At 47.0% G+C, this 57488-nt stretch carries 58 protein-coding genes, 2 tRNA genes and 2 pseudogenes (2 of these 62 cut by a window edge); 32 read left to right on the top strand and 30 right to left on the bottom strand.

Features of this window, described 5'->3' with window-relative positions; genetic code table 11:
• Window positions 1–659 carry the end of an ATP-dependent DNA helicase gene (locus RIG61_01395; GenBank protein MEQ9617811.1) on the top strand. Its footprint begins 2716 nt before the window's first position, so 659 of the gene's 3375 nt are visible here — the last part of the coding sequence; the start codon falls outside the window, past its left edge; it ends in the stop codon at window positions 657–659.
• Between the two features lie 90 nt (window positions 660–749).
• Here the strand turns inward: RIG61_01395 and RIG61_01390 are convergent, their stop codons facing one another.
• From RIG61_01390 to RIG61_01360, 7 genes and pseudogenes are all read right to left on the bottom strand, one after another.
• Entirely contained in the window at window positions 750–1103 is a 354-nt protein-coding gene (locus RIG61_01390; GenBank protein MEQ9617810.1) for a hypothetical protein, read from the bottom strand.
• A 465-nt stretch (window positions 1104–1568) separates the two neighbouring features.
• The gene (locus RIG61_01385; protein ID MEQ9617809.1) at window positions 1569–2228 is read right to left on the bottom strand and encodes a sigma-70 family RNA polymerase sigma factor; all 660 of its coding nucleotides are present in this window, start codon (window positions 2226–2228) and stop codon (window positions 1569–1571) included.
• Window positions 2229–2487: 259 nt separating this feature from the next.
• On the bottom strand, window positions 2488–4482 hold the full coding sequence (locus RIG61_01380; protein MEQ9617808.1) for an amylo-alpha-1,6-glucosidase: 1995 nt from the start codon (window positions 4480–4482) through the stop codon (window positions 2488–2490).
• 136 nt (window positions 4483–4618) lie between these two features.
• Window positions 4619–5053, bottom strand: a pseudogene (gene msrB / locus RIG61_01375) (peptide-methionine (R)-S-oxide reductase MsrB).
• Between the two features lie 342 nt (window positions 5054–5395).
• Complete coding sequence (locus tag RIG61_01370) at window positions 5396–6859, bottom strand: UbiD family decarboxylase (protein MEQ9617807.1); 1464 nt, start codon at window positions 6857–6859, stop codon at window positions 5396–5398.
• A 165-nt stretch (window positions 6860–7024) separates the two neighbouring features.
• Window positions 7025–7741: a TIGR00730 family Rossman fold protein gene (locus RIG61_01365; GenBank protein MEQ9617806.1), complete on the bottom strand. Its 717-nt coding sequence runs from the start codon at window positions 7739–7741 to the stop codon at window positions 7025–7027.
• A gap of 334 nt (window positions 7742–8075) precedes the next feature.
• On the bottom strand, window positions 8076–9101 hold the full coding sequence (locus RIG61_01360) for a hypothetical protein (GenBank protein MEQ9617805.1): 1026 nt from the start codon (window positions 9099–9101) through the stop codon (window positions 8076–8078).
• Between the two features lie 603 nt (window positions 9102–9704).
• Between RIG61_01360 and RIG61_01355 the strand changes: the two genes are divergently transcribed.
• Window positions 9705–9914, top strand: coding sequence for a cold-shock protein (locus RIG61_01355; GenBank protein MEQ9617804.1), 210 nt, complete (start codon window positions 9705–9707; stop codon window positions 9912–9914).
• Window positions 9915–9982: 68 nt separating this feature from the next.
• Here the strand turns inward: RIG61_01355 and RIG61_01350 are convergent, their stop codons facing one another.
• Window positions 9983–10729: a DUF2092 domain-containing protein gene (locus tag RIG61_01350; GenBank protein ID MEQ9617803.1), complete on the bottom strand. Its 747-nt coding sequence runs from the start codon at window positions 10727–10729 to the stop codon at window positions 9983–9985.
• Window positions 10730–11112: 383 nt separating this feature from the next.
• Here RIG61_01350 and RIG61_01345 point away from each other — a divergent pair, with 383 nt between their 5' ends.
• Both RIG61_01345 and RIG61_01340 read left to right on the top strand, forming a co-directional pair.
• The gene (locus RIG61_01345; GenBank protein ID MEQ9617802.1) at window positions 11113–12342 is read left to right on the top strand and encodes a hypothetical protein; all 1230 of its coding nucleotides are present in this window, start codon (window positions 11113–11115) and stop codon (window positions 12340–12342) included.
• 85 nt (window positions 12343–12427) lie between these two features.
• Window positions 12428–12652 (top strand): hypothetical protein, encoded by a 225-nt coding sequence (locus RIG61_01340; protein MEQ9617801.1) that lies wholly within the window; start codon window positions 12428–12430, stop codon window positions 12650–12652.
• A gap of 81 nt (window positions 12653–12733) precedes the next feature.
• On the opposite strand, the gene RIG61_01335 is transcribed toward RIG61_01340, so the two are convergent.
• The 7 genes and pseudogenes from RIG61_01335 to obgE all read right to left on the bottom strand — a co-directional run bounded on the left by RIG61_01335 (window position 12734) and on the right by obgE (window position 17367).
• Window positions 12734–13432 (bottom strand): hypothetical protein, encoded by a 699-nt coding sequence (locus RIG61_01335; protein ID MEQ9617800.1) that lies wholly within the window; start codon window positions 13430–13432, stop codon window positions 12734–12736.
• Window positions 13433–13532: 100 nt separating this feature from the next.
• Window positions 13533–14039, bottom strand: a complete 507-nt coding sequence (locus RIG61_01330) for a DinB family protein (protein MEQ9617799.1) — start codon at window positions 14037–14039, stop codon at window positions 13533–13535.
• Window positions 14040–14109: 70 nt separating this feature from the next.
• Window positions 14110–14457, bottom strand: coding sequence for a hypothetical protein (locus tag RIG61_01325; GenBank protein MEQ9617798.1), 348 nt, complete (start codon window positions 14455–14457; stop codon window positions 14110–14112).
• Window positions 14458–14528: 71 nt separating this feature from the next.
• Entirely contained in the window at window positions 14529–15008 is a 480-nt protein-coding gene (locus RIG61_01320) for a hypothetical protein (protein ID MEQ9617797.1), read from the bottom strand.
• Window positions 15009–15109: 101 nt separating this feature from the next.
• Window positions 15110–15682, bottom strand: a complete 573-nt coding sequence (locus RIG61_01315) for a hypothetical protein (GenBank protein ID MEQ9617796.1) — start codon at window positions 15680–15682, stop codon at window positions 15110–15112.
• A gap of 36 nt (window positions 15683–15718) precedes the next feature.
• Window positions 15719–16150: a hypothetical protein gene (locus RIG61_01310; GenBank protein ID MEQ9617795.1), complete on the bottom strand. Its 432-nt coding sequence runs from the start codon at window positions 16148–16150 to the stop codon at window positions 15719–15721.
• A gap of 212 nt (window positions 16151–16362) precedes the next feature.
• Window positions 16363–17367 (bottom strand): annotated as a pseudogene (gene obgE / locus RIG61_01305) (GTPase ObgE).
• A gap of 91 nt (window positions 17368–17458) precedes the next feature.
• Between obgE and RIG61_01300 the strand changes: the two are divergent.
• Both RIG61_01300 and RIG61_01295 read left to right on the top strand, forming a co-directional pair.
• Window positions 17459–18244, top strand: a complete 786-nt coding sequence (locus RIG61_01300; protein ID MEQ9617794.1) for a DUF2470 domain-containing protein — start codon at window positions 17459–17461, stop codon at window positions 18242–18244.
• A gap of 14 nt (window positions 18245–18258) precedes the next feature.
• On the top strand, window positions 18259–19230 hold the full coding sequence (locus RIG61_01295) for an FAD-dependent oxidoreductase (protein ID MEQ9617793.1): 972 nt from the start codon (window positions 18259–18261) through the stop codon (window positions 19228–19230).
• A gap of 9 nt (window positions 19231–19239) precedes the next feature.
• Here the strand turns inward: RIG61_01295 and RIG61_01290 are convergent, their stop codons facing one another.
• Entirely contained in the window at window positions 19240–20037 is a 798-nt protein-coding gene (locus tag RIG61_01290; GenBank protein MEQ9617792.1) for a hypothetical protein, read from the bottom strand.
• 195 nt (window positions 20038–20232) lie between these two features.
• On the opposite strand from RIG61_01290, the gene RIG61_01285 reads away from it, so the two are divergent.
• The gene (locus RIG61_01285; protein MEQ9617791.1) at window positions 20233–21168 is read left to right on the top strand and encodes an LLM class F420-dependent oxidoreductase; all 936 of its coding nucleotides are present in this window, start codon (window positions 20233–20235) and stop codon (window positions 21166–21168) included.
• Between the two features lie 14 nt (window positions 21169–21182).
• Here the strand turns inward: RIG61_01285 and RIG61_01280 are convergent, their stop codons facing one another.
• The 5 genes from RIG61_01280 to RIG61_01260 all read right to left on the bottom strand — a co-directional run bounded on the left by RIG61_01280 (window position 21183) and on the right by RIG61_01260 (window position 24917).
• On the bottom strand, window positions 21183–21617 hold the full coding sequence (locus tag RIG61_01280) for a hypothetical protein (protein MEQ9617790.1): 435 nt from the start codon (window positions 21615–21617) through the stop codon (window positions 21183–21185).
• Between the two features lie 70 nt (window positions 21618–21687).
• Window positions 21688–22353 (bottom strand): tetratricopeptide repeat protein, encoded by a 666-nt coding sequence (locus tag RIG61_01275; protein ID MEQ9617789.1) that lies wholly within the window; start codon window positions 22351–22353, stop codon window positions 21688–21690.
• A gap of 82 nt (window positions 22354–22435) precedes the next feature.
• Complete coding sequence (locus tag RIG61_01270; GenBank protein ID MEQ9617788.1) at window positions 22436–22768, bottom strand: hypothetical protein; 333 nt, start codon at window positions 22766–22768, stop codon at window positions 22436–22438.
• Between the two features lie 10 nt (window positions 22769–22778).
• Window positions 22779–23624: a DUF1460 domain-containing protein gene (locus RIG61_01265; GenBank protein ID MEQ9617787.1), complete on the bottom strand. Its 846-nt coding sequence runs from the start codon at window positions 23622–23624 to the stop codon at window positions 22779–22781.
• A gap of 72 nt (window positions 23625–23696) precedes the next feature.
• Window positions 23697–24917 (bottom strand): alpha/beta hydrolase, encoded by a 1221-nt coding sequence (locus RIG61_01260; GenBank protein ID MEQ9617786.1) that lies wholly within the window; start codon window positions 24915–24917, stop codon window positions 23697–23699.
• A 231-nt stretch (window positions 24918–25148) separates the two neighbouring features.
• Here RIG61_01260 and RIG61_01255 point away from each other — a divergent pair, with 231 nt between their 5' ends.
• Entirely contained in the window at window positions 25149–25493 is a 345-nt protein-coding gene (locus RIG61_01255; GenBank protein ID MEQ9617785.1) for a spore germination protein GerW family protein, read from the top strand.
• Between the two features lie 278 nt (window positions 25494–25771).
• Here the strand turns inward: RIG61_01255 and RIG61_01250 are convergent, their stop codons facing one another.
• The 4 genes from RIG61_01250 to hemE are packed head-to-tail and all read right to left on the bottom strand — an operon-like array spanning window position 25772 to window position 29649.
• A complete protein-coding gene (locus tag RIG61_01250; GenBank protein ID MEQ9617784.1) occupies window positions 25772–26206 on the bottom strand; it encodes a secondary thiamine-phosphate synthase enzyme YjbQ in 435 nt (144 codons plus the stop codon).
• Between the two features lie 29 nt (window positions 26207–26235).
• Complete coding sequence (locus RIG61_01245; GenBank protein ID MEQ9617783.1) at window positions 26236–26709, bottom strand: SRPBCC family protein; 474 nt, start codon at window positions 26707–26709, stop codon at window positions 26236–26238.
• Between the two features lie 16 nt (window positions 26710–26725).
• Window positions 26726–27658, bottom strand: a complete 933-nt coding sequence (gene hemH, locus RIG61_01240) for a ferrochelatase (GenBank protein ID MEQ9617782.1) — start codon at window positions 27656–27658, stop codon at window positions 26726–26728.
• 32 nt (window positions 27659–27690) lie between these two features.
• Entirely contained in the window at window positions 27691–29649 is a 1959-nt protein-coding gene (gene hemE / locus RIG61_01235; GenBank protein MEQ9617781.1) for a uroporphyrinogen decarboxylase, read from the bottom strand.
• Between the two features lie 166 nt (window positions 29650–29815).
• On the opposite strand from hemE, the gene RIG61_01230 reads away from it, so the two are divergent.
• From RIG61_01230 to RIG61_01215, 4 genes are all read left to right on the top strand, one after another.
• A complete protein-coding gene (locus RIG61_01230) occupies window positions 29816–30412 on the top strand; it encodes a 2-hydroxychromene-2-carboxylate isomerase (protein MEQ9617780.1) in 597 nt (198 codons plus the stop codon).
• Window positions 30413–30523: 111 nt separating this feature from the next.
• Window positions 30524–31780, top strand: a complete 1257-nt coding sequence (lysA, locus tag RIG61_01225) for a diaminopimelate decarboxylase (GenBank protein ID MEQ9617779.1) — start codon at window positions 30524–30526, stop codon at window positions 31778–31780.
• A 417-nt stretch (window positions 31781–32197) separates the two neighbouring features.
• The gene (locus tag RIG61_01220; GenBank protein MEQ9617778.1) at window positions 32198–32464 is read left to right on the top strand and encodes a hypothetical protein; all 267 of its coding nucleotides are present in this window, start codon (window positions 32198–32200) and stop codon (window positions 32462–32464) included.
• Window positions 32465–32553: 89 nt separating this feature from the next.
• Window positions 32554–32958 carry a hypothetical protein gene (locus RIG61_01215; protein MEQ9617777.1) on the top strand — a complete coding sequence of 135 codons (405 nt, stop codon included), beginning with the start codon at window positions 32554–32556 and terminating at the stop codon, window positions 32956–32958.
• Between the two features lie 132 nt (window positions 32959–33090).
• Here the strand turns inward: RIG61_01215 and RIG61_01210 are convergent, their stop codons facing one another.
• Window positions 33091–33330: a DNA-binding protein gene (locus RIG61_01210; GenBank protein ID MEQ9617776.1), complete on the bottom strand. Its 240-nt coding sequence runs from the start codon at window positions 33328–33330 to the stop codon at window positions 33091–33093.
• A gap of 168 nt (window positions 33331–33498) precedes the next feature.
• Between RIG61_01210 and RIG61_01205 the strand changes: the two genes are divergently transcribed.
• Window positions 33499–34548 carry an LLM class flavin-dependent oxidoreductase gene (locus RIG61_01205; protein ID MEQ9617775.1) on the top strand — a complete coding sequence of 350 codons (1050 nt, stop codon included), beginning with the start codon at window positions 33499–33501 and terminating at the stop codon, window positions 34546–34548.
• 19 nt (window positions 34549–34567) lie between these two features.
• Here RIG61_01205 and RIG61_01200 read toward each other — a convergent pair whose 3' ends face one another.
• Window positions 34568–35122, bottom strand: a complete 555-nt coding sequence (locus tag RIG61_01200) for a hypothetical protein (GenBank protein ID MEQ9617774.1) — start codon at window positions 35120–35122, stop codon at window positions 34568–34570.
• Window positions 35123–35287: 165 nt separating this feature from the next.
• Here RIG61_01200 and RIG61_01195 point away from each other — a divergent pair, with 165 nt between their 5' ends.
• Window positions 35288–35740: a thioesterase family protein gene (locus tag RIG61_01195; protein ID MEQ9617773.1), complete on the top strand. Its 453-nt coding sequence runs from the start codon at window positions 35288–35290 to the stop codon at window positions 35738–35740.
• A 97-nt stretch (window positions 35741–35837) separates the two neighbouring features.
• Here the strand turns inward: RIG61_01195 and RIG61_01190 are convergent, their stop codons facing one another.
• Window positions 35838–37031 carry an acetyl-CoA C-acetyltransferase gene (locus RIG61_01190; protein MEQ9617772.1) on the bottom strand — a complete coding sequence of 398 codons (1194 nt, stop codon included), beginning with the start codon at window positions 37029–37031 and terminating at the stop codon, window positions 35838–35840.
• A gap of 173 nt (window positions 37032–37204) precedes the next feature.
• Here RIG61_01190 and RIG61_01185 point away from each other — a divergent pair, with 173 nt between their 5' ends.
• The 9 genes from RIG61_01185 to RIG61_01145 all read left to right on the top strand — a co-directional run bounded on the left by RIG61_01185 (window position 37205) and on the right by RIG61_01145 (window position 47527).
• On the top strand, window positions 37205–38323 hold the full coding sequence (locus RIG61_01185; protein MEQ9617771.1) for a D-alanine--D-alanine ligase family protein: 1119 nt from the start codon (window positions 37205–37207) through the stop codon (window positions 38321–38323).
• 148 nt (window positions 38324–38471) lie between these two features.
• Window positions 38472–40556, top strand: coding sequence for an amino acid permease (locus RIG61_01180; protein MEQ9617770.1), 2085 nt, complete (start codon window positions 38472–38474; stop codon window positions 40554–40556).
• 236 nt (window positions 40557–40792) lie between these two features.
• Window positions 40793–44077, top strand: a complete 3285-nt coding sequence (locus RIG61_01175; protein MEQ9617769.1) for a PDZ domain-containing protein — start codon at window positions 40793–40795, stop codon at window positions 44075–44077.
• Between the two features lie 5 nt (window positions 44078–44082).
• Window positions 44083–44490, top strand: a complete 408-nt coding sequence (locus RIG61_01170; GenBank protein MEQ9617768.1) for a hypothetical protein — start codon at window positions 44083–44085, stop codon at window positions 44488–44490.
• Window positions 44491–44641: 151 nt separating this feature from the next.
• Window positions 44642–45190, top strand: coding sequence for a peptide-methionine (S)-S-oxide reductase MsrA (gene msrA, locus RIG61_01165; GenBank protein MEQ9617767.1), 549 nt, complete (start codon window positions 44642–44644; stop codon window positions 45188–45190).
• 72 nt (window positions 45191–45262) lie between these two features.
• Complete coding sequence (locus RIG61_01160) at window positions 45263–45562, top strand: carboxymuconolactone decarboxylase family protein (GenBank protein MEQ9617766.1); 300 nt, start codon at window positions 45263–45265, stop codon at window positions 45560–45562.
• A 267-nt stretch (window positions 45563–45829) separates the two neighbouring features.
• Window positions 45830–45906: transfer RNA gene (locus tag RIG61_01155), tRNA-Pro, on the top strand.
• Window positions 45907–46206: 300 nt separating this feature from the next.
• On the top strand, window positions 46207–46611 hold the full coding sequence (locus RIG61_01150; protein ID MEQ9617765.1) for a DUF302 domain-containing protein: 405 nt from the start codon (window positions 46207–46209) through the stop codon (window positions 46609–46611).
• A gap of 190 nt (window positions 46612–46801) precedes the next feature.
• The gene (locus tag RIG61_01145) at window positions 46802–47527 is read left to right on the top strand and encodes a hypothetical protein (GenBank protein ID MEQ9617764.1); all 726 of its coding nucleotides are present in this window, start codon (window positions 46802–46804) and stop codon (window positions 47525–47527) included.
• A gap of 216 nt (window positions 47528–47743) precedes the next feature.
• On the opposite strand, the gene RIG61_01140 is transcribed toward RIG61_01145, so the two are convergent.
• Complete coding sequence (locus tag RIG61_01140; protein ID MEQ9617763.1) at window positions 47744–48226, bottom strand: hypothetical protein; 483 nt, start codon at window positions 48224–48226, stop codon at window positions 47744–47746.
• 348 nt (window positions 48227–48574) lie between these two features.
• On the opposite strand from RIG61_01140, the gene RIG61_01135 reads away from it, so the two are divergent.
• From RIG61_01135 to RIG61_01125, 3 genes are all read left to right on the top strand, one after another.
• A complete protein-coding gene (locus RIG61_01135; protein ID MEQ9617762.1) occupies window positions 48575–49462 on the top strand; it encodes a polyphosphate kinase in 888 nt (295 codons plus the stop codon).
• The gene (locus RIG61_01130; GenBank protein MEQ9617761.1) at window positions 49455–49925 is read left to right on the top strand and encodes an NUDIX hydrolase; all 471 of its coding nucleotides are present in this window, start codon (window positions 49455–49457) and stop codon (window positions 49923–49925) included. Before RIG61_01135 ends, RIG61_01130 begins: the two co-directional genes overlap by 8 nt.
• A 64-nt stretch (window positions 49926–49989) precedes the next feature.
• Window positions 49990–50277, top strand: coding sequence for a hypothetical protein (locus tag RIG61_01125; protein ID MEQ9617760.1), 288 nt, complete (start codon window positions 49990–49992; stop codon window positions 50275–50277).
• A gap of 202 nt (window positions 50278–50479) precedes the next feature.
• On the opposite strand, the gene RIG61_01120 is transcribed toward RIG61_01125, so the two are convergent.
• Window positions 50480–50827 (bottom strand): PilZ domain-containing protein, encoded by a 348-nt coding sequence (locus RIG61_01120; GenBank protein ID MEQ9617759.1) that lies wholly within the window; start codon window positions 50825–50827, stop codon window positions 50480–50482.
• Between the two features lie 407 nt (window positions 50828–51234).
• On the opposite strand from RIG61_01120, the gene RIG61_01115 reads away from it, so the two are divergent.
• From RIG61_01115 to RIG61_01090, 6 genes are all read left to right on the top strand, one after another.
• Window positions 51235–52857, top strand: coding sequence for a PQQ-dependent sugar dehydrogenase (locus RIG61_01115; protein MEQ9617758.1), 1623 nt, complete (start codon window positions 51235–51237; stop codon window positions 52855–52857).
• Between the two features lie 53 nt (window positions 52858–52910).
• Complete coding sequence (locus RIG61_01110; protein MEQ9617757.1) at window positions 52911–54869, top strand: TonB-dependent receptor; 1959 nt, start codon at window positions 52911–52913, stop codon at window positions 54867–54869.
• Window positions 54870–54979: 110 nt separating this feature from the next.
• Window positions 54980–55056, top strand: a tRNA-Arg gene (locus tag RIG61_01105).
• A 113-nt stretch (window positions 55057–55169) separates the two neighbouring features.
• Entirely contained in the window at window positions 55170–56234 is a 1065-nt protein-coding gene (locus RIG61_01100; GenBank protein ID MEQ9617756.1) for a tyrosine-type recombinase/integrase, read from the top strand.
• A 145-nt stretch (window positions 56235–56379) separates the two neighbouring features.
• Window positions 56380–56700, top strand: coding sequence for a hypothetical protein (locus RIG61_01095; protein MEQ9617755.1), 321 nt, complete (start codon window positions 56380–56382; stop codon window positions 56698–56700).
• 236 nt (window positions 56701–56936) lie between these two features.
• Window positions 56937–57488 carry the start of a DUF2779 domain-containing protein gene (locus RIG61_01090; GenBank protein ID MEQ9617754.1) on the top strand. Its footprint extends 930 nt past the window's final position, so only the first 552 of its 1482 coding nucleotides appear in the window; it begins with the start codon at window positions 56937–56939; its stop codon lies off the right edge, out of view.

Below are 57488 nucleotides of genomic sequence, written 5' to 3'. Positions count from 1 at the left end.
TGGAGGCCGTTTACAGGCATCTGAAACAAGCCGGAGAACTTCCCTCCCTTGAAATGGTGCTGGGCTGGTATGAGCGTGAGTTGGCATATGAAAGATTGAATGAAAAACACTTCAAGGATTATTTAAAGAAGGGGAGGGATAGATTGACTATTTTTTATGATAAGAAGATTGAAAATTTTCATCCCTCCCACTTCTCGGAAGTTAATTTCAGCGACCAGGGAGTTGTGATAGGCAAGGCTCATTTAACCGGGAAGATCGACAAGATGGTCCCTCTGAACGAAGCGGAGATTGCGGTCCATGATTTTAAAACGGGTAAGCACAAAACGGACTGGAAGGGGAGCGGACAATACGAAAAAATACAGCTTCATCAATATAAAAGACAGCTGGTTTTTTATAAGCTTTTAGTCGAACACTCAAAAGACTACGGAGCTGAATACAAAGTAAATCGCGGAGTGCTTGAGTTCATCGAGCCTGAAAAAGGAGAGTTATTCGACTTGCGCGCCGAAATTGAAAGGGAGGAATGTGAGCGAACGGCTCAGCTGGCATCCATTGTGTTTGATAAGATCAGTAATCTGAATTTCCCCGACGTCAGACGCTACGCACAGGATTTAAGCGGAATCTTGAATTTTGAGGACGATTTGCTCGAAGGTAAAGTATGATTGGTTGTTTATTATCGGCCTTACCTCTTTTTATAATTGACAAGGACGGGGGTGAGGAGAGATGCAATATCTCTCCTCTTGAAGTTACGGTTAATTCACAAAAAGAACCCAGCCGGTCTGATCACTCCCCTCTACCTTACCGGTGATTTCGACGTTGGTTTTATTAGGATTCTGCTCAATTTTCATTAAGCCGTCCTGGAGCCCCTGAAGAGAATAAACCCTGTCCTCGGTCACCAGAACATGCTGATGCGGCGGTAAGCCGTCGCAGGGACCGGTAGCAATAACCGGTTTAACATTACCGCTGCCGTAATCCGGTATCAGGCATACGACATTGCCTTTCTTGGTTTGCACGCCCTCATCTGCTGAGTAGGAAAAAGTCGAGAGCAGACTTGAAAAAGCGACTGCCATTATTAACGACAAGCCCATAACTTTGATTCGCTGCATATTTAATACCTCCAAACGGGATTTAATCGAACTATATATATTTAGACGCGGAATAATGACAAAGGATGTTAATTTTTTTTAAACCATAAGTATTCCTTATATTCTGACATTGCGACTATTTCTCTCCAAGATATGTCTTTGTCAATTCTATAGTCTTTGTATAGGTATTCATGAAGACTGCGCAGCCTGCACAACCCTTCAGGTGTTTTTCAATTTGTTTTCAGTGTCAGGGTGTAGTTCCCCGCTAAGGTAAGCAGGGATTAAATCTGCAGTATCCCTGCCGGATTCAATGTTGTGAAGCCCCTTAATTGTGGAATAAATCCGCCTATTCATAATGTCTGATATAAGTTATCAGAAGTTCCGGGTAGCTAAATGGGTTCACATATCGCGGCAATACCCTGCAGCTAGGCTTGTTTCGGGCACGCCAATACCCCGTGCTGAATTTCAAGGGGCTTCTAATTAAAGTCAATATCCCGGTTGTGCGGATACTTTACCTCTTAGAAAGAGTCTTGCCCTGTGCAGTCTTCCCTTTACAGCCGCGACAGTCATACCGAGAACCTGTCCGATCTCGGGATTGGTAAGCTCTTCTATTTCGCTCAGAACGACAATCGACCTATCCAAAGGTGAGAGAAGTCCAATTGCCTTCTCTACTATGACCAGCATTTCCCTGGCTGCGGCCCTGTTTTCTACGTCCTGCGACCAGTCAATCAGAGGTGTCTCAATATGGCGGCCTTCATCGTTGAATTTGAGCATGTAGTTATCGAGTGAAATAGCCCCGTTTTTTTTGGTTTTTCTGAGTCTCGATATAGCTTCGTTTATAACAAGACGGTAAAGCCAGGTTGAGAATTTAGAGTCTCTCCTGAAAGTGTGTGCTTTCCTGTATAGGGTCAACGACACATCTTGTAAAATGTCTTCAGCGTCGTTGTAATTCTTGGTAATTTTAAAGGCGGCAAGAAAAATTTTTTTCTTATACCTGGCAAGTATTTCTTTAAATGCTTTTTCCTCGCGTCCCTCAGCGATCAGCTTTATGAGGTGCTCATCGGAAAATCCGTTTATATCAGTGCCCGAGCCGCTAAGTTGAGCATTACTCCTGTCTTCTTGATAACCAATTTTCGCGGTGTTCATATTTCATTGTCCTTTATCGATGCCCCGCTGCATTTTTAAGGCTGTGACTATATGTACGAAACCTTTTTAGTTTCAGATTCAGAAAATGTATGAGAACTCCGAACCATTTGCTCTTAAATTATTGTTGAGGGGATATTCAAGATAATTAGGTGGGATGGGGATGGGATACCGGTTCCAGTGTTCAGGGTTTTCAACTGCCGGGAGCTTAAGTGACGCGGAATGGAAAAAATATGATTGTCTGAGGCGTAGTCTTGCCTGTCTACCTGGCTTTGAATCCTTCTATTACGGATAACGCGCGAATAGTCTCTGCCACCGTCCAGGCCTGGGCTATGCATCCTCTCGGCGTCATCGGGGCGTCCCCGTCAAAAATTTCGCTGAGTGTTCCGATACCGTGTGAACGTACTTGATCGAGCATCGGCGACAGAAATTCCCTGGCTTTCTTCCTGTCTTTATAAACCCTCAGATAAGCGAGAGCGAAGTGCCCCAGAAGCCATCCCCACACCGTGCCCTGATGATAGGCTCGATCGCGCTCCTCCTGCCCCCCGCCGTAACGACCCCTGTAATCGGGGTGTCCGGGAGAAAGGCTTCTCAGACCGTAGGACGTAAGCAGATTTCGCGAGCAGGCTTCGAGCACCTTTTCTTGTTGGCCGGGAGTAAGGGGGCTCTCGGGTAAAGATAGTGCGAATATTTGATTTGGTCTTAACGAAGGGTCGTTTCCGTCCGGTCCGTCGATTACATCGTAACAATAATTTTTTTCCTCGTTCCAGAAACATGCGAATCCGTTCAGTGCCCGCTCGGCGGCAATTTCGTATTTTTTATAAGGCCTTTTGAGGCTTTTTGCAAAACGGGACATCGAGGAAAGCGCGTTATACCAGAGGGCGTTTACTTCAACCGGTTTGCCGATTCTTGGCGTAATCACCCGGTCCCTGACTTTAGCGTCCATCCACGTTAGCTGCGCACCTTCCGCACCCGCATATAGCAGCCCGTCCTCAGTGTCAACCTTTATGTTATATCTTGTCCCCTTGAAGTGCCAATCAAGGGTCTCCTCCAGCACAGGGTAGAGCACTTTTAAAAACGTTATGTCTTTTGTCGTCTCAAAGTATTGGCGGATCGCCTCAAAGTACCACAAAGTAGCGTCCACCGTATTGTATTCCGGCGCTTCCCCTTCATCGGGGAATCTGTTAGGGAGCATCCCCTTGTCGATATACCCGGCGAAGGTCTCAAGAATCGATTTCGCTATACTAATTCTCCCGGTATGAATAGCCAGACCCGGAATGCTGATCATCGTATCCCTTCCCCAGTCTCCGAACCAGTGATAGCCGGCGATTATGCTCTTCCCGACTCTGTTTTTCTTTATCGTCCTGTCCACTATAAACTGGTCTGCTGAAAGGGCGAGACGGTCAAGGTCCCAAGATTTAATAACCGGATTTTTCCCTTTTACAAAGCCTGATTTTTCGGCCAATTCCCTTTCATATTCTCTGAACCGTGTAAGTTCCCGGTGTCCGTCCGATACGGCAAATTCATCGGTACCGGCGACAATAGTCAGGGATTCTCCAGCGGTTAGAGCGGCGCTGAAAGTGCATGCATTCAGATGGTCTTCTCTGTAGTCGAGTCCCCTGTACTTCTCCTGAGCCAGATTAAAGCCGTAGTACCATTCGTTTGATATATTCACTTTCGCTCTGTCCGCAAGTGCATAAAAGGGAACGGCGCCGTCATAGGCATTGACCCTGATACCCTGATCGGTTTCGCATACTTTCATATTCCGGCCCCCTCTCAGGGTTCTGCCGTGATAATCCCTGTAATTCACGAGAGCCTTTATATTGAGGCCGATCGGGCCGCCTGCGCGCAGTACCATATATCTGACAAATGTTGTATTCTCCCCCTTTTTCATCCATACCCGCTTCTCTAGGATTGCGTCGGCAAGCGCATAGCTCCAGACCGGCATGGTGCCGTCGAGAGAGAAACTCTCTATGTTTATATAACCGTCAGGGTCTACCGATCCGTCCGCCCAGCGGTTTGAGCTCAGGGGGTAATTTAATCCGTTATAAGAAGCTGTCTCATCGAATTTCGCGACGAGAAGGTGCCTTCCCAGAGGCGGTTTAAGCGCCGCCACGAGAAGTCCGTGGTATCTCCTTGTAAGCATCCCGGCAATAGTTCCGGAAGCGTATCCGCCGATACCGTTCGTTACGAGCCATTCGCGCTTTTCCGAGTTACTCAGTTCACAGCAAATGTCTCTTCCGAACTTAATGGTCATAGGGGACTTTCGGGTTATGCCGATTTATTCGATGAAGGTAAGGATATACCTTTTCAATTCAAATTGGAATTCCTGTAGCCCGCCCCTGGAATATTTTGCGGAAGCCCCGGTGTTGTGAGTTGGATAAATTTATTTATCACTCGAAAAGTTTCGTATACTTCCCGTAACCTTCTTCTTCAAGGTTTTCTTTGGGTATAAACCTGAGTGACGCGGAGTTTATACAGTACCTGAGGCCTGTAGGCGCGGGTCCGTCGTTAAAAATGTGTCCCAGGTGTGAGTCCGCGTTTTTACTGCGAACCTCTATTCTCTTCATAAAGAGGCTGTTGTCCTCGACCTCTACTACGTTTTCCGGCACAAGCGGCTTAGTGAAGCTGGGCCAGCCGGTTCCGGATTTAAATTTATCGGAGGAGCTGAAAAGCACTTCTCCTGAAACAATATCAACATATATTCCCTGTTTTTTATTGTCCCAGTATTCGTTGCTAAACGGGCGTTCTGTGCCCTCCTCCTGAGTTACCTTATACTGAAGCGGGGTGAGTTTTTTCTTAAGCTCTTCAGTAGAGGGTTTTACGAAGTTCCCGGGCGCGCCTGCCTTAATTTCCATCTTATCGCCGCTTTTTTTTGCGGTATTCGTATCACTATACGCTTGCTCGGCGTGGATATTTTTTGCGTAATTAAATATATTCGCAGCGAAAAATAAAGCGAAGGCTATTGTAATTGCTATTGTTCTATTCATTTCGTACGGCCTCCCTTTTTGAGCTTGTCAGACTATACATACGTATTTGAAATGTCTTTGGATTTCTATTCTTTATAGTTTACTCGAGAAAACTTTATTGAGGGAGTTATGTAATGAGGGTAGGGCCGGTTTATACTCTCAGGGATAGTCGGTCTGTTTGCTGTTTAGAAAACTGAGATTTTACTCCGAATATCCGTACTTTCTCCAGTTCCCTATAACTTTGTTCTGCAGCTCGTGCGGTACGTTATGCTTGAAACTCACAATATGAGAACTGTCGAATGAAGGTATAAGCCCGTTATATATGACCTTGGTGCTGCTCATATCCTTTTTCTCAGCCGCGTTCAGGTAATGAACTAGGGGCATGGTTTTCTCATGAGTGTATAGATGCGCGTCCGTATCCGGATGGCAGCGTGTGGCGTAGGCCCAGATAACCTCGTTCAGATTGCTCGGGTCTATATCGTCGTCAAGGAGTATCACTTTTGGTATATCCACTCCGGGTTTACTTTCAAAAATTATGTCCTTGGCGGCGTGCGTTAATTTCAGAGCGTACTTCTCCGACAGGTCCGTTCTGCTTACGGTTACGACAAACCAGTGTAATGCGCTTTCCAATACGCCGAAGCATGAAGTTGCCGGGAATCCTTTTTTTCTAAGTTCGGCGAGCAGGAGGGCGGAATACATTATTCCGCAGCAGGTCTGCGTATCCTCGACAGGGAAACCGGCGGAGACCACGGGTAGGATGGGATTATTTCTGTGTGTGATAGCCGTAGCTTTAAAAACGGGTTCGGGATGCGCCTCTCCCATATAACCTGCGAACTCCCCCATAGGGCCCTCGCTTATTTTCTCGGTATCGGATATTGTTCCCTCGATAACTATTTCGCACGTAGCCGGTACCTCCAGGTCAACTGTTTTACACGGAACTACCTCTACCGGCTCTCCGAAGTGAGCGCCCATAATGTCAGCCTCGCTGACGTTTTCCGGAAGCGGTGTCGCGGAGAAGAACGGTACGGCAGGCTCACAGCCGAGTGCAAGAGCAAACGGCGTCGGCTTCCCTCTGTCATTCCACATTTTGTGAATTATTCCCAGATGCTGCTGAGGTGCTACAAGGCCCGTCATGCGGTTTTTATCTATCAGCATGATCCGGGCGATAGACCAGTTTGTCCATGTCTTATCCGGTGTTTCTACAACTACCGTGCCCCAGGTATTGAAATAGCGTCCCGCGTCTCCTTTGTGTATATACGGAGCGGGCAGGCTCGTTAAGTCAACTTCTTCCCCGACATATAGATTCTCATGGCAAATTCCCTCCTTGACCGTCACTGGCTGGATCCCCTCTTTTATAATCGAGTTTGCCAGTGTGTTTACTATTTCGTTCGGGTCTGTATCGGGTTTGAATCCCAGAGAGCAGGCGATACGGGACATCTTCAGGCCCTTTTGGCTGCTTAGACCTGCGGGGGCTCCGAGTACTCTCGCCCCGTTTTGAATCCCCTTTATTTTATTAAAAAGAGGCGCGGGAGCCCTGAGCTCGCAGACCCTTCTTATTATAGCGCCAATTTCAAGATTTAGATCGACTTCTTCATCTATTTCCTGAAGCTCCCCAATAGATTTCAGAATAGTGATGTAATCTCTAATGTCTTTTATTCTATTCATATTACTGCCCCCTTAAATAATAAAATCGCAAAATTAAGGTTTAAATAATACAAAATCCTTAGTTTCGATTGTAATCCAAGAGGGAGATTTCTACAACTTGTTATTATATCGATTAATTTGTGTTTTTATTTTGTGAAAAGCCCCCTTGACGGGTGTGAAAATGTTTCAGGCGCCCTTTTCCAACAGGATTTTGGAAGGCTTAGGCAGTTTCTTAAGTTTGATGCCGAATTTATCGACAATATTAATTTTTATATACGAGACGGCCTCCTCTACAGAATCTGTCAGTATCAATAAATCAAGGTCGTGAGGATCTATCGTCTTTTCTTCCACCATCGAGTCAAGAAGCTCCATCAGAGGCTCGAAGTATTCTTTGCCTACCAGTATTATCGGAAAGTTAAAAATCTTTTTGGTTTGAATCAGGGTAAGGGTTTCAAAAAGCTCGTCCATAGTGCCCGCGCCGCCGGGCATGACTACAAACGCGTAGGAGTATTTCAGCAGCATTACCTTTCTCACAAAAAAGTATTTAAATGTAACCATAATGTCCAGGTAAGGATTGTGGCCTTGTTCCATCGGGAGAATTATATTGCAGCCGACGGATTTTCCTCCGGCTTCCTTTGCGCCTCTGTTGGCTGCTTCCATAATCCCGGGGCCCCCTCCGGTCATTATGGTAAAACCCATTAAAGCAAGTCGATGTCCTATCTCCCTTGCGAGCTCATAGTAGCGTGTATCGTCCTTTGTTCTTGCTGAGCCAAAAACGGTTACAACGGGCCCGACGAAATGGAGTATGCGGAATCCATGAAGAAATTCTCCCATTACCCGAATTAAAAACCAGAGTTCACGACGACGGGAATGCGGCCCCTCTATAAATTCCCTGTCTTCCATGACATGCTTTCTGCGGGTGGGTCTTTTAAAGATATTTTTGATGTATTCTAGCAATTTCAGTTCTTTAAGCGATCAGTATTTGATGATTCTTACCGTTGTTTGTAAATATAAAGTACATGATTTTAATACCTTAAAATTAAGGCAGATGTCAACAAATGCTGTTTGAATACGAGGTAATTTTTACTTGCGGAGAGGCGCTATAAAAATTATGAATCGGGGATAATTGGTAATAGGGCAGCCTAGCCAGAGGGAATGGTGAAATGTTCTTCTTCCTTTTAAAGGACTGGATTTGGCGTCTCGGGCCTTACGGGGTTGTTTCAACTGAAATGTAGCTTTAATACACTGCGGAATCGGGAATCGCTCCGGACTGTATTACATATCGGTTAATAATCTCTTTAGCGTATTCGGAACCCTGAGCGCTGTCGTATTGTCCGCCCGCTTCAATGTTGTCCGCGTACTCAAACAGATACTCGTAGAGCTTCTTATCATCGTAGCTGCTGCTCAGCTTGAGCGGAGAATTGTTCGATATCACCTCTGTCCATGATTTTCTTACATCACTCCAGAAAGGAGCGGTTCGGTTCCAGTAATCTACTGCGGCCTTCGAGTCGAATTCCTTAATATTTTCGTAACGGTTAACTCCTATTTCTTTAACCAAGTAAGGATTATTCCCTGATGGATTTCCGTTATCATCGACAACCAGTTTCAGGTTTTCCTGCTCATGCACCCATCCGACAGGTGTTATGACGACGCGGTTTATGCTGTCGAGCACATTATAGTCGTCCCTGACGCTGAACTCTCTTCTGGGTAAAGGGCGCCAGGTTCCGGAGCTTGTCCAGCTCGGATAGTTTCCGGCATACGTCCATTCTCCGAGAGCTTCATATCTGGGGGTGTCGTCTACCTGAAAAACTGCCTGCGACCACTTTCCCCTGGATTCAGTTCCCGGTACTTTGATTTTCCGCCAGGTATTATTACCCTTGAATTCGAGAATCTCAGTGTCCTCGTAAGTCCAGTCCTGCCGCCAGTGCTTGGCGACCACAGGCCCTTCCGTTTTGCCGTTTTCGTCCACAAAGTACATGATCAGTATGTGCTGAAGGCTTATGAAATCTCCTGTGTCCTCGATTACCTCTATGTATTCGGTAGCCCATGACTGATAAGGCCGGTCAACCTTGTAATCGCTTCTGAGTGGGACGGTCTCGATGAAATTAAACGTGACCCTGTAAGTACCCGCCATTGACAGGATTGCCCTCCGGTCACGCTCGTATTTTGTGACTCCGGGCTCCATGACCGAAAGCCATCCGGGACTCGGGGATTTGTCCAATGTAACCGGAGCGCCCTCGGTCACTCCTCCTCTCGGTTTCATTCCATCGTTATCCGAGTATGGCCAGCTGAATGTAAATCGGTGGTCCGGTTCGGGGCTTTGTTTGGCTACGCAGCCGCCAAGAATAAGTAGTAACGGAATCATTAATGCCGCAAGTTTTATCATCATAATGTTTTTCTAGACATTTAAAATCATACCTAACAAATTAGAAGATTCGAGGTCGGGCAGCGTTCTTGACTTTGAGTTCTGAGAACCACCGCCGGCTACTGTTCTGACGGTATGGAATATGAATTGTGGCGGAAACGGTTATTTTTCCTGCCGCTCGTTTTTGAATGAGGAGAGGGCGGACTCTACATCTGTGTATGATGGGCTCCGTAATTTCCAAAGAATACCAGCGGGACTTTGCGGGAAGGAGAGGAGCGTACACGAATGCTTTCTTGGTTTCATAGCGTGGAGTTCCCGAGACACGGGGCTTGACTAATGCATATTCATTTTTAACTAATTATTTCCCGTATTGACAGCGCCCTTGAGATAAGCTATATTTGACGTGAGGTTGCAGTAGTTCTAGACCAACGTAAGATTCCAATCTGAAGTGATTTCGAACCACTAGCATAACCCAATTTAAAGATAGGAGGTAAGCCAGCTATGTCAGAACGTAAAATTGGCACTGTGAAGTGGTTCAATTCTACAAAAGGTTTTGGTTTCATAGAGGTTGAGAATGAAGATGATGTTTTCGTTCACTACAGTGAAATCAACGCTACAGGCTTTCGTTCCCTCGAAGAGGGACAGCGTGTAGAGTTCACCGTTGTTGACGGACAGAAAGGTCCTCAGGCTCAAAACGTTGTTTTAGCTTAAAACGGTTAAAAAAAGTGCGCCGGATAATTCCGGCGCACTCTCTCTTATTTCAAAAATCAGATTTATTACTATTGAAAAGCCCTTATACTTCCCATTTTAAATTTCGGATTTCCGGTAATTTCAGAAAATTCCACCCTTTTGTTTACGTTGGGTATCTCCGGTTTGAATGCGAAATTCGTGATAGATTTGTCGAATATCCAGTCTTTGAGTATGGCAATGAACTGAGGTGATTCCGGGAGATTCTTGTAGGTAATCACGAGTTTTCTGGGAATCGGGCGCTTTCCGTCTTCTATCCAGATTTGCCAGTCGATGTCTTTCTCGACGAAATAAAGATGCTGGCACTTCACGCCAAAAACTTTACTGGGGCCGAAATTTTCAGCCGATACCACATTCTTTGTCATTGTTTTAAATGTATTTATAAAAAGGAATTCGCTTAAAGCGGGCGCGAAACCGTACTGCTCGTAAAGCTTGTCCAGCGCCTGATCGACTGATTGTGGAAGAGTGGCCAATGAAAAATCGTTGGCCGGTACTTCGAGCAGAGTAACCTTGCCGGTGTCGTACCAAATTTTGTACCCGCCCAGATCGCTTATGTACTGGACATAAAATTTATCGGGCTTCTTTAAATAAACGGTTTCACTTGCGTCGTACTGAACCTTTTGACCCGATTCAAGTACCACGTCGTACATAATTTCGGCCTTGAAGGTATATTGGTATTTACTTCCCATAAAATAACTCATCTCCTGAAGGAGACTTTCCGCTTTCGGGTCGATATCGGGATTACTCTCCTGGGCTGCTACGAAGCTGGCGGGAAGCATAATAGAAAATAATCCCAAGATAAGGGATATCGTGACCGATATCTTTAGTGAATTCCGAAATGCTCTTTTTAAGACTGTTCCTGATGACTGATTCATTTTATCCCTCCATTGCTTTAAATTTAGGCCTGTAATTTTTTTTGTAAACACCCGTATGCGGAAAACCACCGATACAGTATTATCATGCTTAATCAACGAATTACAAGAAGTGTGATTCCTAATTAGCGATGCCACGGTAATTCTATCATTTAAGCGATAATGCCGTTGACTTAGAATTAAATAAGTGAAATACTTGCGGGTAGTGTAGCCTGTTTCAATCTTAATCAGTATTGTGGGATGCCAACTCATAGTGATTTTACATCTTGTTCTAAGTAGCGGAGGATATAATGAAAATCTATATAATTCTGATTAAGTCTATGCTTATTCTTTCCGTATTTTTTGTTCCGTCATCGCGGGCTCAAATAAATTTTGTGCCTAATGATTTGATGACGACACCTTTCGGGCCTGCTTTTGCGGACATAATCCTCGAGCCCTCCAATTTTCTACCTTGCGAGGGCGGACCGATAGCCCTGTGTTATTACTCCGGTCCGGAGCCTGAGAAATGCGAGCTTGTAGGAGACGGGACATTCGCGAATTGTGAATGTTTCGAAATTTCTTATGGAAAATATTTTGTAGACATTAATGCGATCCTGAATCTGGATGTATATCTTGAGACGATTGAGAAATGCGGAGCGGACGGCAGCGCTTGTCAGACTACTAACTCTGCTCCGGTGTGCGGTTCTATCAATAACGGCAGTTTTATTCCCGGCACGGACATGATTTCCACGTTTAGCTTCGATTGTGTGCCGGAAGAGGGCCTGGGAGAGACGAACTGCGCCCCGTCCTTGTACGCGGGATGTATGACAGCCCCGTGTACCAGAACAGGTGAAGAAGGGATTGTAGAATGTCTTTGCCCGACGTTCAACGGGCCGTATCAGGTAGGGCTTAACAATCAGGTGTGCGATCTGGGAGAAGATATGGTCTGGTCCGCGGCCTTTAATCCGAACGCTACAGGGACTTTGCCCACACCGCCTTTTGACGGTTGCATACCGGACGCCCCGGAGTCGATTGGAGGATGCCCTTTATTGCCGGACGATATTCCTCTTCCCCCGGATAACGTTAATTGTGAGGAAGTATGCGATGAGTATGGAAGCTGCCAATCCGCAAATGGGATTGAGATAGGCTATACATGCGATGCAACCTTATGTACTTCGCAATGTAATGACAGGGATTTGGTCGAAGAGGCATGTTCGGGGCTTCAGAGCTGTGACGTGTCGGAAATTATCAAACTGGAGGAAGAGGCGGGATGTAGCTGCTGTGCAAGCCAGATTTGCGGTTGTATTGCTAATAGTAAGACCGAAGCCGCTATATTCGATGTGAACAAACTGCAGCGGGAAAGGGGAATTACACCTCAGTGCGATATAAACGGTACCCTGTGCGGCGAAAAGGAAAAAAGTGGCGGCAGTTCGAGCTGTGCGCTTGCACCGGCAGCCGGAGGGGAGAGAGGCCTCCCTTTATGGCTTCTGATACCGGGCTTGATACTGGCGAGGAAATTATTCGGAAAATCTGCATGCTGACGTTATAAAATTAGGGATCTTTTGCCGAATAATAAATGTGCTATAAGATTATTAAATAAAATCAAATTTGGGGGGCTGAGATAAAATGAAGAAAATCGTAATTTCATTCGTCGTCGTTATAATGGTTGCAATTGCCGGTGTTTACCTGGGCGCCAGGCCTGTTCAATGCAAGGACTGCAACCAGGGAAAGCAGTGCAACACCTCCTATGACTGCGGGGAAATAGGGGTGTGCTATTGCCAGTATTCCTATGAAGAAGAGATGGATACGGGGGGAGGAATTCCCGACTTCGGTACTTGCTACTTCGAGTGAAAATACCGCTGCGTGATTTAAGGGGTTTAGGAAAACGTTACGAACTAAATAGCGGACTGTTATCTGTTTTTACGAATTCATTCACTCTTTACAGCCATTTCTCCACTCTTCAAGCGAACTGTTGAAACCCCTCAGCGCGGGCGGGATATCGACGCTGTAGAGCATTATGTCTATGGGGTCTAGGGTTTGCTGATAAGCGTTGAACGTATCTGCTGTTCCGTATACCAGAGTAGCTCCCGAAAGATCGAATTCATCAAACCCCTCTCCGGGCTGTCCGGTATATGCAATGAAGGATTTGAGTGACGTACCGTCCGGTCCATTTTTGCGGCTACCGGAATCATCGGAATTGAATCGCAGCTGATCACCTAAAACCGATTCAACCCCCTCACTGTCGGTGACAAAGATAATCAACCCGCCTCCGTTCTCTTCGAAGGATTCAATATTGGTAACGTTATAAAACAAGGGCGGCGTTAGTTTGACTGAGTCTTTTGAACGGCAGCTTAGAAGCCCCGTTCCCGAAAAATCGTTCCCGGAGTGATCCATATTGATTGAAGGCGCTATTAAAAAACATTGCGCGCCGCATACCAGGTCAGGAGGAATAGATTGCCTGGAATCTTCTTTTGTGTTTTTTACAATATCATTCAGGAATCTGATCGTTCTGTCGGATATTTTTTCGACAGGGGTCTTTACGTTAAAACCCTCTGTCTGCGCCCGGACTACAAGGGTTGAGCACGCCGTTATAAATATAGCGAATAAGATCATGTATAGCAGGTGTTTCATTGGCAACCTCTCCCGGAGCGACTGTTATTGGTGATATTTTATATTATTCGAAAAAAGTTAAGAATGTGTGAAGAGCCGCTTGATTTTTTATTTACGCTTGCTATTTATCCTCAAGACACGGAAGCCACGGTATGTCAGTGATTCCCGGATCAATGCCGAGCTGTTTTATAAGCGTAGTTACCTGACCTCTGTGATGCGTCTGATGGTTGAACATGTGTGTCACAAGCACCCATCGTGGAAGTGTTCTTTTAAATCCCTTCACATTGCTCTCGTAGTCGTATTCACTATTCAGGTCTTCGGGTGTCAGGCTCCGGGCCCATTCGAGTATTTCGACATCTGTCTTTTCCTGGGCCGCTCGGAGTTCTTCAAAGTCATCGAAGAGGTCCGCGCCTATCTCCCTCGGCGTGAATTTGTTGTCGCGGAGCCTTTCGAGCCACGCAATGTCGCCGTAATAGATATGGTTAAGGGTACTGTGGATCGACTTAAAAAACGCGCCCATATCCTTCTTCCGTAGGGCGTCCGGAATCCCGCTGCATACACCGTATATTTTATAGTCCATCCATTTGTTGTACTCGGCCATTAGCTCGTAATAATTCTTCGGGAACATAAGCGGTCAGTCTTCCTTGCCGTCTTCTTTTCATAAAGAATGGAATGTACTAATACGTTACGGGTCTTATTTACAAAAGATGGTAAATGATCATAAAGACGTAACGAAGATTCTTGGCCTTGTCTTTAATTTCATGCGTATCGCTCATTGTCCTTACCTGCAGCTCTAGAAAGCTGTTGTAGTGTTCTGCCACGGTTTTGAATTCTTCAAAATCTATCTTTATCGGATCATATATCATGAGCGGGCGCACATTCAGTTTTGCGCTTTCAACAATAAGGTCTTCTCCTTCTACGTGAGTGTGAAACCATCTTTCGGAGTCGGGCAAAGGGAGTTCGATTCCCGATCCCACTTTTGATTTGAGCAGTTCCCACTCTTTCTGCTTTGATTCACTGAAATCGATTTTTCTGTCGAATAGCACTATCTTGTTCCTCCTTGTGTCGGCACGGTTGAATTATTATCAGAATGTAACCGTTTTACGGGGAATTGCTACTATCTTATGCCTCTTCCCTCAGCCTCCCTGTCACCTAGCGGCTCTCCCTGGGGGACCATGGATTCCGGCTCGTCAACCAGAGGTTCTTCCTCGGGAACGAGTGGTTCAGGCTGGTCAACCAACGGCTCGGGCTCTTCTACTTCGGGTTCCGCCTCTCCCGGAAAAGGCTCCGCTTCCTCCACATAGGGCTCAGGCTGTTCGACGACAGGCTCGGGTTCTTCAAACAACGGATCGGGTTCCGAGATCGCGCTGTCGGAAGAAAGAGCGGGGTCGTACATTTCCCCCGGCTCCGGGGCCCTGGGCGTGTCCGGTACGGGCGGAGGCCCTATTTCTTCTTCATATTGAATTAGCGGACTCTTGTGTGCCGGGGAAAGATTCCATGCTGCGGCATTGTGAATAAATGGAAGTAACGAAGCCGCGTAGACCATAGTCAGAAAGAGCATAGTGAAAAGTATTTTGTCTCCTAGCGATTTTCTCATTTGTTCCTCCTGTTGTTGTAATCTTCTTCAATCCTCATTTTTTCCTTCCTTCAGTTGTTATTTCCGAAGCTCAATTGATATGTCTTGTTCACGTTACCCGGCTAGCGCGCAAGCGGCGGCGGCTGCTCGACGAGCGGACGGGGCATCTTCACCAGTGGAGCGGGCCGTCTAACCAGAGGACGGGGCCTGGTAACGAGAGGATGCGGGCGCTTAACCAACGGTAGGGGTCTCTCTACGAGCGGAGCGGATTGTTTTACCAGCGGGCGCGATTGTTCTACAAGAGGATCGGGTCTATTCACAAGCGGCGCTTCACGCTGAACAAGGGGATTGGGACGATCTACCAGGGGGTTTCCCTGATCGACCAGCGGATCGGGTTGCTCCACCAAAAACAGATCCTGATCGGCGGTATATTCCCATTCTTCATCGTCGGCTGAGTGTTCGTCAAAATAGTATTCATATTCCTCCGGATAATATTCGTGATCGTGCGTGTATTCAGACCCCGGAAGGTACGCAAATCCGTATTCGTCATATTGAATTTCGGTATCGGAAAAAGACTCGAAATATTCATCCTCTGATGAAGTGCCCATTATTGGATAAGTGCAGACTATAAAAAACGGGAATATAAATAGTGCGAACGTGTGGAGTCTTATAGTTTTCGATAAATGTTGTTTCAATTGCGCGCCTCTTTTTAAAAAGGAATCATAACATCTTCAGTTTTTTACAGGGGTTGCCGACAGTACTTCTATATCGGTTACCTTGTAGTTCTGATTGCCTGCGCCCATGGTAATTCCGCCTTTGAGATAGGTGTCCTTGCTGTTAGGGGGAACAGTTACGGGCAGGATGCCGGTGGTCGTGGCTATAATTCCGGCAGCGGGGTGTGAGTATGAGGCATAATAGAGTTTGATTTTGATGTCTTTATAGGCGACGTCGGCCGTATTCTCTATTGTAACCGAGCTCAGCATTGCCACCCTGGCAGCCGTAAAGAAAGACCATTTGGTTACGTCGATGTACCATTCCGGGTGCAAAACCTGATTGCTGTCATAACTAAATTTATCGGACTCGGACGTCTCTTCTGCATAACTGGCGACGCTCAGGCCGATAAGAAGGGTTAAAACTCCACTTAACGCTATATTTTTCATCATAGACTAAGTTTAAACAATAAAGGGCTTATATTCCACAATCGTATAATGCTATTGTCTACTGAACGTGATCGTAACCTCGGTATGAAGGTAACGGCATGATTGCGGTATTCGGGACAGGCCTGCCGGGTGATTGCCCGCCTGAGAAATAGACTTAAACATCGCATTTTAGGGTTGGTCTACCCCACTAAAACTATTAATTAATCCGAAGGAGTTTTGAGGATCTCAAGCGTTTTGGCGGTCTCACGTACGAGTTCTTTAATTCCCTCTCCTGTGGCGGAAGAAATAGGGAAAATTTTTATTCCGGCTTTGTCGAAGTATCTTTTTACCTCTTTAAGCTTCTCCCTCGCTTCCGTAATGTCAATCTTATTGGGGACGACTATCTGGGGCTTTCGTGAGAGTTCTTCGCTGTAAGCACGGAGTTCTTCGTTCATAGTCTCGTAATCATCTATCGGGTTCCTCTCGGTCATGGGAGAGAGGTCGAGCACATGTATCAGCAGTTTTGTGCGCTCTATATGGCGGAGAAACTGGATTCCAAGCCCGGCCCCCTCATGCGCCCCTTCGATAAGTCCGGGTATGTCGGCTACGACGAATGTTTTTCCGTCCCCGTAGCTCACGACGCCCAGATTCGGCACGAGCGTAGTGAAAGGATAGTCTGCTACCTTCGGTCTGGCGGCCGATATTCTGGATATGAGGGTTGACTTGCCGGCGTTCGGGAATCCCATAATTCCCACATCCGCGAGCAGCTTAAGCTCAAGATGAAGCGTCTTTTCCTCGCCTTCTCCTCCGGGCTCCGCGTTTTTCGGCGCCTGATTCGTGGAGCTTACGAAACGTGCGTTACCCCTTCCGCCCATTCCTCCCTTTGCGACGAGAAGCGTCTCACCGTCCTCGGTTAAATCACCCAGCACTTCTCCGCTATCGTAATCCTTGATCACCGTTCCGATGGGGACCGGGACGCAGAGTGCGGGGGCGTTTTTTCCGTGCTGGTCCTTGCCCCTTCCGTGCTCGCCCCTTTTGGCCCTGTAATGCTGCTGGTAGCGGTGATCAAGAAGCGACGACAGGTTTTCATTTGCGATCATAACCACGTCTCCGCCATTGCCTCCGTCCCCTCCGTTGGGGCCCCCGCGGGGGACATACTTTTCCCTCCTGAAGCTGACGCAGCCCCTGCCTCCATCCCCGGCCTTTACATATATCTTCGCCTCGTCGATGAACTTGACCATGGCTAACTATTATAATCCTTTACCCTGCTCATTGGAAAAAGCCGTAATTATAACATTTAATAGGTATCGTGCGGTGGGGTATAATTTAGAAATGACATCATCAAAAAACCACGGCTATACAACCTCTTCACGCGACGAACCCTCTGTTCCCGAGCCCTCATATGCTGAGCGGGTTCGCACACTCGTTTACAGAAATAGAATGGGGACGCTTTCGACCCTCTCGGAAAAACATCCCGGCTGGCCTTTCGGCTCCCTCATGCCATACGGGCTTGACGAAAAAGGGAGGCCGATATTTCTCATAAGCACTATGGCCATGCATACCCACAACATCGAGAGGGACAGACGGGTGAGCCTTTTCGTTTCTCAGACCGACTCTCTGGGCGACCCGCTCGACGCCTCCCGCGTGACGCTTATCGGCGAGACGTCGAAAGTCCCGGAAAATGAAATCGGAGCGGTGAGAGAGCTTTATCTCTCGCGCTACAGGAACGCGAGTTACTGGGTGGACTTCGATGATTTCTTTTTTTACCGTATGGACATAGAGGACATTTATTTCGTCGGAGGATTCGGAGCTATGGGTTGGGTAACATCGGAGGATTACTTCAAAGCTGAAGTCGATCCACTGGCGGACGCGGCTTCGGGAATAATCAGGCATATGAACGAGGACCACGAGGATTCTATGATACTTCTGGCGGAGAAATTCGCGGGTATCACTGCCGGGAAAGCCGCAATGACATCGGTTGACAGACTCGGCTTTCAGGTGCGTCTTAAATCAGGCGATGAGGTATTCAGCAGGCGCATCGGATTTCCGAGAGAAGTGATTAACCCCGAAGACACAAGAGAAGTGCTTGTTCAAATGGTGAAGGAAGCGCGGCTTTAAATCGGAGACTCCCTATGAAAAGTGAAGAAGTCGTCATCCTGGGCTGCGGGGTATCGGGTCTAACGTGCGGCATTAGACTGCTTGAGGAGGGCTTCGATGTAAGGATAGAGGCTTCTTCTCTGCCTCCGGATACTACGTCCAACGTCGCCGCGGCTTACTGGTATCCCTACAAGGTATCTCCCCAGGATAAAGTGCTTAAGTGGGCGGCCGCTTCCTACCGGAAGTTCGTCGAGTTGAGCCTGCTGCCCGAGAGCGGGGTATCGATGTTCGAGCTTCTTAAGATATACGACAGAAAAATGCCCGAGCCTTTCTGGAAAAGCGCTGTCAATTCTTTTCGCAGAGCGCATTCGGATTTGCTGCCCGAAGGGTACATTGACGGTTTTCTGGCGGAAGTCCCGCGCATCGAGACACCTGTTTACATGCAGTATCTTGTCAACACTTTTACTTCGCTCGGGGGAACGATTAGAAAGCTGGATAAAGAGCTTGATTCTATTTCAAGCCTGAACGGAAACCGGGGCCTAATAGTCAATTGTTCCGGACTCGGAGCAGGGAGGCTACTTGGCGATGAAGAGGTTTTTCCTATCAGAGGTCAGATAGTAAGGGTTACGAATCCGGGTCTTACAAGGTGTATAAACGACGAGATGGGTCCGCTGGCAGTGTCTTACATAGTTCCGCGGAGTTCTGACTGCATTCTGGGCGGAACCGCCGAGGAGGGTGACTGGAGTCTTGAGGTTGATCCGGAGACGGCGGATAGTATTCTAAGGAAATGCAGTATGCTTGAGCCCGCCCTCAAAGAAACACGGGTTCTTGAGCACAGGGTAGGGCTCAGGCCGGGAAGGACAGAGGTAAGGCTCGAACTTGAGCAGTCCTCCGACGGACGCGCCTTTATACACAACTACGGTCACGGCGGCGCCGGGTTTACACTATCATGGGGATGCGCGGAAGAGGTGCTCGAATTAGCTGAGGGTTACATTTTATCCACATGATAAAGGTACTCAATACTTGTCCCATAAATAAAGAATTCCCATAGGAATCAGGTTGAGTGTCCAATGGGCGGGGATTGCGTGCCAGATCGAATGGGTACGAAAAGTGATGTAGGATATTATTATTCCGCCGGGCAGCGATAGTCCTACTTCCACGGGATTCGCTCTCCCGATGTGTATCATAAAAAAAGCCAGCCCTGAAGCGACTATTGCGAACAGGGATGTCCAGTTAAGCCCGAACCAGGCCAGGGTCCTGTTGTCGGAGTCCCTTGTCATGGGTTGTGCTAATCCCAGCCATCTGAGTATTTTCTGACCGGTCGAGCCTTCGACAGGCGCGAGGTAAACAGGATCGGGCAGACGCCTTAGCGGAAGCATGAGAGCGGTAAGTATGCCGCAAATCAGGAAATGCTCCGGGATTTTATTAAAAAGCGACAGAATATACATCCAGGTTAATTTATGAGGGTACGGGGAGGCGATCTGTATCCATAGTCCGAAAGGTATTGAAAACGCTATAGCAATACTCGTTAATCTGATACCCAGCTTATTCAGCATACCTATCCCGAAATCGGTCAGCCTGTGGCCTATAAGAATAAAAAACACTGCGGGTATGATCATTGAGGAGATAAAACAGGTTATATACCAAAGCAGGTCCAGTCTTATGTATAACGGCTGATCGAGAAAAAAGTTATTTATCCACCAGGGTGCTATGAAAGGCTCATACAGATAAGTCCAGCCATCGTAGGGCGGCGGGAGGAGTTCTCCCAGCCGCGCCCAGAAAAAGGCTATATAACATACAAGAAATATAAGCAATATAATAGATATTATCCATCTCCGGAGTGAACGGTTTTTTGTGTTTTCAATGTAGACGGAGTCTGTATAAACGGATTCTTGTCTCATGATACTTAGGTGCAGGCAGACGGTAAAACGCAATTATGCTAATGTAGATGGAATTCGATGTCAATCGATCGGGCGCATTTGCCCATTCATGAAATAACATTAACCTAAATGTTTGATATGAAATTCGGATTATGCCTTCCCATACGCCTAAACGCGGACGCGCAAACAAACATAAAGATCGCTAAAAGAGCCGAAGAGCTCGGCTTCGATTCGATTTGGGCAAGCGACCACGTAATAGTTCCCGAGAAGCGGCTTGGAACGTTCAGCGAATATTTCTATGACCCCTTCGTTCTCCTTTCCAATATAGCCGCTGTCACTTCCAGGATCGCAGTAGGAACGAGCGTTATCATTCTTCCCTACCGTAACCCCGTAGTGGTTGCGAAGATGATCGCCACACTGGACGTATTGAGTAAGGGAAGGGTGATCTTCGGTGTCGGTCCCGGCTGGATGAAGGAGGAGTTCGAGGCTCTCGGAGTGCCCGTTCAATCACGCGGCAGGATGACGAATGAATACATAAAAGCCGTTACGACCCTATGGCGGGAGGATGCCCCTGAGTTCGACGGAGAGTTCTGCTCGTTTTCAGACATCAAATTCTTTCCGAAGCCGGTGCAACAACCCCGTCCCCCGATATGGATTGCGGGAGCGAGCAAGTACGCGGTTGCAAGGGCGGCCGCACTGGGGGACGGCTGGCAGCCTACATGGGTAACTCCGGAGGATGTTGAGAGCGGAATCGCCGGTCTCAAATCGATTGCAAAAGAAAACGGCAGGGATTTGGAAAACTTTACCTTTTCCGTTAGAAACAGGTTGAAAATTTTAAGCGAGAAAGACACTAAAACCGGCTCGGCTAAGAATGAAAACGACGATGCTGTTTTCACGTTACGCGGTACGCCGGGCGAGATTAGAGAATATATCAACCGGTATGAAGAAACAGGCGTGACTCACCTGGTATTTGACCCGGCGGCCGACGACGTCGAAGAAATATTTTATATGATGAAAGTATTGGCGGACGAGATAATTCCCGGTTTTAAGGATTTTGCCGGTTAATTATCATGAAAATTCTAGCTTTCTACTTTCTCCAGCATATCTGAGCCCTTCGCTACTTCCATCTGCATAACATTATCAAGCACACTGACCCAGTAACGCCACCAGTAGGAGCCTTCTTTATGTCCGCTCTTCTGGGTGTCCGCCCACGAAATCACCTGATGGACCGTACCGTGATATAAAAAGAGCTTTTCGGCGGCTTCTTTGGTTTCCTCGGGATTGACCTCTATATTGTTTAGCTGAGTATCGACCTGGTCTTTGATTCCCTCGATATGTTTCGCCATCTCGTCAGCCATATTTTTTATTTTTTCGCCTGCGGGTTCAATATCTCCTTCAAGCTCTTCTGCTTTTTTATTCATCAGGTCGACAAAGTCAAGGATTCTGTCCAGGCTTGCGCGGGCCTTCATTCCTTCTTTTGACAGATCGGTTAACTCTTTTGCATTTAGAGCCATATCTTGCCTCCTATGTAAGTCGTCTAACGGATAATAGACTATCATTTATTCGGGGAATTTACAGCACTGTTCATGACAGGAGTATCTTGAGTTCGTCATCCGTAAGGGCTTGGTCCATAAAAGAAGGTTTAAGCTCGATTGCCCTTTTCAAGTCGGAAATAGCGTTCTCGGTATCGCCAGTTTTAACCAGGAGCCCCGCTCTGTTATAAAGAGCCTCGGCGTATTCGGGGTTAAGCTCTAGAGTCTTGTTATAAGCCTTGAGCGCGCCCTTTAGTTTATCCAGATTATGAAGCGATACCGCCTTGTTGTACCAGGCTTCGACGTAGTTATCCTGGATTTCAATCGCCCTGTCGTAAGCCGCAATTGCTTCAAGCTCACGCTCCAGACCGCTAAGGGCAGCCCCCTTGTTACACCAGGCTACCGGAAAGTCCGGTTTCAATTCGATAGATCTCTCAGATGCTCGAAGCGCCTCCTCGAACCTCCCGACCCTTCCCAGAGCCGAGGCCATATTATTCCACGCCTCGGCATAGCCGGGATTTATTTTAACTGCGTTTTCATACGAGGCGATTTCATCTTCGGTACGGCCCATAACGGAAAAAGTTATTCCTTTATTGTACCAGGCCTGGGCGAAGTCCGGCTTAAGCTCGATAGCCTTATCTAGGGCCTCGATTGCCTCCTCATAGGCCCCTTTGTAATAAAAATCGGTTGCTTCCAATACCAGGTCTTCCGGTTTCAATATATACTCCGTCACGTTTTATAATCCTGCAGCGTTTGCTGGAAAACCAGTTTCATGGCAGCTAAGATTTTCTGCTCATTTATTATGAGGTCGCCATACGCAGTATCCATACTAAAAGTATAGTGTTCATCAAAATCAGCACATAGAAAACGATGTGGTTTAGTCTTACGGACTGGCCCTTCAAGAGGCTGTGGAATATTTTTCTCATGAAATAGAGAAACGCCATCGCGGCTATAACGATAATTAATAAAGAGTACGATCCTGCGTAGCTCCCCAGGCGGTAGGATAGGTATAAGGCGTAAAAGATTACGAAGAAGAATATGAAATTTGAAAACAGCCAGGAGGAAAATATAGAATATGCGTTTCTTATTTTTTCGGGTGTGTCCAGTTCGGGTTTAATACGTTCAAGTATCATCAATTTCTCTTCAGTTGACGGGTCTGTATATAACCAATCCCGGTTTATTCTGAATATATTCGATCAGGTCTTCATCCACTACTTTTTTATTGTTTTCCCTGGAAGACGCGTGTCGCAGAAAAATCCCGCCTTCTTTCTTAATTATTATGCCGGTATGGGATACGTCCAGGCCTTCGATATCGGTATATATGCCGACATAGTCGCCGGTATTCAGCTTGTCGGTTACCGTTTTATCGATTTCTGCGGAGGGGATGTAGTATATAGTCCTTTCCGTGACAGGGATTCCGGGCAGAAAAACTGTGCCGTCTTTTTTCCGGTTTAGATTTTTTAAGAGCTCTCTCGTTTTTTCTCCGCCTATCTCTCTAGTTAAGTCCCTCACATAATTTTTGTTGTAAACCGTCCAGTCAGAAAAAAAATGGTTTCTGTCTTGAAAATTTATGTTGCCTTTCTTGTACCTGACCTTTTTGAGCTCTTCCTCGAATTGGGGAAATGACTCGGAGAGCCTCATCGCTTCAACGTAATCGATGTATGTAAAGCAGTCCATACCTTCGAGATCGATTGTGAATACCTCTTGCGTGTTCAAATCCCCCGTAAGGGTAGAGTCTTTGTAAGGCGTATCGAGAAATTTCTCCGATATAAAATCAATCTGCTTTCCCGTGCTGCCCGATTCCGATGAATCTTTCATTACTTTGTCGAGGTCAGCCTCTGTCCAGTTTCCCAGCTTTATTATCTCCGGTTCGTCCGTACCCGATCCGGCGCGGGCATTTCCGGCGTTAATAGAGAGAGAGCACAGTAGTACCGCCGCTATTATAAATAGAGTTAGGCTCATGATTGTTTTGTTTTTCGTCCGACTCATCAATAGCTCCGCTGGTTTCCTATTTAGTTTACCCGCGTATCTGTAAAATTTAATTTTATAGAGACCCAATAATCAGTCGAATATGTCGTCCAGCCAATCGAGCGCAACCGCGGCTGAGTATGCGGGGTTTCCCACCTGACAGTGCGTGTCGGCCCCTTCAAATTCCGTAAATCGGTGTTTCGTAACCGGGCCTGAAACCTTCCCGGCGAATTCGTTGAACTGCTTTTCGGGCTCCCCGCCCTCACCCTCGCCTACTAGAGCGAGTGAAGGGCACCTGATATTTGACACCGCGTCGCCCACGACAAAATCCGTTAAGTAAATAAATGTGTCCCTGAACGAATTTTGTCCGAAACGCACCATTAGGTTCTCCGACCTGGCCTTATCCTCTGGGGGGAATACGTCATCCGGGATTTCCGGTATTTCTTCGATAGTGAAGTTCATTTCGTCGGGCATCTCGGCGGGGTCAGTATCGGTGAATGCGCTCAGATAGTCGTGGAGGTTCAGTATAGGCGAATTCGCTATCAGAGCCTTTATTCTTTCTTCATGAGCGGCAGACCGTGTGGAGAAATACCCCCCCAGGCTTATGCCCATGAGAGCGATCCTCTTAGGGTCCACTTCCGGGCGCTCTATAATAGAGTCGATTACGGCACCGGTAGGGCTTTCAAAATCCGGCTCGAAGTGCGTATTAGAGTAAAACCGGAAGAGGTCCATCTGACCGGGACCCGCGTAATGGACGACGTTATAGCCCCGTTCAAGAGCGGCGAACCCGCGCATCAGGTACTCCTCCTCGAGCGTGCCGTCGAAACCGCTCACTATGAGGAGAGTTTTTCTCTTCTGAGCTTCCGGATGGGGCGTCATAATGTAAACCGGGATCTCGATATTTTTGTACGGTATCATTGTTGGCTCAAAGGTATGCCATACGTATTTCATAGCCTCTTCGAAGCAGTAGCGTGATTTTTGACCCAGCTCCCTGTGTTTCGGGTCGAGGCAGCTGGTGTAGTACTCGGCGGCGCGGAATGAGTTGCACGCCTTGAAAAACTGCTCGCGGGCGCTTACGGTATGTCCTTTTAGGGCGCGTCTGTGCGCGTCACTCTGCTGCCATTCCGCAAGCTTCGTAAACTCCTCCACCCAGCTTTGGGGGTCGCCGTCCTTTATACGCGAAGCTGCGGAAAGACACTCGCCCACGGATGAGCCCCCGAACGCCGCCGAGCCCAGCTGCCGTATCAGCTGGAAATCCATCTCTTCGTTTTCGAATCCCTTAACCCTGGTCTTGCTGCGTGTGATTTCAGCCATAGTCACTCCGAAAGATAATATATTCAGTTTTTTTACTCTGAGACTGAATTAAATATAATGTTTTGCGGGTACCTTAACAACAGGTCGAAACAAATTCCCGGGATTCTCCTTTCCTGATTTATATGATACGTATTTGTTACTAAAATATTCAGTGTAGTATTATATTAACAGTTATAAATATTTGCTTGGTTAGCGCATAAATCTTTATGAAAAATGGTAAGGGGGCAGTGAATGACCATAAAGGAATTTTTTGAATCTATCATTGAGAGACTTCAGGCAGGAGCTAGTGTTAAGGCCGTGTACGGCGAGCCGATCGAGGCTCAGGGTAAAACGATCATACCCGTCGCAAAGGTCGTTTACGGTTTCGGCGCGGGATACGGGGAAACAGGGAAAGATAAAAAAGAAGGAAAGGACAGGGATGGCGGAGGGGTCGGGGCCGGAGTTCGCGCAAAGCCGATCGGTGTCATGGAAGTGACCGAAGAGGGTACTCATTTCATTCCATGTACAAGTGGGAGGAAACTGGCTGCGCTCCTCGCTATCGGTTTTATTGCGGGATTTTTAATAGGAAGAAGATAAATATTCGCCTACCGATGCACCGCAGTATGCCGTAGAACCCGGTCGGCGCTCAGCCAAAATCCATTTCCACGTTATCGAATTCTTTAACCCTGGTCTTGCTTCGTTTAATTTCGGCCATTAGGACACCTCGTGTATTTACTTTGATTTTTGGAGAAAGCCTGCAAGCTAGACAGGCCTCTTCTTAGGTAATGCGGTAATAGTAATTCTGCCAATAAGCATTGTTACACTAAGTGTAAACTCTTATCTCCAATTTTTATAACAAAATTGAGTATGACGTATTAGCCGCTTTTTTTCTCCCCGAAAATAGTAACGATTATCTTCCTCGACCCTCCGCGGTTCCGGTGCTCGCAGAGGTATATTCCCTGCCAGGTTCCGACATTCAATCCGCCGTTTTTGATTGGTATTGACAGGGAGCTTCCCATGAGCGATGCCTTTATGTGCGCCGGCATATCGTCGAGCCCTTCCAGAGTATGTACATAGTAGGGGGCATTCTCGGGAACGGACTTATTGAAGTGGCTCTCGAAATCCACCCTGACATCGGGGTCGGCGTTTTCGTTGATGGTAAGGGAGGCAGAAGTATGGCATATGAATATGTGCGCTATGCCTACTGAGAACTCTGAGAGCTCCGGTATCAGTTGAACTATTTCCCCTGTGACGAGGTGGAATCCGCGTTCTTTCGGAGACAGATGGATTTCTTTTTGTATCCAGTCCATTCTAAGAGTAGGGGAGTATACTTACTGTTTCACTTGTCTTCAATCACTCTCGCCCGAAGTCTCTCGCTCAAGCCCCGGGCGCCCCAGCCCATTATAACATCGTGGTTCCATTTGAAGAGCGGTCTCGCCAGAGGCGCAATAAGGTTCATCCATTCTTTGACAGTATCAACCTGCCAATCGTATCTCGCAGTGGTAATTCCGCGTTCGCTTGAAATATTCCATAGACCTCTCCCCCGAAGTTCCCCGCTTGCGACACCTTCGATTGTGGACATAGGCTCCACGCGCACGGTTTCTACTTCAAAAGTGAGTCTATAGGGTAGTTTGCTCTTCCATGTGTAGCTGCGTATGCTGCCGACCCCCAGGTCATCGCCTTTTTTAAGCTCGACGACCTCTTCAACGCCCTTCCACCATTCAGGCCATTTTTCAGAATAATATATTTCATTCCAGACCCTTTCGAGCGGGGCATTAATACGCCAGATAGTTGCGAATTCGTAAGAGGGCATTTATTTTGCCTGTACCTTATTCGGAGCCGTTCATGGTTTTCTCAACCAGGTCCGCCATTGCCGCAATGAATTTGGGATCGTCGTTTACCGTTTTGGCCCGGAGCAGCTTTATTCCCGCCTCCTCGGCGGCTTCCATGGCTTCAATACCGATATCGAAAAGCACCTCCACGTGGTCGCAGAGGAATCCTATGGGCTGCACTATTACATATCTGACCCCCTCTTTCGCGATCTCGCCTGTCACGTCGCATATGTCGGGCTCGAGCCACGGGTCTTGAGGGCGGCCGCTCCGGCTCTGGTAAACGAGTCTCCATTTGGTGTGGTTCAGTCTTTCGGCAATCAGGCGGGCTGTTGTCATTAATTGCTCAACGTATGGTGAGCTCTCAGCCATAGGGGTCGGTATGCTGTGCGCTGAGAAGAGTATCATGGTGTCTTCTCTTTCACCGGGCGGGATTTCCTCGAAGCGCTCGGCGATACGGTCCGCCGAGTCCTCTATGAAAAGCGGGTGGTCAAAGAGGGGAGGGGTGTATTCGAATTCTATATCTATTCCTTTTTCAGCAAGTCCCTGCTTTACATCATTTTGATACCTCTCCCAGCTGACCTCGCTCTGGTGAGCGGCCATTATTACACCCAGGGCTTTTCTGGTCCCATCGTCATACATTTTTTTAACGGCGTCGGGTATCAGGGGATGCCAGTGTCTCATGCCCACATATACCGGGATTCTATTCCCCTTCTCCGCCAATTTGTCCTCCAGTGCCTTCGCCTGTCGGTAGGTGTATTCGTTAATGGGGGATTTACCTCCGATAAGCTCGTAGTGGTGGGCTACTTCTTCAAGCCTTTCTGCAGGTATCGGTCTTCCCCTGGCGACGTTCTGGAGGAAGGGGCGTATATCTTCGGGCTTCTCCGGCCCGCCGTATCCTATCAAGAGTATGGCGTCGATATTATTTTTCATTCGTCATTCTCCATAATCTGATGTGAGATTACTCAGTTATTTTTGCCCGAGTATTCATGAACCGCGTCTATGAGGGCGAGCACGTTATCGACAGGCGTGCGGGGCAGTATGCCGTGACCGAGATTGAAGATATGTCCGGGTCTGCCCGAAACCTTGTCCAGAACTTCTTTAGCTCTTTTGCGTATTTCTGCGGGAGGCGCAAAAAGCGCTACGGGGTCGAGGTTGCCCTGAACGGCAACCTCGTAGCCTATCTTTTCCCAGGTCTTTGCGATATCGACTCTCCAGTCAAATCCGATTACTGAGCATCCCGATTCTTTCATTAACTCCAGCAGTGTAGCGGTTCCGGTGCCGAAGTTTATTACAGGCACGCCGCCCGTTATCGAAGAGACCAGCTTCTTCATGTGGGGCAGAACGAAGGCGCGGTAATCGGCCGGCGACAGGCATCCCACCCAGCTGTCAAATAGCTGCACGGCATCCGCTCCGGCCGCTATCTGTCGGTTGAGATAAGCGGAAATGGCTTCGGTTAATTTCTCCATTAGCGCATGCCACGCTGCGGGGTCCTTGTATATTAATCCCTTTGTGTTTTCGTAATTACGGGAGCCGCCTCCCTCGATTGCGTAAGAGGCCACGGTAAAGGGAGCGCCTGCGAATCCGATCAGGGCCTTCTCGGGGTCAAGCGCGCGTCGGGTGAGCTCAATCGCGTTGTAAACGAAATCCATGCTTTCGCTATCGAATTCCCTCAAGCGGTCTATCGCTTTTCCCGAGCGTACGGGACGTCTGATTCTGGGACCCTCTCCTTTTGAGAACTCGAGATCGATTCCAAGCGGTTCTATAATCAGAAGGATGTCGGAGAAGATTATTGCGGCGTCCACTCCCAGGCGGTCGACAGCGCTCAGTGTTACCTCAGCCGCAAGCTCAGGGGTCTTGCAGAGATCGAGGAACGATATTTTTGCCCTGATTTCCCTGTATTCGCGCATAAACCTGCCCGCCTGCCGCATTAGCCAGACAGGGGTGTACTCCGTCTCCTCCCTTCTACAGGCTTTCATAAACACTGAATTTTCTATGATATCTTTTCTCTTCCGCTCACTATCCTCACTCCAGACCATTTCCACCCGGTGCCACATGCTGGTATCCACACCGTTTACATGCGCGGTCCTCTTTTTTCTCAGCAGCTCGTTTCCGCTCCTTGCCATCTCCCGTATCAGGTTGCCCATCTTGGGGCTGTCCGGTTCATAATCCGCCGAAAGTCCGAACCTGGTCAGTGTTTCAGTCGTAGTAGGTCCTATCGATCCTATTACAACGTCTTTGAATCCTTCTTTCAATTGATTGGTCAGCCCTTCCTCTGAAGCCACCTTGAAGAGGTGGTATATCTGCTGAGAGCTCGTGAAGAGTGATATGTCCTCGTTGTGCTCCGTTATGGAGCGTATCGCCTTGCGGAGGGGGTCCGTATCTTCTGGCAGGTCCCACTTATAAACAGGTACGGCTGTAACCAGAGCCCCACGCTCCCGAAGCGCTTTAAGGAATTCGTCATTTGAAATTCCGTACTCCTGAACGGCAACCTTCTTTCCCACAAGCTCTATTTGCTCGTCGAGAGTGCTTAAAACATCCCGCCATGTGTTGGGTTCGGGGACTGTGATGTCGGGTTTTAAGCCCATCTCGCGGAGAGCCGCTACCGGCTTGGGGCCGCGCGCGATTATCGTGGTTTGCCTGAGCGCCTTAATAAACTTTTCGACCGGGTGTTTTGTTGAGACCGCCTCCGCCAGCGCGCGCGTGCCGACGCCGGTCATGAGGATAACGATGTCAAACTTCCCGTCAAACAGGTCTTCGGCGAACTGTACGGCTTCCTTCGATTCCGAAAGGGGTACTTCCCTCATTGAAGGGGCGACCCTGGGCACGCCGCCGTGATACCGTATGAGCTTTTCGATTTCCCTTGCCCTTCGGCTCTCAAACGCAGTTACTCTAAGTCCGTTAAATGTAAAATTACTCGTCATTATGGTCGCTTATGTCCTTTTACAAGTTGAGTTTAGCACAGGAAGAAAAAGGGTCAATCGGCTTTGTCGCGAGCAATTTAGCCGATCCGGGCGTTTTACACGCTTGCCATTAAATCCCGCATTTCTTATAATCCCTTCTAAGCACTGTTGTTAATGGAGAGATTAAATGGGAAAGAAAGTCGAGTTCTACTATGATTTCAGCAGCCCCTACAGCTACATAGCCTCAAGGAGGATAGAGAAGATATGTGAGGATAACGGCGCTAAGCTTGAGTGGAAGCCGTTTTTATTGGGCGGGTTATTTAACGAGATAGGAATAAAACCTGCCGCGGAGGTTGATAACAAAATCGCGTATGTGAGAGAAGACACGCAATACTCCGCCGGGTACTACGGGATTGAGTTCGTATTCCCGGAGCTTTTCCCGCTTAACAGCGTGAGGTCAATGAGGGGAGCGTTTGCGGCTTCCGAAAAGGGAAAACTTGTCGTATACAACCACGAGATGTTCAGGCTCTACTGGACAGAGGGGAAAGACCTTAGCAGGGAGGATATTTTGAGGGATGCCGTCGGAGCTCTCGGGATTGACCCCGACTGGTTTGTAGCCAGAATCGGTGAGCAGGAGATAAAAGACAGCCTCAGGGAAGAGACATCGAAAGCCGCTCGACGGGGGGCCTTCGGAGCGCCAACCTTCTTTATAGACGACAAGATGTTCTGGGGCAACGACAGACTCGATTACATAGATGCGTATCTTAAGGGCGACTTAAAATAAATATCTAAAGTTAAAATTTAGGCCTCCAATATTTCTACGCTAATCATTCGCTATTTTCATTTTAGTTATATTGTGTAAATTTCATCCGTTTATCAGAGGAGAAGTTTTCGAATGCATGGCGCTTATCAGTATAAAGACGGTGAATTCTGTGTCGAGGATGTGCCGGTATCAAGAATAACCCAATCGGTCGGAACGCCGTGCTACATTTACAGCTACGGGGTTTTAAGGGACAGCTTCGTCAAGTACCGTGAGGCGTTCTCGGATATCGATACGCTTATATGTTACTCCGTAAAAGCGAATTCAAATCTCGGAATATTAAAATCATTCGCCGACCTCCACTCGGGGTACGATATAGTCTCCCTGGGCGAGCTTGAGCGCGTTAAACGGGCGGGAGGCGATCCGTCAAAGGTCGTATTCTCCGGGGTGGGCAAGACGGCTCAGGAGATGAAAGCGGCCATAGAGGCGGGCATCCTGTTTTTCAATGTGGAGTCTCAGGAGGAGCTCGAACTTCTCAACGGGTTAGGGATCGAGCTCGGCAAAAAAGCCCCTGTCGCTCTCCGCGTAAACCCCGATATAGACCCCGATACGCATCCTTACATTTCTACCGGCTTTAAGAAAAGCAAGTTCGGGATCGAGATAGGTAAAGCGATCGAGGTATACAAAAAGGCGAGCAAAATGGAAGGAATCCGCGTGGTGGCAATTGACGCCCACATCGGCTCGCAAATATTCGATCTCACACCGTTTACCGATTCCGTGAAAAAGCTCGTAAAGCTCGCTGACGATCTGGTCGGAGCGGGTATAAATATAGAATATATAGATATCGGCGGGGGACTTGGAATAAGCTATAAAAAGGACGAAAAGCCGCCTCACCCGAAAGAATATGCCGATCTCATAAAAGCCGTGCTTCGAGGGAAGTCCTATAAGCTGGTACTCGAGCCGGGCAGATCCCTTATCGGGAACGCTGGCATGCTCGTCACGAAGGTTTTGTACATAAAAGAAGGCGCGGCAAAGAAGTTTGTCATAGTGGACGCGGCGATGAATGACCTGATAAGGCCCGCCTTCTACGAGTCGTACCACGAGATACTGACGGTAAGGGAATCGGACGGGGCGGGGGAAGTCGTGGACGTTGTGGGTCCTATATGTGAATCGGGTGATTTCCTTGCGCTCGACAGAGAGCTTCCGAAGGTAAAAACCGGCGATCTTTTAACCGTTCTGAGCGCGGGCGCCTACGGTTTCGTAATGTCCTCTAATTACAATACGCGCCCTCGGGTTCCCGAGGTGCTTGTAAAGGGCAAGGAGTTCCGGGTCGTGAGGAAGAGGGAGACCTATGACGAGATGCTGAGCGGAGAAACCGTTCCCGATTTCTAATTTGGAGCAGGGACCTTGTTAGGCTATGAGACGACTTGTACAAACACCGGCTTAAACAATAAAAATCAATAGAGAATATTATCGTACGTTTTAAAAGATTCACGGTCATTACTAATCTTCGTTGAATATCGATTAGGTTAGAATTGATTTTCCATCAATCCCACGAATGCAGCTTCAATCTTTCGGTATTCTCTTTCTCTGAATCCGCTCGATAAACTCTCCGTCCGGCTTTACTAAATAATGATCTTTCGCCAATTTCAATAACGAGATTTCGATAATCGCGAAATCTCGTTACACCTGGTTTTCTAACAATCCTCCCATAACCGACTGTAATCATTAATACATTCATAATTTATTGTAATTGGCACACCCTTTGCACTTAAGTCCAAACAAATAAATTAAAAGGAGGTAAGACAAATGAAGAAGTTAGTCGCCATCACGGCATTAGGCTTATCACTCGGTTTTTCCTCTCTCTCGTTCCCCGCGAACCATATGGACCTTTACACAAACGCTTCGTCAATAAGTGAAGTCAAGAGCGGCACTAAGGGCGGAGAAATTGAAACAAGCCCGATGAGCTTCTACCTCAGTCCCGTCAAGGCGCATACCCGTGTAGGCACTTTGGAAACTGCTGAGGAGACAGAGAATGAAGAGAGCACCTTATTCGTATTCGGCGTCAGGATTTAAAAGGCATTAAATTGGAAGGGAGATAAATCCAAACAATTCTCCCTTCCCGGTTTTAGGAATCATAAAGAAATTTTTAGAGGATAACAGCCATGGAAAAAAATTTGTTTGAAGAGAGGTTAAAGACCGGGGACAGCTACAATCACAGGGTAATCGTAAAAACTCTTTCAGAGCGTACCAATTTATGGAAACTGTTTTTCCGTTTCAGCAAAATGGAAGATTACCTGACACTGACGTCAAGCGGTCATCTGAACGTGAGGGGAGGGGACGAATCCCTCTTCAAATCATGGGGGAAGTCGGAATTCAAAGACATTAAACCGATATTTGCACTAAGAGACCTTGAGAGCTTGATAACCTTGATCAGTCTTGAAACCGAAGGCGGAATGGAATATTCATTCAGCTCCTACCGGGAATTTACTAACTGGCTCACGGATGAGCTTGTTCTTGTATCAGACACTGATATCGAGCGCGGTCAAATTTCTCAATACGCCTCTTGAGAAAAAATCTATGCTCTTACTTCCATTCTCGGAACTCGGAAAAAAATAGCTCTCCGGGACTCTGGAACTATTCGAAACCCGATTATGTTGCCTTATTATAAAACTTTAAGCCGCCATCCCCCGAGATGATGACTACATGCTTTCGGGAGCCTCAATCAGCTTTTCGGCCTCATCAATAACCTCTCCGAGTCTTTCCTTGAACATCTTGATTCCCCCGAGAGGTATTACGATGCATGATCTGCCGCCGCTTAGCTCCGTAATTCTCAGATATTTCCCTTTATGGTTTTCCTTGACGTCGAAGAAAAACCTTTTAGATTCGATGTCAACATGCTTGCTGGCATGCTCTTTTTCCGTTTTTTCCAATCTTTCCATTTTCTATCTACCTCCGCCTCTTTCCCACTCGCTTGGGTGGTATTTATAGTGTTTGTGCTTTCAGGGTAGGAAATAATAACCCTTGGATTTACAAAAATCAAGAAAAAAAGTTAAATTAAAACTGTATTCAAAACGGCGGTTACTTAACAAGTCGGAGGCCGGATTAAAATGGGCAAAAAGATCAAGTTTGGAATTACCGCTCCTGTCCCTGGCGAACCCGTGGAAGGACTCATAAAATTCACGAAGAACGCCGAGGAAGCCGGGTTCGATACAGTATGGTTCCCGGATCATATTGTTTTCATGGCAAAACGGATTACACCGGAGGTATGGTCGGTGGTTACCGCCGCCTCGGTAAAGACCGGGAGAATCCGGATGGGTACAGTGGGGGACGCTCACAGGATGCACCCGGCCGTCTTCGCCCACAGGCTCGCTACTATCGATCACATATCGGGGGGGAGAATTTTCGTATGCGTCGGCTACGGTGAGAAGATGAATCTGGATCCCTACGGTATTAAGTGGGATAAGCCGCTCACGAGAGTTGTGGAATCGATAAAGATCATGAGGTCGCTCTGGAAAGGTGAGTCCGTTGATTTCGACGGCGAGATTTATAACCTGAGAGAGGCGGAGCTTAGAATTGAGCCTGTCAATAACGGGAGTATTCCGATATACGTTGCCGCGACAGGCCCCAGGGCGCTCGATATAGCGGGCAGGTACGGGGACGGATGGGTTACGAACGCCATGCCCTCGGGGCTTTTTGCCAAGAAGGCGAGAGCTGTAATGGAAGGGGCCGGGGCGAGGGATGAAAATCTGGACGAGGTCGAAAAAACGCTTTTCATATTTACTTCTATAGCCGACAATCAGGACGAGGCCTATAAGTCACTCGAACCGGTGAAACACGCTCTGATCTGGCCCGAGCTTCTTTCCGAGGCGGGTTACGATATCAGAATCGACGATGAGTACAAGGGACTTCAGTACACCAGGATTATGCCCAATGACGCGGATATGCTCAGAAAGTTCAGGGAAATGGGCGAAAAGTACTATTCACGTGAGATCCTGCTAGATTTCGTAATCGCGGGCTCGAAGAACGATGTGATAAATAGGCTTGAGGAGTATATAAACGCGGGTGTCGATCATTTCATTCTGAGGGATTTCAGCCCGGACAGGGAAAAATCGCTAAAAGTACTGTCAGAGGAAATACTGCCTCGCTTTAGCGGGTAAGAGCGGCCGGGCAAATTGTTTAATGTTCCAGCTTTGAAATCTGGGAGGCGAGGTTTGTGAACGGATTCCCGCTCTGATCAGGCCCGAAATAAACCTTGCGCATATAGTCAAGAGCCCCTGAATAGAATTCAAATTCACGTGACAGCTTACTAAACATGATGGGATTACCCTTTCCCATTTCAAGGTCGAGCCTGGATACCAGGAAATAGGACTTCATCCCCTCGTTCAAATAGTACTGCAGGTATGAGCCGCTGTTAACGTAATCCCTGAAAACGCCGCTCATAAAAAGGGTAAAGTCTCCGACGTACTTTCTTACTTCTCTTTCGTAATCGTTATCTTCGACCGGAGTTTTTTTGCTCTCCAGAAGCATTTCTACAATAGTATGGATACGCTTGCCCTCTGAATCGCTCAATTTGTAAAGACTTTCGGTGCGGGCGAATTCGGTCAGCATTTCAGTGAGATATTTTGCTGCATCCCTGTCTTTTTCCTTTCCGAGATCGAGGAAACACGTATGTACCAGGTTGCTGAAGAATGATTTAATGGAAGAGGTTTTGATTTTCCTTATGTCCACCATGCTATTTTCACCTCGTCGTGTAGATTAAGTATAATACAAATTTAGCAAATGAGCCTGCCGGATGTCAACCTGAAATAAAATGTCATCGAGAGCATGACAGATAGCTATCCACAGACAATGGTGCGGGGCTTGGATAATACACTGAAAAATGAAGAGGGTGAATATATGGCCAGGATAAAAATGGAGTTTCCGGAAAGTTTTATATTCTCAACCGAAATCAATCTGAGAATAAGCGATATCAACTACGGCGGGCACCTGGGGCATGATTCAATCCTCTCGTTAACGCATGAGGCCAGGGTAAGGTTTTTTTACGACTACGGGTTCTCGGAGCTCGACGTTGACGGGCCGGGGATAGTAATGTCGGACGTCGCCGTAGTATATAAGTCGGAGAGCTTCTACGGCGAGATTATAATCATTGAGATAGCCGTTTGTGATTTTACGAAGTACGGCTGCGATTTGGTGTACAGGCTCAAGGAGAAAGAGACGGAAAGGGAGGTGGCTCTCGCCAAGACGGGGATCGTGTTCATGAACTACGAAGAGCGGAAGGTCGCTCCCGTGCCCGGGAGGTTCAGGGAGTTATTCGAGCCTGAGAAATATATGATAGAAATCCAGTCATAAATTCTATCGTAAACTGAATATACGGACTTGAAATCGGGTTAAGAAAAAGAGGGGAGGGCGACTCCCCTCTTTTTGCTTACTAATTGGAAATCTAATCTTACTTTTCTTTCTCTACAATCATAGCGATACCCATTCCGCCGCCGATACAAAGGGCCGCAAGACCGCGTTTCGCTTTCTTTCTCTTCTTCATTTCGTGTAGCAGCGTGACCAGGATTCTGGTTCCGGAAGCCCCAATCGGGTGACCGAGCGCGATTGCCCCGCCGTTTACGTTTATCTTGTCTTCCGGTACGGGTAAATCCCTCAGTACCGCAAGCGACTGAGCTGCAAACGCCTCGTTGAGCTCGAAAAGATCTATATCGTCTATAGAGAGCTTGGCTTTATCGAGCGCCTTCTGAATCGCGGGAACCGGGCCGATACCCATAATAGATGGGTCGACGCCCGCTACGGCGTAGGATACTATCGAAGCAACCGGTTTGAGTCCGAGTTCCTTTGCCTTTTTCTCGGAAGTAATCAGAACAGCCGCGGCGCCGTCGTTAATGCCCGATGCGTTTCCGGCGCTAACCGTTCCGCCCACTTTGAATACGGCTCTTAATCTCTGAAGCCCTTCCATTGTTGTATCCCCTTTCGGGTGCTCATCCTTTTGGAAAGAAACAGGGTCGGCCCTTCTCTGGGGGATCATAACCGGAACGATTTCGTCCTGGAATCTGTCACTGTCCATCGCTTCTTTACACTTCATCTGGCTCTTATATGCGAATTCGTCCTGTTCTTCCTTGGATATATTATATGCTTCGGCAAGGTTCTCGGCCGTAACACCCATATGGTAGTCGTTAAAAATGTCCCAGAGACCGTCGTAAACCATGCCGTCAACAATTTCGTCCTTGGGCATTCCCATTCTGTATCCGTAACGGGCTTTTTGCAGATAGAAGGGAGCCTGGTTCATGTTCTCTGTCCCTCCGGCGATTATTGCGTCCGCATCCCCGGCCTTTATAGCCTGCGCGCCGAGTACTATGGTCTGTATCCCCGATCCGCATACCCTGTTAACGGTAAGTGCCGGGGTTTCGATAGGGAGCCCCGCGCCGAGCGCTACCTGTCTCGAAATATTCATACCCTGACCGGCGCTGAGAATATTCCCCATAATACAGTCATCTATTTCTTTCGGGTCCACCCCGGTCCGGTCCAGTATCTCCTTCACAACGGTGGAACCGAGCTGGGTCGGACTGGTATCTTTTAATGTGCCGCCAAAAGCCCCAATTGCAGTTCTTAGCGGTTCGCTAATTACGACCTTCTGCATAGTTCTAGCCTCCTGATTATTAATTGTGTGATAAAGCTGTTTGTGGATTTTACATTAAGACTTTATATATGCAAGTTTGCCGTGACTCGTCTTGACAATGGTGCGGGGTTTGGTTATCCCGTTAAGTACGTTTTATTTCTTGGCTCTATATCTTACGGGGAGAATTAAGCGCGTTGCCCAGATTAACGGTAGGAGTTATTTTCGGCGGCAGATCGGTGGAGCATGAGATTTCTCTCCTCTCCGCGAAGTCAATAATAAAGCACGTAAACCCGGAAAAATTCGAAGTATTTCCCATATTCATCGACAAGAGCGGAATATGGCGCAGAGCGTCAATTGCCGCATGGTTAAAGGACGGAGAGCTTGAAGTCTCGGATAGCTCCTTTTTAGCCCCTTCTCTTAACCCGGAGAATCACGAGTTTTATGAGATATTCGGCGGGGAATTGCGTTCCGCGCACAGGGTCGACGTCATTTTCCCAGTGCTTCACGGGACGCATGGTGAAGACGGAGCGGTACAGGGCATGTTCGAGCTTATGGGTGTACCGTATGTAGGGGCTTCGGTGCTCGGGTCTTCCGTGGGAATGGACAAAATTATCATGAAGGCCGTGCTTAAGGATTCGGGTCTCCCTGTAGTGAGTTATACGGGATTTTACAAGCACGAATGGAAATCCGGCAGGGATATCTTAAGAAACAGGATTTTGCAGGAGATAGGAGTGCCGTGTTTCACAAAGTCGGCGGATCTGGGCTCAAGCGTGGGTATTACTAAAGTTAACTCTCCCGGAGAACTCGATAAAGCCGTTGATTTCTCCTGCCGGTTCTCCAGCAGGGTGCTCGTGGAGAAGGCGGTTCCAAAGCCCAGGGAGATTGAAATTAGTGTGCTCGGGAATGAGAATCCGATAGCATCATGCCCCGGCGAAGTGGTGCCGCACAGGGAATTTTACGATTACAGGGCAAAATATCTTGAGCAGGGGACGGGGCTTATTGCCCCCGCTGAGCTGGATGAGGGAACAACGGAAAGGCTTAGAGATTACGCGGTGAAAACATTTAAGGCGCTTGACTGCCGCGGTCTGGGCAGGGTGGATTTTCTTATAAACGGCGAGACCAACGAAATATATATAAGTGAAATCAATACCATGCCCGGATTTACACAGATAAGCATGTATCCCAGGCTGTGGGGTCTGAGCGGAATGGAATATCCCGATCTCGTATCCAGACTGATAGAGCTTGCACTTGAGACGAGTGAACTCAAGAACAGTCTGGAATCGGATATTGCGGAAAGCCAAAAACCCCTATAAAATCAATTCTTGTATTGTAACCGAGTAGTCTATCGACTTGGTTGATCGGACTTTTATTTCAACATCTGTTTAGATTTAATTATTGCATACGACATATCAAACGGGATTACCGTGCTTTTTTGACGGGTTAGTATCCCTGGGTCTCAATATGAATTCACCTAAGAAACCGGAAAGCCTCAAGAAAGAGCTCAAGCTTCTCGATGTGTATGCGCTCGCTACGGGTACTACGCTCAGCGCCGGGTTTTTTCTCCTTCCGGGTCTCGCGGCCGTTATGGCAGGACCGGCTATAGTACTGGCCTATCTGGTGGCGGCGCTTCCTATCATTCCCGCTACATTCAGCATAGTGGAGTTGACTACGGCCATGCCCAAGGCGGGGGGAGAATACTACTTCCTGGACAGGTCAATGGGTCCTCTCTTCGGTACGGTAGGAGGCCTGGGTAACTGGTTGGCTCTTGTGTTGAAGGTAGCTTTCGCATTGATCGGCATGGGAGTTTATGTAGGGCTTTTCATTCCCGACCTCCCTATCACCCCTGTAGCGATCGGCATTGCACTGGCTCTGGGGGTGCTCAATCTTATAGGCGCCAAAATAAGCGGGGGATTTCAAGTCATTGTGGTCCTTTTAATACTGGTATTCCTCATTGTCTTTCTCGGCGCGGGGGTTCCGGAAGTCAAATTGTCCCACTTTGACGGCTTCTTTGACTCGGGTCTGACGGGGGTTCTTGCGACGGCGGCCTTCGTGTATATAAGTTACGGCGGAATTACAAAGGTAACGAGCCTTTCTGAAGAAGTGGTGAACCCGGAACGCAATCTGCCGCTCGGAATTTTCCTGGCTCTTCTAACCGCGATAATTCTCTACGTTCTAGGAGCGGCTATTATGGTGGGAGTTGTGCCTATGGACAGGCTCGCGGGCGACCTCTCTCCGGTAGCCACACTCGGGGGCGTGATATTCGGCAAGGTAGGCATCGTAGCGGTGTCCGTAGCAGCGCTTCTGGGGTTCATCTCCGTCGCGAATTCGGGCACGATGAGTGCGTCCCGTTATCCGCTCGCCATGAGCCGCGATCTCATGATGCCGGGATTTTTACAAAAACTCGGCAACAATGGCATACCCTTCTACTCCATAATCGTAACCGTCGGCACAATTGTAGCTATTCTTCTCCTCCTGGATACATCAAAGATCGTAAAAATTGCGAGCGCCTTTCAGATACTGATGTTTACTCTAGTCTGTGTCGCCGTAATAGTGATGAGAGAGAGTAAAATCGAATCCTACGATCCAAGCTACCGTTCACCGCTCTATCCGTGGATGCAGATATTCGGCATTCTGGGAAGCCTGTGGCTTCTCGTTAATATGGGGGGATGGATAAAGATCGCCACGATAGCGATGGTTCTCGTGGGAGTGGTTTGGTATAAGTTCTATGTCAAGAATAAAGTTGTCAGGAGCGGCGCGATATATCATATGTTCGAGACGCTCGGCAGGTCCAGGTATGAGGGGCTCGACAGGGAGCTCAGAGGGATATTGAAAGAGAAAGAGCTCCGCAAGGAAGACCCGTTCGATGAGCTCGTGGCGAGGAGTTATGTTATCGATATCAACAGGCGGATGGAATTTGACGAGGTGGTGGAGCAGGCGAGCGTAATATTCTCCGAGCTGGCCAAAGAATCGTCCGATAGTCTTAGAAAAAGGTTTATGGAAGGCACATTGGTGGGTGCTACGCCTGTTTCGCATGAAGTCGCTCTACCGCATCTGCGTCTTGAAGGGCTGGCTCAAATGGAGATGGTAATGGTGCGTTCGAAGCCCGGAATCTACATCAAATTCAGGAATCCCGTCACCGATCAGGATGAGGAGCAAACACTTCGCGCGATATTTTTCCTGGCAAGTCCGCTCGATAATCCGTCTCAGCATCTGAGGATGCTGGCTCAGATCGCGCGCCATGTGGAGAACGAGGATTTTGCTAATGAGTGGGAGATGGCCGAGGATGAACAGCAGCTTAAGGAGGCCATACTCCATGACGAGAGGTTTCACTCTATATATGTACATAAGGACTCACCCACTGAATCCCTTATTGGCAGGCAGCTAAAGGAACTTAAAATGCCTGAGGGCAGTTTGATAGCCCTTATTCGACGCGGTGAGGAGATAATAATCCCGCGCGGGAATACGGTGCTTGAGGAAAACGACCGGATTACCGTGATAGGCGAGCCTTCAAGCATGAGAGAGTTTCACAAAAGGTATATAGGTTAGGGAAATTCTCAATCGGAAAGGGCGGCAACAACTTTTTCATCCCCTGACTGCTATTCTCATTTTTACTCCCCAAAGCAGCCTGCGGCTTTCGATCGTTTGCGAACCAAAATCAAGAATTAGGGTATATTTTATAATAGGCGGAATTAGAATTTAATAAGTGGTCTTGCCGTGGTTTCTGGATTATAAAATTTGAAGACTCTAAATCATTTGTCTTATCGTATTGTAGAGGAAATAGTATGAAAATATCTTTGCTGGCCCTTATTTTTTACCTGCTCACGGCATGCACTTTTGCATATTCATGGACGAATAATCCTGCGAAAGACGTGAAGAGCGACCCGGACGCTCTCATGCTTCGCTTCCCCGATGTAAGCGCGGACGAGATCGTTTTCGTCTATGCGGGGGACCTCTGGATAGTCCCGAGGGAAGGCGGTGTCGCGAGAAAGTTAACTTCCTCCCGCGGAAGCGAGCAATTCCCTAAATTCTCACCGGACGGCGGCAGGATAGCCTTCAGCGGAAATTACGACGGTAATACCGATGTGTATGTGATTTCGGCTGAAGGCGGGATTCCTTCAAGACTGACCCACCACCCGGATGACGACCTTGTCGTGGACTGGCACCCGGACGGAGATCATATACTGTTCCGGTCCAATATGCTGAGTCCTTCTAACCGTTTCAACCGTTTTTTCAGCCAGGCTGTAAATGGGGGTATGCCGGAAGTTCTTCCTCTTCCGTACGGCGAGTTCGGGAGCTTCAGTCCGGACGGCGGTCAGATGGCATTCGATTATTACTCTCCGATGAGGGGAGTATGGAAGCGCTATAAGGGCGGAATGGCGAGCGATATATGGATATATAAATTCGACGACAAGTCTGTAAAGAGGCTTACATCATACGAAGGGACGGACTTTCTGCCTATGTGGCACGGTAACAAAATATATTTTCTCTCAGACCAGGGGAAAGCGCACAGGCTCAACCTGTGGGTTCATGATCTCGAGACCGAAGAAACAAAGCAGATAACCACTTTCACGGATTACGACATAAGATGGTCGAGTCTCGGGCCGAAGGATATTGTTTTCGAGAACGGGGGGAAGCTCTTTCTGCTCCACCTGGCCGATGAAAGCATAAGCGAGGTTTCCGTTCAGGCTCCGTATGATTTGCCCGAGGTCAGGCCACGCCTGAAGGATCTGTCGAGATATATCGAAAATTTTTCCGTCTCACCCACGGGCAAGAGGGCATTGTTTGAAGCTCGCGGTGAGGTTGTCACCGTACCCGCCGGAGAGGGAGCCGTCCGTAATCTGACGGAAACCTCCGGTGTTGCGGAGCGTTTTCCCGTCTGGTCGAATGACGGTAAGTATATTGCGTATCTTTCCGATAAATCCGGAGAGTATGAGCTTTATTTGAGACTCAGCAACGGTGAGGGAGAGGAGACCAGAATTACAACGGACGGCGGCAGCTTTCGCTACAAGCCTCTGTGGTCCCCGGATAGCAGGAAAATTGCTTTCAGCGATAAGGCCGGGAGCCTCTACATTGTGGATATCGACAAGGGAGTTCCGGAGTTTGTGGATAAAGACGATCATGATAAAATCGACTTCTATTCGTGGTCTCCTGACAGCAGATGGGTAGCATATACAAAGAAAATGCCCAACGGTCTTAAATCCGTTTTCCTCTACGGTGCGGACACCAAAAATACTCACAAGGTCACAACCGATTTCTACAACCACAACTCCCCCGTATTCGATCCCGAGGGCAGGTATTTATACTACTATTCCGATACGAGCTTCAAGCCGGTTTACGGCGATATGGACGACACGTGGATATACCCTAACTCGACACAGATTTACGCAATTACTCTCAGGAAAGACATAATGTCTCCTCTGGCGCCCCGAGATGAAGAAGAGTACGTTTCGGATAATTCCGGAAAAATCTCAAATGGCGACAATAATAAAAATAAGGGCGGTAAAGTTGAAATCGACTTCGAAGGAATAGAAGAGCGGGCCGTAAAAATCCCCGTTGGCGCCGGGAATTTCGGGTCGCTGAGTTCGGTAAAAGGTAAAATTGTTTATTTGCGTTTTCCCCCGGCAGGGGTGGAAAATCATAATGGGCCCGGCGGAACGCTTCAGTATTTCGATTTGCAAGACAGGAGAGAAAAAACGGTTATCCCCAAGATAAGTGATTACGCAGTTTCCTCAAGCGGCGAAAAGGTTATTTACAGGTCGGGGGATAAATTCGGAATAATCGGTCTTGCGGAAGGTAAAAAACCGGGGGAGGGTCAAATCAACTTATCGGGAATGAAGTTTTTCATCGACCCCCGCGAGGAGTGGCGGCAGATTTTCAACGATGCGTGGCGTATTCAGCGGGACTTTTTCTACGATCCCAACATGCACGGGGTTGACTGGCAGGGGGTGAAGGAGAGATATGAAAAATTACTCCCCTTCGTTGTCAGTCGCGATGACTTAAACTATGTAATAAGCGAGATGATGGGGGAGCTAAATTCTTCTCACACCTATGTGAGCGGAGGTGACATTGAGGAGGCGGAGAGGGTTTCTGTCGGCCTTTTGGGCGCGGATCTGGAATTGGACGAGAAGAGGGAGGCCTACAGAATTAAAAGGATATATAAAGGCGGGGAGTTGAGCGCCGATGTCTATTCTCCGCTCGGGCAGCCGGGAGTAAAAGTAAAAGAAGGAGAATATCTGGTGGCTGTAAACGGAAACAATCTGGATGCGTCTGCCGACCCCTGGAAAGCGTTTCAGGGTCTTGAGGGAGAAACGGTGACGTTAACACTCGGTTCCGAACCCGACTCGAAAAATCCCCGGCAGATAACCGTGAAGCTCATATCGAGCGGCGAGGATAAGAAGCTCCGTTATCTTGACTGGATTGAAAATAACCGCAAAAGGGTTGAGGAGATGACCGGCGGTAAAGTGGGATACATATATCTGCCGGATACCGCTTGGCAGGGGCAGAACGAGCTTGTTCGTCAACTTACGCCGCAGGCCGGTAAGGAGGCGCTCATAATTGACGAGAGATTTAACGGCGGAGGGCAGGTGCCGGACCGCTTTATCGAGTTTCTCGATCGGCCGACCCTTAACTATTGGGCGGTGCGGGATTTTAAGGACTGGAGAACTCCGACACGTTCTCACACCGGCCCGAAGGCTATGATTATAAACGGATGGGCCGGGTCGGGAGGCGACGCCCTTCCATATTATTTTAAAAAAGCGGGACTCGGTCCACTGGTCGGGACGCGTACAATGGGCGGACTCATCGGTATAGGGGGTAATCCGGGCTTAATAGACGGCGGATTTGTCACGGCGCCTACTTACGCTTTCTGGAATTCGGACGGTAAATGGGAGGTAGAGGGATACGGTGTCGATCCCGACTACGAAGTCGATGACCTTCCCGGGAACCTTAACGAAACGGATGACCCTCAGTTGGACAGGGCTGTTGAAATCATTCTCGATCTTCTGGAAAAGAATCCTCGGGTAAAACCCGAGAGACCTGTCTACGAAGACAGATCCGGATCGGACTAATTTAAGTGAGAAGTCTGATAGCATTAATTACTCTACTGGCCGGGCTTCCCGGTCTCGCAGGTATCTACCTTCTGTACAAGCTAGGGAATCTCCCCGCGGGCGCTGTCATTATTGTGGTAAACGCGGTCGTCTTCAGAGGAATTTGCGGCACTGCAGGTGGTATGTTGCTCCTTAAGGGGAAGAGAGCGGGATATTATCTGACCGCAATCGTTTGGATATATCTTGTCACCGTTTCATTCATGACTATTATTCAGCTTTACAATAAAGGCGTCCTTCTTGACCCTGCGCTCATAATGGATAATTTCACCACATATGAAAAGGCGCTTGCCTGGGCGGCGGCAAAAATAATTATCGGCCTCCCGGTCTTATACTGGGTGCTCAACAGGCTCTATTATGGCCGCCTTAAGAGGTAACCATGTGTTAGAAGTACCTGGAGCCTTTGTTCGCTCGCAATTTAAACCCGTTTGAGTTCTACCTGCGTCCTAATAAGAAAATTCGTTTTGCTCATAGCCCTACAGAAAGTATACTTTTCTCTCTATAATCTAATTTCTGGAGATTAATCTTATGACCATGGCAGAAGAAAAGAACCATTCCGAAACGGCTACCTTCGCGGGCGGTTGTTTCTGGTGCATGCAGCCTCCCTTCGATAACCTTGAAGGTGTCATTTCAACTACTGTAGGTTATACGGGGGGCACCGAAAAGAATCCGAACTATCATGAGGTTTGTTACGGAATGACGGGGCATCTGGAATCGATTCAGATAGTTTTTGACCCCGCTCGTGTCTCTTATCATGAGCTCCTTGACGTTTTCTGGCTGAATGTGGACCCCACCGATGACGGAGGACAGTTTGTCGACAGGGGCCGTCATTACAAAACGGCCATCTTTTATCACGATGAAAAACAGAAAGAGGCCGCGGAGGAATCAAAGAAAAAACTCGCCGAGACCGGAAGATACAAGGCCCCCATAGTCACCGAAATCAGACCCGCCATGGAATTCTATCCCGCCGAGGATTATCATCAAGATTATTACCAAAAAAACCCGATCGGCTACGCTACGTACAAGGTGGGCTCGGGCAGAGACAGGTATATACAGCATATGAAAGATATAAAATAAATACACGTCCCGATTCCCCCTTATTCCATTGGAGAATGTCGGAGACGATTAAGATACGGGAGGACCAATTACATGGCCGATGAAAAGAGATGGTTCGAGAAACACGCACCTGAGATGGCGGAAGGGTGGTGGAGTTTTTACAATGCGGTTGAAGGAGAGACGGCGCTTGATAAAAAGACCAAGGCGCTTATAGCTGTTGCCGTTGCCACGCACGGAAGATGCCCGCACTGTACGGGATCAAGGATAAAAAAAGCGCTCGCCCTCGGGATAAGCAAACAGGAGATTGCTGAAGCGATTATGCACACGGCTCTCCTCTCCTCGGGAACGGAAATCTTCTGGGCAAAAGATGTCTTCGACAAGTATCTTGGTTGATAGCTGTTTACCGCAGGACTTATAAGAAGCATTGAGGTCGGGTGACCGATTAAGTTGCGGGAGGGCCTTTATAAAACTGTGCGGCGGTATTTCAGGTTAGCAGGCGCTCCGGGTTTTGAGCGAGATTTGCCCGGCTGGTTATGATGTTCCGTAATCGGAACACAGGTATCAGGAACCACAAATCGGGTGCCCGATTGCCGGAATTTATAAAATAAAGAAAATACTTTGTTGTTTTTCTTTTCATAGGTATAATCTTTTTTCCTCAGTCGGGGTGTAGCGCAGTTTGGAAGCGCGCGGCGCTTGGGACGCCGAGGTCGGAGGTTCGAGCCCTCTCACCCCGACCATTTATTTCTTCCCGATTCCCCCTTTCGTATCTACTGCCCTGTTATGTTCCGACCGGTTGGGGCTTTTATGTCGGGTGTCTTATAATCTGACAAGATGATTTATTAAGATCAGGTCATAACCGCCTTTTATCATACAACTATTTTTATGGTACTGGTATTGCTGTTATGTCTTTTTTAACAGACTGAAATGGCAGAATCTTGATTCCAGTTCTGCTCATCAGAACAGGTGCGGGGCCAGGTTATAATGACCGGGACCGGTTGTTGAATTAGATATATTTTGAAAATATGAGGAGGCGTAAAATGGAAGTAAGAGACTTAAGCAGCTACTCATTCGGCGGAGAGACCGAGTGTAATTTCGACGAGGCGGTAAAAAAGGTCACAGGGACGCTCAAGGAGCATGGGTTCGGCGTTCTGACCGAGATTGACGCACAGAAAGTGCTCAAAGAAAAACTCGGAGTGGACAGAAAGCCTTATAAGATTCTGGGAGCGTGTAATCCCGAATTCGCGCACAGGGCCATAGATATGGAGCCTCAACTGGGCACGCTTCTTCCGTGCAATGTTCTCGTCTACGAAAAGGATGACGGCGCTGTGGTCGTATGCGCGATGAATCCCGAGACTGCCTTAAACCTGACGGATAATCCTGGTATTGGGGAGATTGCGAAGGAAGTCAGAGAAAGGATACAAGCTGCTCTGAAGATGTTATAAATCGGTAACGGCAAAGTAGGTGTATGGTTTGTAAAGAAAGTTTGACGGAAAATCAGCGGCCCCTTGAGGTTACGGTTCCCTTGACAAGTTAATCAGACATATTTTATAGTGGGTCATGTGAAAGTCATGTTGTATTGAATGATTTGGCTTTACATATCAGAGGTAAAAACGGCTTTTCAGGATATGTAACATGACCTTGAAATTAACGGTTGTATTAATCTCGCTTCTCCTTCCGGTCATTTTAATTATCGGCTGTTCATCTACTAAATACGTTCGCGTTGAGGACTCTTCGGACCAAATAGTGAGCGGCTGCATACTGATGCTGCCCCCGGAAGAGGGGGAGTGGTACGTCGATAAACACTGGACTGAAATCCTCTACGGAGCTAACTACTGCGAGGACCGGCTCAGGCTCTCAAGCGGCGGAGGCAGTGACATTTATCATATCTATATTACCAGCGGTCTCAGGTCATGGAACGATAAGCTTAGCAATGAATACTTGCTTAGCTGGGTGAAAAATTATCATGAAAGACAGTTGTTGCAGAATAAGGAGTTGAATGTGAGGGTGAGTAATTACTCATCCGAGACGTGTAATGATCTGAAAGATATCTGTGTTAAGTCGAGCTATGAATTCGTCTCAGGGAAACGGCTTCAATTCAAGGCGGGCGGCCCGGCAACGACCTACGGAGGCCGTGCGCTTGATATCAGTGATAAGTATTTCTACGAGGTAGTTGAATTTTATGTATTCGAGGGGCCATATGATGTATCGGAGGAAATCGGGGATACTTTCTATTATGAAGTTATGTATGTGCATGTCTCGGTCGATGAGAACCGGGATCCACGCCTTGAAAGTAAGGCCTTAAATATACTTCAGAACATAACGCTCAATAGGAGCTGGGAGAAAAAGGGGGATACTTAGTCGGATTGACTATATTCTGTTTTAGGGTTTAAAGCACAATCGGCGTTGAATAAGAATAAAGAGAGGCTCCAGAGATAAGAATATAGAGTTGATAAAGCGTAATTTAGGAATGAGGGATTTACAGGGGTAGATCTGAGATCACAGCGTATCGTTCGGACCTCCTAATAACTGAGTGAAGTTGTCTAAATAGTTCTACAAAAGTCGGACTCGATGAAACTACTCCCCGATTAGCCGCCCTTCGGCTTCCCTGTCCCCGATGGGCATCTCTTCCCCGTTCGCTTCGTCCTCAAGACCGTATTCTTCGCCTTCCGGGGTGCCCGGGAGGTGCTCGGAGGCCTCCCCGGCAGTTTCGGATACGTCGCCTATTTCCTCGGACGCCCGGTCGTCGGATTCTGATACCTCACTTAGAGGCTCAGGGGCCGCTACATCTTCGCCAACCGGCTCCGACGCCTCTTCCGCTGTCTCGGAAAGCTCGCCTACCGGCTCCGCAGGTATGTCCTCAACGGGCATGGAAACCTCCCCTATGGGCTCGGACACCTGATTGAGTTCTTCCGTCTCCGGGTCGATCTGTACCAGTTCGCGCGTGGCTGAGGTACGGAAAACATCGGCTGAAACCTGAGAGATGTCGAATGTTAAAATAAAGGTCAAAGCCGCAATTGATAATGTGATATAAGGTGATAATCTCTTATTCTGATTCATATTTTTCTCCTTCCTGGCATTTCTTAACATATTCTTAACATAGATATGTATAATTCTAATGCTAAAGAAGTAAATTGTAACATCCAACCAATTTCTGATTGCCATTTATAATATAAATTGGATAGTTGAAATTTGAAAAAATATCTCGTTTAATATAATTTTTTGTATTCTCGTTGACCTGCCCGAATGAAGGTTAAAGGTGTTAGGAAATAAACTTAAATCATGCTTGCCTGAATTAAAGCTCCAATTCCTTGGGGTCTATTTAAGGGGGATGTTCGATTGAGGATGGAATTCAAATTGGCCGCATGCAGATTTAATCCCTTTAAATAACCCGGGTGAAAGAGTAGGATGAAAAAGCTTACGGGAAAAAAAGTATTAAAGATCAACGCCCCTTACGGGGGTATAAGCCTTAGGGACTACCACATCGAAAAACGAAGGCTCCAGCTTGAGCTGCTGACAATTCAGCAGAGGGTAGCAAAGCTGGGGGAACGTATGTGTATATGCTTCGATGGGCGCGACGCGGCGGGCAAGGGCTCTACAATACTGCGGTTCACGCAAAACCTTATGCCTAAATACTACGGTACCGTTGATCTTGGCATACCCACACAAAAAGAATCCAAGTACTGGTTCCACAGATACGAAAAGCACCTGCCGGAACCCGGTGAAATGGTTTTCTTCGACCGTTCTTGGTACAACCGTGCGTTGATAGAGCCTACGATGGGGTATTGCACAAAGAAACAGTATGAATACTTCATACATAAGGTTCTTGAATGGGAGCACCAGCTGATAGACGACGGACTCAAGCTCGTGAAATTTTATTTATCGGTTGATCCCGAACACCAGCTTTACAGGTTTCAGGAACGTCTGTCCGACCCGCTTAAGTTTTGGAAATTTTCGGAGAATGATTTTCATGCGAGAAAAAAATGGGAAACTTATACGAAATACAAAGAACAGATGTTCTCGCATACGGCGTCTGAAAAATCTCCCTGGGTACTGATTGATTCCAATTCCAGGAAAACGTCACGGCTCACATGTATGCTTTATGTTGTGAACCTCTACGGCAAGAAGAAATTTGTTCCTTTAACGGGAGAAGACGTAACCGAAATGCATAGTATTGAAATAAACGGAGTTGCATTTAACGGGTTAAACAAACTGCAGTATTCTGTGCTCAAAGAAATGGCTGATGAACAAAAACTAAACGCCAGGGAGCTTCTTACGGAACCGAGAAATGAATGAAGAAATTACGCTTTCCAACACTTTAAAATTGCCGCGCGTGAGGTCCGCGGGCGGTCTTGTATATAACGACAACTACCACATACTGCTTATATTCAAACGCGGGAAATGGGACTTGCCTAAAGGCCGGTTCGAAATGGATTCAGACCCTGTCGAAACCGCCTTGAGAGAAATAAGTGAAGAGACAGGACTTGATAAAAACAAGCTGACGGTTCAGGGCAGATTGGTTTCTACGTGGCATACCACAAGGCACCAAAAGATAAAATATCTGAAAAAGACCTTATGGTATCTTGTACATTATCATGGTGAAGATTCCGATGTCGCGCCCCAGATAGAAGAGGGTATAATTGAATGCCGCTGGGTGCATTTGCCCGACCTGGATAAGTACAGGCCGTTGCTTCTCGCAAGGATAGAGTACGTGATCGATTTTTGGTTGCAGAATCTTGCGTACGCCCCCCGATATTAATCTTAATCGGAATTGCGCCGCGATTTCGCCAAGGGCTGATTATGAATCAGAAGGACGTGTTTTAATGAAAAAAAATTATATAGAGACTCGTTATGCGCGGTTGATTGATGAATCAAAGCCTTCTACTCGCGGGTTTTTGAGGTCCGATGACTTTAAGGCCTGGGGGAAAAGCGCGCTTAAATTGATAGATGAAATGTGCGGCGTAACTAGCATGTATTACACAACATTCTTGCGTACACATCATGAGGCGCTTGTGATCGGCACAGAAGACGCCAGATTCCCTACCCATGTGTCGCTATGCATAAGCATATTAAAGTCAGCTTACCAGGAATTCGTCCGGGAATCCGATTGAGAACCTCAATTTATAAATATGGGCTAAAGAGTGGAGTTCCGTTATTTATAAAAAATCCGAACTGATTTTGCGGATTAATTTAGTTCTCGCGGATTATCCGGTTTCGGCTTATTAAACAACTGTGTTCCCGGAAGCACTAAAATCAGACCCGGAGGGTTGGATTACCCGACGAAGCTAATACGGTGTGTATAACCGGCTTTCCCTATGTCTTGTTTAGTCTACCCACTTTCTCCTTATAGATTTCCTGCAGGCGGTTATCCGTTCCTTTAATCAGCTTTATGCCCATTTTACCGGGCATGTTGCCGAGTCTGTGTTTTGACCACCTTACAACACCCTCGACTATTATCTCCGAGTTTTCCTCTTCTCCCGATCCGGTCTCGTCCGGGATGCTTATTACTATACGCGTCCCTGGCGGGTAAATGTTACGTGACTCAATTTTAAGACCGTGGTCGGAAAAATCTGACGTATATGCCAGCAATGTGGGCTGCGTTTTACCCAGCTTGATTCTTTTTCTATATGGGATTCTTCTCGAATCTCTTTTCTGTACCATAACTATTCCTGTGGTAATTATAATCCCGATTCTTATTAGAATAAGAAAAAATTATTTTTCCGAGTATTGGAGCGGCGGTGATTGCGGTAATATAGCAATCTGAATTAACAATATCAAATGGATACTCGAAAATTATACCTAAACACAATTGCTAAATTTACAGCTGATTGTAATTATGGCAAACTATTTAGAACTGTAATTCATTTCCTTAACGTAAATTTACTTAATAGAAATTTAATGTGCGAATAATCAGTTATACCTCTATATTATTTGGGAGCCTCAAATTATTTTTTTTGATCTTCCTTTTCAGCTTTTCCGTCACATTCGCTCAGGACTCAAATGATTGGAAAAGTGATTGGGCGGTTGAAAACAACTTTTCGATCAGCATAGACACTGAGGGTTACCACTTGCCTTCAGCCATTGCCTTTATCCCGAACCCCGGCAAAAAACCCAAGGATCCGCTATATTTCGTGACTGAACTCAGGGGGAGAGTGAAGGTAGTTACAAACGACCGGACTATTTATACTTTCTCTGAGGATTTCTTCAAGTTAAAGCCTTCTGAGGAACTGCCTGCATTAGCGGGCGAGCTAGGCTTGGCCGGTATATGTCTCGATCCGGCAAGCGGTTACGTATTCGTCACTTTTGCCTATCAGGATGCAAATAACATACTGCGGAATAATATAGTCAGGTTTCAATCCAAGCCCGGGATATTTTCTCTCAAGCCAGCTTCCATGCTAAGTTTTACAGAAGTTTTCTCCAGAGATCAATCGAGTCCGTCTCACCAGATTGGGGGTTGTCAAATTTACGACGATTTACTTTATGTCAGCGTAGGCAATGGATATGACAATATCAAGAGTCAAAGTATTGATTCTACTCTTGGAAAGGTGCTTCGCATGACGCTCGATGGAAAGCCTCTTCCGGACAACCCTTTTTATGTTGATAACGATATCAAGAAGGCCAGAAATTATGTATGGGCTTATGGTTTTAGAAATCCGTTCGGATTAAAAGTTTTGAAAGACAGAGTCTTTGTAGTGGAAAACGGTAAGGACGCGGACAAATTCCTTGAAGTCCAAGAAGGCGAAAACTACCTTTGGGATGGCACTGATTGGAGCATAGGGATTAATTCTGCTGCTGTCTTTGCGCCTGCCGTTGGTCCGGTACAAATGGATTACTATAAAGAAAACCTGGATATATTCCCCGAAAAATTTAAGGGGAAATTCTACGTAGCGCTTAGCGGTACTACGGGTAAAGCCGGTCCTGATTTGGACGGAGGGAAAAGCATTATAATGCTTGATTACAGCCTCAATGAAAGCAGGATGTTAAGTGTTCCTAAACATTTTTTAAAGTATATTGGTAGCGGGTTGCAAATTGTCGTCGGCGTCGGATTAGGACCGGATGGGCTATATTTCGTCCCCCTTATGCCGGACTCAGTTGGACGAAGTTCGGTATTCAAGGTCATTTACGACAAAAACAAAGCACACCCATACCTTTTGAATGAATTTACAACTGCTCCAGCCTTAATGGCAGATAAAGGGTGTTTTAGATGTCATACCTTGTACGAATATGGCTTTGGTACTCTCGGTCCGGCCCTTGATAGGGATCCTATGATTTCAAGAATTGAAGAAAGACTCGATTCTCAGGAGTATGCTGAATCCGTTAAAAAATTAGACCTCCTCGAGGAAGAGCCTTATCTGAATTTTAGAGAAGCCAGAAAAGAGGTGCTGGAGAAGAAAGGGATCGATAAGGTTAGGATTTGGATCAAGTATCATTTGCTTGAGCCGAAGTTTGATAATCCCCGGTCACAAATGCCCAATTTAGGGCTTTCTGAACATGAAGCCGTTTTAATAACAGACCATCTGGTGCCGGAAGAAAGCTTAAGAGTTAAAATAAGAAGATTACTAAGGCAGCTAATCCCGCGGCTAACATACAAGTATATGCTTTATTCATTTATAGTTGGGTTTGTCTTTTCATTTCTGTTAATATCTCTTCTACTCGCTGTTACGTACAGATTCTACCGGAAAAGGCGATAATCTCTCATGGGGCTATGATTTTTTCAGTATGCTAGGGGGGAGCTTTACGGTTCTTGACTGCTTTGACGATTAATCCATTCAAAAAAACTCTGAGTAAGAATTTCATTTTATTTGTTGTGTTTACTGGTCTCTGGGTCGCAGGCACAAGAGGCTCCTACAGCCAGGTTGTATCTCCGGATAACGAAGAGGCCCTCGACCCTGTAGTGGTAACCGGAACGGCTTACCCGACTACTCTCGGGAGAAGCACTGCGAGTGTAACTGTTATTACACGGGAGGAAATAGAAGCGCGGCGTGCCGATACTGTCTCAGAGCTCCTTCAGCGGGTGCCGGGTCTTTATGTAGATCAGCCGGCGTCGCGTGGCGGCGTAACCTCCGTTTACATACGCGGAGGAGATCCGAATTTTACACTTGTCCTGATAGACGGCGTAAAGGTCAACGACCCTACGAACAGCCGCGGCGGTTCATTTGATTTCTCAACCCTGAGTACAGATAATATCGAGAGAATTGAGGTCGTACGCGACCCTATGTCTTCGATCTACGGCTCAGACGCCCTAAGTGGTGTTATCAACATCATCACCAAAAAGGGGAAGGGCAAAACTCGAATCAGTCCTGAATTCTCAGGGGGACGGTACGGACAGTACCGATTTCTAGCTGGTATGTCGGGCTCGCCCGATATATTGAGTTATTCATTCACAGGCTCCTATATTGACGAAGGAGAGCAGGTTGAAGGGAGTAAATTCAAAAGCCCCACGTTCAATGCGAACCTCGGACTGTTTAGCACGGACACCGTAGAGATAAATTCCACGTTGAGGTATTCGCATATCGACAGCTCCAGTTTTCCTGATGATAGCGGGGGGCCTGAATTCGCCGTTATACGCTCGGTAGATGAGCGGAATATCGATCAATTTCTGTTGGGGATTAAGCTCGTCCACGTGCCTTTCGAGTGGTGGGATTATGAGGTCAAATTCGGATTCTACTACAATAAGGAAAAATTTTCCTCTCCAGGCGTGGCGCCTGGTATTCGCGATCCTCTCGGGATACCGCCGAATGAATCCGACACCAAATTCTCACGATATGATGTTAACCTGATAAACAGATTCTCCCTTTACGATACATTGGACCTTGTAGCAGGTTTTGAAACTGAGATAGACGACGGTTCAGGCAGCGGGACGTTATTCGGAGAAATTCCCGTATCTACGGGATTCGACCTTAACAGATACATTCTGTCGCCGTATCTGGAGTTGCACTGGGCTATGCTTGAGGACCTAACTCTGGTATTGGGCTCACGGGTCGATTTTCCCAAGGACTTCGACTCCGAGTTCAGTCCGAGAGTAGGAGTTTCTTATAAGATCAAAGCGACCGATACGATTCTAAGGGCTAACTGGGGAGAGGGATTCAAGCTCCCCAGTTTTTTCGCACTCTCAAATCCTATAGTCGGAAACCCCGGGCTTGATCCTGAGAAGAGCAGAAGCATCGATCTGGGTATTAATCAGTTTATCTGGGATGGGAGGGTCGAGGCCTTGCTAAATTTTTATTATAGTGAATATCAGAATCTAATTGATTTTGATGAAGGACCTCCCCCGAGGCTTGTAAACCGCTCACGAGTAACTATCAAGGGTTTCGAATTCATAATTGAGGCCGAGTCTTGGAAGAAGCTGAAGCTGAACGGGAATCTGACATATGCGGCCAGCGATATAAAAGGGACGAATGAGGTGCTCAGAAACCGCCCGAGATGGTGGGGAGGATTCTCTATTTTATTTCGGCCGACAAGGGTATTTGACATCAATATAGACGCACTTTTTGTAGGTAAAGTATTTGATTCTTCGATCCCTACAGGGGATGTGACTCTCGATTCTTATTCTGTATTTGATCTTGCTGCTACATGGAATCCTCATAAAAAGATGAGAATTTTTCTGGCTGTAGACAATCTTTTTAATGAACGATACGAACAGTTTGTCGGATTTCCAGCGCCGGGAATAAGTCCGAGAGCCGGGGTCAAACTTACATTCTGAAAATCTAGGATACCGAATTGGCTATAGTCTGCCGGAATTGAGTTCGCTTATTGAAGAAAAAGAAGGCGGCAGGTAGAATTTTCACCTCTTTTCTGGAGGATTTACACTTTGCGCCCGTAGCTCAGCTGGATAGAGCAACGGACTTCTAATCCGTAGGTCGGGGGTTCGAATCCCTCCGGGCGCGCCAATTTTCTCAAATAATCACAGTCAGTTGCATTTCCTTCCAAAATAGTCTATAATTTCCTTTCAAAGAATATTCAAAGAATCAATCCGTAAATCCTACATGTGGGGTAGCGATTCGTGGCTTCCTTATTCTCTAAGAAAGGGGTTTGGTACGGCGTCTTTACTGTAAATTATAAACAGAAGTGGATAAAAATAGGACGGATGTCTAAAACCGCCGCAAAAGAAGTTCTCAGAAAACTTGAAGAAGAACATGACAGAAAGAAATTCGGCATCATAGATGAAAAACAGGTTCCATTTGAAAACTATGCGCGTGAATATCTTGATTACTCAAGGACGAACAAGGCAGAAAAAAGTTATGAGCGAGATAAAACCAGTATGCATACGCTTCTTAGGTTCTTTCGATCGATTCATCTTCCAAGACTTAAATCTCGGCATATTGAGAATATGAAGACAAAAAGATTGGCTGAGGGTGTATCACCCAGAACCGTTAACATTGAGTTGAGGTGTTTGTCTCACATGCTCAACAAGGCGGTAGAGTGGGGCTACATCAGGGAAAGTCCCTTTAAGAACATAAAACTGCTTACCTATGAAAAAAAGCCTCCACGGTTTCTGACAAAAGAAGAAGTATCTAAATTACTTGAGGCTTCAACTCTCTGGTCTAAGCCTATTTTCATTGTCATGCTAAATACTGGCATTCGAGAAGGAGAGCGCAGAAGGCTAAAATTCGAAGATATTGATTTTGAAAATAAACGAATACTTGTCAGGTCTTCAAAAACGAAAGACTTCAGATCAATTCCTATGAATGAAGAGACTGAAAAGACGCTTAAATGGCTCACGAAGAACTACATACCACCTCATACAAACGTTTCATATCCACGAAAAGAACATCAAATAGAGTATGTATTCTGTAGTGAAGACGGTTCTCCTGTCTTATCCATAAAGACATCGCTTGCTAATGCTTGTAGGAAAGCGGGGCTAAAAGGTGTCTCGCCGCACACATTACGCCATACCTTTGCATCTCACCTGGTAATGTCTGGAGTTGATTTGAGGACTGTGCAGAGATTGTTGGGTCATAAGAATATTAGTACTACGATGATGTATTCTCATTTGACGGAAGATCATTTGGCGAGGGGTGTGGAGAAATTGAGTTGGGTTGAAAAAAAAGGTGAGGATTGCCTATAATCATTTCTGCAAACTATTTCAAAACAAAAACTTGAAGCATTGTCTAAAGTGCTATGCTTGATCCAAATCGGGATACCAGGATGACTATAATGCCCAGGCTTCCAAAAAAAACAAAGAACAACATTGCAAATATGAAATATCGGTTTTGGACTGGCATGTAAGTGTAAGCTTCAATGAATATGCTTACATGAACCTTCTTGATCAAGAGGAGTTTAAAGAGAGCTTCTATATGGTTATGGAGGGACGTTTAATTTCAACAACCTCAAAGAAGTGCAAGAGTTATACGGCAGTAAGGGTAAACATATATTCTAGTGAAATTTGGTATAACAAACACATGCTGAGAGAAGATTTGCATACAATAGGCGATATGGAAATTCAGAAAGCAGATGCCTGTCTGTACAAGGAAGATACAATTTGTTTTTGGGAACAGAGCTTTATTGGAGGAAGGGGGAGAGATACTACGTAGACTTTCGGAAGTTATCTGCCGAATTTTAGGTTTTCATTTAGTCACAATTTTTAGTGTTTCGTGTTATTCTACATTCCGTGCAGTATAGAGTTTGCCTATTAATATGAGTAGCTGAAGTAATCGGGAAGGCAATGGAATTATCATTTAAAGTACTCAATGATATACAAAGAAAGTTATTCTTGTCGTAAAATTGGATTAATAAGTAACCAATTTGAGCTTACTGTGAGTGACTTAAAATGTATCTATCTAAAACGGACTACTTAGAATATCTTCAGTGCCCTAAGAATCTGTGGCTGAAAAAGAAAAAACCCGAGTTGTATATTTCGATACCACCCTCAGATTTTGATTTAAAGAACTTTCGTGAAGGTCAGGAAGTTGAAGCACTTGCACGCAACTTGTTTTCCGACGGTTATCTTCTCAATGGTGATCCAAAAAGGTTAGCAGAACAAACGAACGAACTAATAACTTTAAAGAAATCACCAATATTTCAAGCGACATTTATCACTGATAGAGGTTTAATAGCAAAAATTGACATTCTAGACTCCAACAAAAGGTCCGGATGCTGGGATATATATGAGGTAAAGTCATCGAATGATATTAAAACCGATAGAGAGCATAACCATATAAAAGATGTTACATTCCAAGCTCTTGTGATGAGAGGTGCGGACATCCCAGTGGGGGAAGTTTATATAGTTCATCTGAATAAAGATTATATAAAAAACGGAGATGTAGATTTGGAAGAACTCTTTGTAAAAGAAAATGTTTCAGAGAAGATTATTAATCATTAT

Source organism: Deltaproteobacteria bacterium, assembly GCA_040223695.1.
GTDB lineage: Bacteria > Desulfobacterota_D > UBA1144 > Nemesobacterales > UBA2774 > JAVKFU01.
The sequence above is the reverse complement of the archived record's forward strand: the minus strand, read 5'-3'. Positions and strand labels throughout refer to the sequence as shown.

Coding starts and splice junctions, on each gene's coding strand:
- RIG61_01365 (MEQ9617806.1), bottom strand. CDS start 7,741: ATGGAAGACAGGGAATTTATAGAGGGGCCGCATTCCCGTCGTCGTGAA.
- RIG61_01280 (MEQ9617790.1), bottom strand. CDS start 21,617: ATGGCTCTAAATGCAAAAGAGTTAACCGATCTGTCAAAAGAAGGAATG.
- RIG61_01295 (MEQ9617793.1), top strand. CDS start 18,259: ATGAAAAGTGAAGAAGTCGTCATCCTGGGCTGCGGGGTATCGGGTCTA.
- RIG61_01340 (MEQ9617801.1), top strand. CDS start 12,428: ATGAAGAAAATCGTAATTTCATTCGTCGTCGTTATAATGGTTGCAATT.
- RIG61_01355 (MEQ9617804.1), top strand. CDS start 9,705: ATGTCAGAACGTAAAATTGGCACTGTGAAGTGGTTCAATTCTACAAAA.
- RIG61_01310 (MEQ9617795.1), bottom strand. CDS start 16,150: ATGATGAAAAATATAGCGTTAAGTGGAGTTTTAACCCTTCTTATCGGC.
- RIG61_01140 (MEQ9617763.1), bottom strand. CDS start 48,226: ATGAATCAGAATAAGAGATTATCACCTTATATCACATTATCAATTGCG.
- RIG61_01220 (MEQ9617778.1), top strand. CDS start 32,198: ATGAAGAAGTTAGTCGCCATCACGGCATTAGGCTTATCACTCGGTTTT.
- RIG61_01300 (MEQ9617794.1), top strand. CDS start 17,459: ATGACATCATCAAAAAACCACGGCTATACAACCTCTTCACGCGACGAA.
- RIG61_01260 (MEQ9617786.1), bottom strand. CDS start 24,917: ATGGCTGAAATCACACGCAGCAAGACCAGGGTTAAGGGATTCGAAAAC.
- RIG61_01200 (MEQ9617774.1), bottom strand. CDS start 35,122: ATGGTGGACATAAGGAAAATCAAAACCTCTTCCATTAAATCATTCTTC.
- RIG61_01145 (MEQ9617764.1), top strand. CDS start 46,802: ATGACCTTGAAATTAACGGTTGTATTAATCTCGCTTCTCCTTCCGGTC.
- RIG61_01210 (MEQ9617776.1), bottom strand. CDS start 33,330: ATGGAAAGATTGGAAAAAACGGAAAAAGAGCATGCCAGCAAGCATGTT.
- RIG61_01125 (MEQ9617760.1), top strand. CDS start 49,990: ATGAAAAAAAATTATATAGAGACTCGTTATGCGCGGTTGATTGATGAA.
- RIG61_01195 (MEQ9617773.1), top strand. CDS start 35,288: ATGGCCAGGATAAAAATGGAGTTTCCGGAAAGTTTTATATTCTCAACC.
- RIG61_01215 (MEQ9617777.1), top strand. CDS start 32,554: ATGGAAAAAAATTTGTTTGAAGAGAGGTTAAAGACCGGGGACAGCTAC.
- RIG61_01150 (MEQ9617765.1), top strand. CDS start 46,207: ATGGAAGTAAGAGACTTAAGCAGCTACTCATTCGGCGGAGAGACCGAG.
- RIG61_01250 (MEQ9617784.1), bottom strand. CDS start 26,206: ATGGACTGGATACAAAAAGAAATCCATCTGTCTCCGAAAGAACGCGGA.
- RIG61_01385 (MEQ9617809.1), bottom strand. CDS start 2,228: ATGAACACCGCGAAAATTGGTTATCAAGAAGACAGGAGTAATGCTCAA.
- RIG61_01390 (MEQ9617810.1), bottom strand. CDS start 1,103: ATGCAGCGAATCAAAGTTATGGGCTTGTCGTTAATAATGGCAGTCGCT.
- RIG61_01135 (MEQ9617762.1), top strand. CDS start 48,575: ATGAAAAAGCTTACGGGAAAAAAAGTATTAAAGATCAACGCCCCTTAC.
- RIG61_01285 (MEQ9617791.1), top strand. CDS start 20,233: ATGTTTGATATGAAATTCGGATTATGCCTTCCCATACGCCTAAACGCG.
- RIG61_01265 (MEQ9617787.1), bottom strand. CDS start 23,624: ATGAGTCGGACGAAAAACAAAACAATCATGAGCCTAACTCTATTTATA.
- RIG61_01175 (MEQ9617769.1), top strand. CDS start 40,793: ATGAAAATATCTTTGCTGGCCCTTATTTTTTACCTGCTCACGGCATGC.
- RIG61_01180 (MEQ9617770.1), top strand. CDS start 38,472: ATGAATTCACCTAAGAAACCGGAAAGCCTCAAGAAAGAGCTCAAGCTT.
- RIG61_01370 (MEQ9617807.1), bottom strand. CDS start 6,859: ATGAATAGAATAAAAGACATTAGAGATTACATCACTATTCTGAAATCT.
- hemE (MEQ9617781.1), bottom strand. CDS start 29,649: ATGACGAGTAATTTTACATTTAACGGACTTAGAGTAACTGCGTTTGAG.
- RIG61_01320 (MEQ9617797.1), bottom strand. CDS start 15,008: ATGAGAAAATCGCTAGGAGACAAAATACTTTTCACTATGCTCTTTCTG.
- RIG61_01160 (MEQ9617766.1), top strand. CDS start 45,263: ATGGCCGATGAAAAGAGATGGTTCGAGAAACACGCACCTGAGATGGCG.
- RIG61_01245 (MEQ9617783.1), bottom strand. CDS start 26,709: ATGCCCTCTTACGAATTCGCAACTATCTGGCGTATTAATGCCCCGCTC.
- hemH (MEQ9617782.1), bottom strand. CDS start 27,658: ATGAAAAATAATATCGACGCCATACTCTTGATAGGATACGGCGGGCCG.
- RIG61_01345 (MEQ9617802.1), top strand. CDS start 11,113: ATGAAAATCTATATAATTCTGATTAAGTCTATGCTTATTCTTTCCGTA.
- RIG61_01330 (MEQ9617799.1), bottom strand. CDS start 14,039: ATGTTCCCGAAGAATTATTACGAGCTAATGGCCGAGTACAACAAATGG.
- RIG61_01130 (MEQ9617761.1), top strand. CDS start 49,455: ATGAATGAAGAAATTACGCTTTCCAACACTTTAAAATTGCCGCGCGTG.
- RIG61_01255 (MEQ9617785.1), top strand. CDS start 25,149: ATGACCATAAAGGAATTTTTTGAATCTATCATTGAGAGACTTCAGGCA.
- RIG61_01335 (MEQ9617800.1), bottom strand. CDS start 13,432: ATGAAACACCTGCTATACATGATCTTATTCGCTATATTTATAACGGCG.
- RIG61_01270 (MEQ9617788.1), bottom strand. CDS start 22,768: ATGATACTTGAACGTATTAAACCCGAACTGGACACACCCGAAAAAATA.
- RIG61_01190 (MEQ9617772.1), bottom strand. CDS start 37,031: ATGCAGAAGGTCGTAATTAGCGAACCGCTAAGAACTGCAATTGGGGCT.
- lysA (MEQ9617779.1), top strand. CDS start 30,524: ATGCATGGCGCTTATCAGTATAAAGACGGTGAATTCTGTGTCGAGGAT.
- RIG61_01205 (MEQ9617775.1), top strand. CDS start 33,499: ATGGGCAAAAAGATCAAGTTTGGAATTACCGCTCCTGTCCCTGGCGAA.
- RIG61_01380 (MEQ9617808.1), bottom strand. CDS start 4,482: ATGACCATTAAGTTCGGAAGAGACATTTGCTGTGAACTGAGTAACTCG.
- msrA (MEQ9617767.1), top strand. CDS start 44,642: ATGACCATGGCAGAAGAAAAGAACCATTCCGAAACGGCTACCTTCGCG.
- RIG61_01120 (MEQ9617759.1), bottom strand. CDS start 50,827: ATGGTACAGAAAAGAGATTCGAGAAGAATCCCATATAGAAAAAGAATC.
- RIG61_01360 (MEQ9617805.1), bottom strand. CDS start 9,101: ATGAAACCGAGAGGAGGAGTGACCGAGGGCGCTCCGGTTACATTGGAC.
- RIG61_01230 (MEQ9617780.1), top strand. CDS start 29,816: ATGGGAAAGAAAGTCGAGTTCTACTATGATTTCAGCAGCCCCTACAGC.
- RIG61_01350 (MEQ9617803.1), bottom strand. CDS start 10,729: ATGCTTCCCGCCAGCTTCGTAGCAGCCCAGGAGAGTAATCCCGATATC.